General features: G+C 39.4%; 46 protein-coding genes, 3 pseudogenes and 1 riboswitch (1 of these 50 running past the window's edge). Of the genes and pseudogenes, 19 read left to right on the forward strand and 30 right to left on the reverse strand.

The window, feature by feature from the left end:
• Positions 1-112: 112 nt before the first annotated feature.
• Both H6G14_RS09075 and H6G14_RS09080 read left to right on the forward strand, forming a co-directional pair.
• Positions 113-427: pseudogene (locus H6G14_RS09075) on the forward strand (HEAT repeat domain-containing protein); the annotation flags it as partial.
• A 634-nt stretch (positions 428-1,061) separates the two neighbouring features.
• On the forward strand, positions 1,062-1,334 hold the full coding sequence (locus tag H6G14_RS09080; RefSeq protein WP_190567011.1) for a hypothetical protein: 273 nt from the start codon (positions 1,062-1,064) through the stop codon (positions 1,332-1,334).
• Between the two features lie 206 nt (positions 1,335-1,540).
• On the opposite strand, the gene H6G14_RS09085 is transcribed toward H6G14_RS09080, so the two are convergent.
• Positions 1,541-2,197, reverse strand: a complete 657-nt coding sequence (locus H6G14_RS09085) for a hypothetical protein (RefSeq protein WP_190567013.1) — start codon at positions 2,195-2,197, stop codon at positions 1,541-1,543.
• A gap of 183 nt (positions 2,198-2,380) precedes the next feature.
• Positions 2,381-3,484: a D-alanine--D-alanine ligase family protein gene (locus tag H6G14_RS09090; RefSeq protein ID WP_190567015.1), complete on the reverse strand. Its 1,104-nt coding sequence runs from the start codon at positions 3,482-3,484 to the stop codon at positions 2,381-2,383.
• A gap of 210 nt (positions 3,485-3,694) precedes the next feature.
• On the opposite strand from H6G14_RS09090, the gene H6G14_RS09095 reads away from it, so the two are divergent.
• Entirely contained in the window at positions 3,695-4,543 is an 849-nt protein-coding gene (locus tag H6G14_RS09095) for a lysophospholipid acyltransferase family protein (RefSeq protein WP_190567017.1), read from the forward strand.
• A gap of 166 nt (positions 4,544-4,709) precedes the next feature.
• On the opposite strand, the gene thiC is transcribed toward H6G14_RS09095, so the two are convergent.
• The 3 genes from thiC to H6G14_RS09110 all read right to left on the reverse strand — a co-directional run bounded on the left by thiC (position 4,710) and on the right by H6G14_RS09110 (position 7,574).
• A complete protein-coding gene (gene thiC / locus H6G14_RS09100) occupies positions 4,710-6,083 on the reverse strand; it encodes a phosphomethylpyrimidine synthase (protein WP_190567019.1) in 1,374 nt (457 codons plus the stop codon).
• Positions 6,084-6,090: 7 nt separating this feature from the next.
• A riboswitch (TPP riboswitch) is annotated at positions 6,091-6,187 on the reverse strand.
• 197 nt (positions 6,188-6,384) lie between these two features.
• Positions 6,385-6,858: a DUF2726 domain-containing protein gene (locus tag H6G14_RS09105; RefSeq protein WP_190567021.1), complete on the reverse strand. Its 474-nt coding sequence runs from the start codon at positions 6,856-6,858 to the stop codon at positions 6,385-6,387.
• A 2-nt stretch (positions 6,859-6,860) separates the two neighbouring features.
• The gene (locus H6G14_RS09110) at positions 6,861-7,574 is read right to left on the reverse strand and encodes a hypothetical protein (protein ID WP_190567024.1); all 714 of its coding nucleotides are present in this window, start codon (positions 7,572-7,574) and stop codon (positions 6,861-6,863) included.
• Positions 7,575-7,785: 211 nt separating this feature from the next.
• Between H6G14_RS09110 and H6G14_RS09115 the strand changes: the two genes are divergently transcribed.
• From H6G14_RS09115 to H6G14_RS09135, 5 genes and pseudogenes are all read left to right on the forward strand, one after another.
• On the forward strand, positions 7,786-8,400 hold the full coding sequence (locus H6G14_RS09115) for an rRNA large subunit pseudouridine synthase E (protein ID WP_190567026.1): 615 nt from the start codon (positions 7,786-7,788) through the stop codon (positions 8,398-8,400).
• A gap of 140 nt (positions 8,401-8,540) precedes the next feature.
• Complete coding sequence (locus H6G14_RS09120) at positions 8,541-9,920, forward strand: sensor histidine kinase (protein WP_190567028.1); 1,380 nt, start codon at positions 8,541-8,543, stop codon at positions 9,918-9,920.
• Between the two features lie 291 nt (positions 9,921-10,211).
• The gene (locus H6G14_RS09125) at positions 10,212-12,254 is read left to right on the forward strand and encodes a serine/threonine phosphatase (protein WP_190567029.1); all 2,043 of its coding nucleotides are present in this window, start codon (positions 10,212-10,214) and stop codon (positions 12,252-12,254) included.
• Between the two features lie 110 nt (positions 12,255-12,364).
• Entirely contained in the window at positions 12,365-13,648 is a 1,284-nt protein-coding gene (locus H6G14_RS09130; RefSeq protein ID WP_190567030.1) for a protein kinase domain-containing protein, read from the forward strand.
• Between the two features lie 114 nt (positions 13,649-13,762).
• Positions 13,763-14,128: pseudogene (locus H6G14_RS09135) on the forward strand (four helix bundle protein); the annotation flags it as partial.
• Positions 14,129-14,248: 120 nt separating this feature from the next.
• Here H6G14_RS09135 and H6G14_RS09140 read toward each other — a convergent pair.
• Positions 14,249-14,467: a DUF4327 family protein gene (locus H6G14_RS09140; protein ID WP_010994726.1), complete on the reverse strand. Its 219-nt coding sequence runs from the start codon at positions 14,465-14,467 to the stop codon at positions 14,249-14,251.
• 145 nt (positions 14,468-14,612) lie between these two features.
• Between H6G14_RS09140 and H6G14_RS09145 the strand changes: the two genes are divergently transcribed.
• Both H6G14_RS09145 and H6G14_RS09150 read left to right on the forward strand, forming a co-directional pair.
• Positions 14,613-14,762: a hypothetical protein gene (locus H6G14_RS09145; protein WP_190567031.1), complete on the forward strand. Its 150-nt coding sequence runs from the start codon at positions 14,613-14,615 to the stop codon at positions 14,760-14,762.
• Positions 14,763-15,236: 474 nt separating this feature from the next.
• The gene (locus tag H6G14_RS09150; RefSeq protein ID WP_242053389.1) at positions 15,237-16,565 is read left to right on the forward strand and encodes an NAD(P)/FAD-dependent oxidoreductase; all 1,329 of its coding nucleotides are present in this window, start codon (positions 15,237-15,239) and stop codon (positions 16,563-16,565) included.
• 26 nt (positions 16,566-16,591) lie between these two features.
• Here the strand turns inward: H6G14_RS09150 and H6G14_RS09155 are convergent, their stop codons facing one another.
• Entirely contained in the window at positions 16,592-16,987 is a 396-nt protein-coding gene (locus H6G14_RS09155) for a hypothetical protein (protein ID WP_190567032.1), read from the reverse strand.
• Between the two features lie 456 nt (positions 16,988-17,443).
• Here H6G14_RS09155 and H6G14_RS09160 point away from each other — a divergent pair, with 456 nt between their 5' ends.
• From H6G14_RS09160 to H6G14_RS09170, 3 genes are all read left to right on the forward strand, one after another.
• On the forward strand, positions 17,444-18,262 hold the full coding sequence (locus H6G14_RS09160) for an SDR family NAD(P)-dependent oxidoreductase (protein ID WP_190567033.1): 819 nt from the start codon (positions 17,444-17,446) through the stop codon (positions 18,260-18,262).
• 315 nt (positions 18,263-18,577) lie between these two features.
• Positions 18,578-19,723 (forward strand): AAA family ATPase, encoded by a 1,146-nt coding sequence (locus H6G14_RS09165; RefSeq protein WP_190567034.1) that lies wholly within the window; start codon positions 18,578-18,580, stop codon positions 19,721-19,723.
• Positions 19,716-20,486 (forward strand): DUF3226 domain-containing protein, encoded by a 771-nt coding sequence (locus H6G14_RS09170; protein ID WP_190567035.1) that lies wholly within the window; start codon positions 19,716-19,718, stop codon positions 20,484-20,486. The genes H6G14_RS09165 and H6G14_RS09170 overlap by 8 nt, the downstream gene beginning before the upstream one ends.
• Before the next feature lie 210 nt (positions 20,487-20,696).
• On the opposite strand, the gene H6G14_RS09175 is transcribed toward H6G14_RS09170, so the two are convergent.
• Entirely contained in the window at positions 20,697-22,280 is a 1,584-nt protein-coding gene (locus H6G14_RS09175; protein WP_190567211.1) for an NAD(P)H-hydrate dehydratase, read from the reverse strand.
• A 364-nt stretch (positions 22,281-22,644) separates the two neighbouring features.
• Here H6G14_RS09175 and H6G14_RS09180 point away from each other — a divergent pair, with 364 nt between their 5' ends.
• Positions 22,645-24,285 carry a sensor histidine kinase gene (locus tag H6G14_RS09180; protein ID WP_199326098.1) on the forward strand — a complete coding sequence of 547 codons (1,641 nt, stop codon included), beginning with the start codon at positions 22,645-22,647 and terminating at the stop codon, positions 24,283-24,285.
• A 22-nt stretch (positions 24,286-24,307) separates the two neighbouring features.
• The gene (locus H6G14_RS09185) at positions 24,308-24,700 is read left to right on the forward strand and encodes a response regulator (RefSeq protein WP_190567039.1); all 393 of its coding nucleotides are present in this window, start codon (positions 24,308-24,310) and stop codon (positions 24,698-24,700) included.
• A 257-nt stretch (positions 24,701-24,957) separates the two neighbouring features.
• Here H6G14_RS09185 and H6G14_RS09190 read toward each other — a convergent pair whose 3' ends face one another.
• Entirely contained in the window at positions 24,958-25,506 is a 549-nt protein-coding gene (locus H6G14_RS09190; protein ID WP_190567043.1) for an NUDIX hydrolase, read from the reverse strand.
• An 84-nt stretch (positions 25,507-25,590) separates the two neighbouring features.
• Positions 25,591-26,112: a 2-amino-4-hydroxy-6-hydroxymethyldihydropteridine diphosphokinase gene (gene folK / locus H6G14_RS09195; protein WP_190567213.1), complete on the reverse strand. Its 522-nt coding sequence runs from the start codon at positions 26,110-26,112 to the stop codon at positions 25,591-25,593.
• 506 nt (positions 26,113-26,618) lie between these two features.
• Between folK and H6G14_RS09200 the strand changes: the two genes are divergently transcribed.
• The 3 genes from H6G14_RS09200 (at position 26,619) to H6G14_RS09210 (ending at position 31,792) form a co-directional block, all read left to right on the forward strand.
• Entirely contained in the window at positions 26,619-28,949 is a 2,331-nt protein-coding gene (locus tag H6G14_RS09200) for a transglycosylase domain-containing protein (RefSeq protein WP_190567215.1), read from the forward strand.
• A 145-nt stretch (positions 28,950-29,094) separates the two neighbouring features.
• Positions 29,095-30,648 carry a DEAD/DEAH box helicase family protein gene (locus H6G14_RS09205; RefSeq protein ID WP_190567045.1) on the forward strand — a complete coding sequence of 518 codons (1,554 nt, stop codon included), beginning with the start codon at positions 29,095-29,097 and terminating at the stop codon, positions 30,646-30,648.
• Positions 30,578-31,792 (forward strand): DUF790 family protein, encoded by a 1,215-nt coding sequence (locus tag H6G14_RS09210; protein WP_190567047.1) that lies wholly within the window; start codon positions 30,578-30,580, stop codon positions 31,790-31,792. The genes H6G14_RS09205 and H6G14_RS09210 overlap by 71 nt, the downstream gene beginning before the upstream one ends.
• Positions 31,793-31,933: 141 nt before the next feature.
• Here H6G14_RS09210 and H6G14_RS09215 read toward each other — a convergent pair whose 3' ends face one another.
• The 16 genes and pseudogenes from H6G14_RS09215 to H6G14_RS09290 form a co-directional block, all read right to left on the reverse strand.
• Complete coding sequence (locus H6G14_RS09215; protein ID WP_242053390.1) at positions 31,934-34,081, reverse strand: pentapeptide repeat-containing protein; 2,148 nt, start codon at positions 34,079-34,081, stop codon at positions 31,934-31,936.
• A gap of 60 nt (positions 34,082-34,141) precedes the next feature.
• Positions 34,142-35,149, reverse strand: coding sequence for a zinc-binding dehydrogenase (locus H6G14_RS09220; RefSeq protein ID WP_190567049.1), 1,008 nt, complete (start codon positions 35,147-35,149; stop codon positions 34,142-34,144).
• Positions 35,150-35,394: 245 nt separating this feature from the next.
• Entirely contained in the window at positions 35,395-37,074 is a 1,680-nt protein-coding gene (locus H6G14_RS09225; RefSeq protein ID WP_190567051.1) for an iron uptake porin, read from the reverse strand.
• A 6-nt stretch (positions 37,075-37,080) separates the two neighbouring features.
• Positions 37,081-39,396, reverse strand: a complete 2,316-nt coding sequence (locus H6G14_RS09230; RefSeq protein WP_199326101.1) for an alpha-amylase family glycosyl hydrolase — start codon at positions 39,394-39,396, stop codon at positions 37,081-37,083.
• The gene (locus H6G14_RS09235) at positions 39,380-40,495 is read right to left on the reverse strand and encodes a hypothetical protein (RefSeq protein ID WP_206757602.1); all 1,116 of its coding nucleotides are present in this window, start codon (positions 40,493-40,495) and stop codon (positions 39,380-39,382) included. Before H6G14_RS09235 ends, H6G14_RS09230 begins: the two co-directional genes overlap by 17 nt.
• A 35-nt stretch (positions 40,496-40,530) precedes the next feature.
• Entirely contained in the window at positions 40,531-42,720 is a 2,190-nt protein-coding gene (locus H6G14_RS09240) for an alpha amylase C-terminal domain-containing protein (protein WP_190567056.1), read from the reverse strand.
• A gap of 189 nt (positions 42,721-42,909) precedes the next feature.
• Positions 42,910-43,260 (reverse strand): annotated as a pseudogene (locus tag H6G14_RS09245) (ISL3 family transposase); the annotation flags it as partial.
• A 19-nt stretch (positions 43,261-43,279) separates the two neighbouring features.
• Positions 43,280-43,597, reverse strand: coding sequence for a hypothetical protein (locus H6G14_RS09250; RefSeq protein ID WP_190567058.1), 318 nt, complete (start codon positions 43,595-43,597; stop codon positions 43,280-43,282).
• Between the two features lie 110 nt (positions 43,598-43,707).
• Positions 43,708-44,139 carry a DUF6006 family protein gene (locus H6G14_RS09255; RefSeq protein WP_190567060.1) on the reverse strand — a complete coding sequence of 144 codons (432 nt, stop codon included), beginning with the start codon at positions 44,137-44,139 and terminating at the stop codon, positions 43,708-43,710.
• A 404-nt stretch (positions 44,140-44,543) separates the two neighbouring features.
• Positions 44,544-44,696 carry a hypothetical protein gene (locus tag H6G14_RS09260; RefSeq protein WP_190567231.1) on the reverse strand — a complete coding sequence of 51 codons (153 nt, stop codon included), beginning with the start codon at positions 44,694-44,696 and terminating at the stop codon, positions 44,544-44,546.
• Between the two features lie 12 nt (positions 44,697-44,708).
• On the reverse strand, positions 44,709-45,833 hold the full coding sequence (locus H6G14_RS09265; RefSeq protein ID WP_199326102.1) for a mechanosensitive ion channel family protein: 1,125 nt from the start codon (positions 45,831-45,833) through the stop codon (positions 44,709-44,711).
• A 182-nt stretch (positions 45,834-46,015) separates the two neighbouring features.
• Positions 46,016-47,005, reverse strand: a complete 990-nt coding sequence (gene egtD, locus H6G14_RS09270; protein WP_190567062.1) for an L-histidine N(alpha)-methyltransferase — start codon at positions 47,003-47,005, stop codon at positions 46,016-46,018.
• Between the two features lie 486 nt (positions 47,006-47,491).
• Positions 47,492-48,583, reverse strand: coding sequence for an AI-2E family transporter (locus H6G14_RS09275; RefSeq protein WP_190567064.1), 1,092 nt, complete (start codon positions 48,581-48,583; stop codon positions 47,492-47,494).
• Between the two features lie 346 nt (positions 48,584-48,929).
• The gene (locus H6G14_RS09280; protein WP_190567065.1) at positions 48,930-50,363 is read right to left on the reverse strand and encodes a bifunctional orotidine-5'-phosphate decarboxylase/orotate phosphoribosyltransferase; all 1,434 of its coding nucleotides are present in this window, start codon (positions 50,361-50,363) and stop codon (positions 48,930-48,932) included.
• Between the two features lie 150 nt (positions 50,364-50,513).
• On the reverse strand, positions 50,514-51,236 hold the full coding sequence (locus tag H6G14_RS09285; protein ID WP_190567067.1) for a molybdopterin-dependent oxidoreductase: 723 nt from the start codon (positions 51,234-51,236) through the stop codon (positions 50,514-50,516).
• Between the two features lie 25 nt (positions 51,237-51,261).
• Positions 51,262-51,861 carry a cytochrome b/b6 domain-containing protein gene (locus tag H6G14_RS09290; protein WP_190567069.1) on the reverse strand — a complete coding sequence of 200 codons (600 nt, stop codon included), beginning with the start codon at positions 51,859-51,861 and terminating at the stop codon, positions 51,262-51,264.
• Positions 51,862-52,117: 256 nt separating this feature from the next.
• Here H6G14_RS09290 and H6G14_RS09295 point away from each other — a divergent pair, with 256 nt between their 5' ends.
• Entirely contained in the window at positions 52,118-53,845 is a 1,728-nt protein-coding gene (locus H6G14_RS09295) for a peptidoglycan-binding protein (protein ID WP_190567071.1), read from the forward strand.
• Between the two features lie 266 nt (positions 53,846-54,111).
• On the opposite strand, the gene H6G14_RS09300 is transcribed toward H6G14_RS09295, so the two are convergent.
• The 4 genes from H6G14_RS09300 to H6G14_RS09315 all read right to left on the reverse strand — a co-directional run.
• The gene (locus H6G14_RS09300; protein ID WP_190567073.1) at positions 54,112-54,798 is read right to left on the reverse strand and encodes a PHP domain-containing protein; all 687 of its coding nucleotides are present in this window, start codon (positions 54,796-54,798) and stop codon (positions 54,112-54,114) included.
• A gap of 582 nt (positions 54,799-55,380) precedes the next feature.
• Positions 55,381-55,587 carry a hypothetical protein gene (locus tag H6G14_RS09305; protein ID WP_011317816.1) on the reverse strand — a complete coding sequence of 69 codons (207 nt, stop codon included), beginning with the start codon at positions 55,585-55,587 and terminating at the stop codon, positions 55,381-55,383.
• 315 nt (positions 55,588-55,902) lie between these two features.
• Entirely contained in the window at positions 55,903-56,505 is a 603-nt protein-coding gene (sodB, locus tag H6G14_RS09310; protein ID WP_190567075.1) for a superoxide dismutase [Fe], read from the reverse strand.
• A 722-nt stretch (positions 56,506-57,227) separates the two neighbouring features.
• Positions 57,228-57,671: the end of a bifunctional pantoate--beta-alanine ligase/(d)CMP kinase gene (locus tag H6G14_RS09315; RefSeq protein ID WP_190567078.1), read on the reverse strand. Its footprint extends 1,161 nt past the window's final position; only the last 444 of its 1,605 coding nucleotides appear in the window; the start codon falls outside the window, past its right edge — the gene reads right to left on this strand; the stop codon is at positions 57,228-57,230.

Here is a 57,671-nt window from a genome sequence, read left to right on the forward strand (position 1 = left end):
TGCAAAGGAACTTATTCACTTTAGTTTTGCGTGATTACATTGTAGAAAATCTTACCCATACTTGTGTTGCTTAGTACACATGAATGAAATTTTTTGTCAATGCGTAAGTCCTAAAAAATACAAAATGGTAATTAGCCGTCAATGGCAAGATAACAAAGGGGCAGCCGAAGATGAATGGAATTTCCGCCACGATAAAATCATGGAATTCTTCCTGGTGCAGAACTTCCTCGGCAACAGTGATAATGCAGAAGGATTATTAAACGATACAATAGGCGACCCGCGATTTCGTGGTGTTTACTTCTTGTTAGCAACCTTACTCCCCTTAGATGCAGCCAAGGAATTGCGAGAGAAGTTGATTCAATACGCTGCGGATAAGAACGACAATACGGTGAGTAATACCTTTGTGCAGTTATTACGGACAAGGTAATCTAGCTGTTGACGGTTGACTGTTGACTGTTGACGGTTGACTGTTGATAGAATTGAAAGCCTTTTGTTGTGAGGGTTTTATCTTAGCTGACATCTTGCACCTTCTCAATAAGTAGGTGGTGGGCAATGCCCACCCTACGAAATCATGAGGGTTTCGGGTTTCTATTTTCTCAATAAAGTAATGGTGCAAGCTATAAGTTAGCTTGATGTCCTAATCTATCTAGCTATTGCCATACCAACTCAAAATTCAAAATATCCTTTGGCAAGTTGGAATTGACTCATATTTTGTGAAAACTTATGACGAAAGTCATAATTAAATCCATGACTTTTGTCAGAAGTATTTTTCTGGCATAACAGGTTTAATAACTTCAGTAAGTCAGTAATTCTAATTCTAAAATTACTGGCTTATATGAATTGCCTAATATAGCTACTCATTCTGTGGTTATATAGCTGTTGACTGTTGACGGTTAACGGTTGACAGACTTGTATTGTCAGAGTTTTATTTTGGCTTGATGTCCTAATCTATGCGGCTACGGCTATAAATAAATAGATTTGTTAATTTTACCTACTTTCACAAATTTTGTTAGTTATAACCCTTACTGTTTAACATTTTCTATTTTCAGCGAGGATAATAAATGAGTTATTACAACTTCAATGATCATTTTTGGTCATCAAAAACAGTTTGTCCGCAAAAACCAATTCAAACAAATGACGCTGACAGTAAAGCAAAAACAAGTTCTTATATAATATGTATTGCTAGCACACTTATATCGTTACTATTTGCAGCTTTTTTTATGGGAAATCATAAAAATCAAACAGGCGATATTAGGAATATTAATAATAGTAATTGCTTAATGTTGACAAGAAACCAAGAAATGCAGCTTTACTGTTCTAATCTACAAAGATAAGCATCTATTAGGATTCATATTCATTCATAGGTAATATTTATGCTGGCGGCGCACCCAATGACCAGAACGCGAAGCAGAACAGAACTTGCGACCAGCATCATGGTAATTGGTAATTGGCCTTCGCTGTGAGCGTCAGCCGAACGGTAGGTGAAAACCCATTACCCGTTAGCTATTACCCATTACCGACAAGAGCAACTATACCGACATTATGAGGAATATTGTTGTAAAATTGCCGTCAAAGAATTATGTTTACGCCAATCTAACAACTCAACTAAGGACTCTTTGCTGTCATCAAACGGACTTCTCTGTTCTGTTGGTAAAACTGTCAACAGAGGTTTTTTGGTAGCCTGCATGGCATTCACTGGCTGCAATGTTGGTCTGGGGACAAACATTGGCTGAGTTTTGAGAATTGGCTGTTGCTGTTTTTGGGTACGGGATGATGCTGATAGGGCTTGATGAGAAATCGCCTCTCGCTTCTGAATTTTAGGACGCTGTGTTGGCTGGTTGAGTAAACGGAAAATAATTAAGCAACCACTAGCACAACTGAGAGCGATCGCTGCTACCATCCACAAAGGCAGAGGATTGCCATTCTCTGTGTCAGCAATGATTGGCTGCTCAATCACAGCCACTGGTTCTGCTTCTAAATGTTCCACATCACCCACATGGACTAGGCTATACAAGGCCATGCCAGCACTTCCCATCAGTGTTGTGAAGATCCCAGCCAATAAAAGTAAGGGATGACGTGTCAGCAGATAGATAAAAATTTTGTAGCTACTAATTGCTACGGATTTACTGCTTTTTAGCACTGCTGTATGTCTTGTTTCCTGATTTAGCTCATGCTTTATGCTCTGATTGTTTTCCATGATCACTTTCAGATTGTTTCCCCTCTAGTTCACGATTGTACTAAAAGGGGGAGCTATCAGGTATCCGTAGCCGATTTAGCTATTTTAGTAGTCTTTTTGTGCCATTTAGGCTACAAAATTTATTTTTCTGTTGACGGTTGACTGTTAGCGGTTGACTGTTGACTGTTGACTGTTGACTGTTGACTAATGACTAGGATTGTGTCTTTCTATTGCCAGTTGGACTAACTTATCTACCAATTCTGGAAAGGGGATGCCGCTATAGGCCCAGAGTTGGGGATACATACTGGTAGCTGTGAAACCTGGTAGGGTGTTGATCTCATTAATCAACACTTCTCCTGTAGCTTCCACGTAGAAGAAGTCTACTCTGGCTAACCCAGCAGCGTCAACAGCTGCGAAGGCTTGTAAAGCCATGTCTTGAATTTGACGGCTGATTTCGTCAGGAATCACGGCGGGAATCAGTAAATCTGCTTTACCTGCCGTATATTTGGTTTCGTAATCATAAAAGTCACTATTAAAGGTAATTTCGCCGACTGTGGAAGCTTGGGGTTGGTCGTTACCTAAAACAGCACATTCTACTTCCCTCGCTACAACTCCCGCCTCTACAATAATTCGGCGGTCATAATTAGCGGCATTATCTAAAGCATCCTCTAATTCTTGGCGCGATCGCACTTTAGAAATCCCAACAGAAGAACCGAGGTTAGCTGGTTTGACAAAACAGGGATAACCTAAGCTCGCCTCAATTTCATCGCACAACTTGGGAAATACGCAAGGATTTGACCAAATTTGCGCTCTGGTGACAGCCTTATATTTTACTTGGGGTAGTCCAGCTTGCTCAAAAGCCATCTTCATGGCTATCTTATCCATCCCCAATGCTGAACCCAAAACGCCAGAACCGACGAAAGGAGTTTGCATGAGAGTAAGCAAACCCTGAATTGTGCCATCTTCACCATTAGGCCCGTGGAGAATGGGAAACCACACATCTACTTCCGCAACTTGAGAAGGTGATTGCCAACGTTCGAGAGTTTGTTGTTGGGAGTTTACGAGATTATTTTCTGCTGGTGAGGAGTTTGACGATTCTAATAGAGGCGCGCCTGATTGCAAAACTTGTTGTGGGGCTTCTCCTGCTAGCCAACGCCCATCCTTGTGGATATAAAACGGCAATATTTCGTACTTACTAGCATTTTCTCCTGCACTTAGGGCTGAAGCGATCGCCCGTGCGGAACTTATAGAAACTTCATGTTCTCCAGAACGACCGCCAAATAACAATCCCACCCTCAATTTACTCATCTTCTGTACCTTTACACTCCCGACGCTGATAGCGTATCACAACCTGTTCAAGTTGCTGTAATTTTGTCAGTTGTTAGTGGTTTGTGGTCAGTGGCAAAAAATGTTTTAGGATCGTTCACAACAAAGCTTTGAAACTAAGGGACGACACTGATGAATGTTGACTGTTGACTACTAGTACCTTTTTGATTCTCAGTTTGTTAATATGCCTGAATGTCACAAAAGCAACATCCCCAAAACACAAAACTTGGATGGTCTCTAGAAGAGCGAGATCCAGAGTTTATTAAATCTGTTATGCCCCTCTTGGGCTTTTTCTACCATTATTATTTTCGCGTGCAAACTAGTGGCTGGCATCACATCCCACCACAGGGAAAAGTCTTAATCGTTGGTTCCCACAACGGTGGGCTGGCAGCCCCTGATATGTTGATGATGATGTATGACTGGTTTCGCCGATTTGGAGTAGAGCGACCAAGCTATGGTTTGATGCACCCCAGCGTTTGGCAAGTTACCCCAGCATTAGCGCAGCTAGTAGCGAAAACCGGAGCCATAATTGCTCATCCCAAAATGGCTTATACTGCTTTGCGTTCTGGAGCTAGTTTACTAGTGTATCCAGGGGGAGCAGAAGATGTTTTCCGACCCCATTCTTTACGTAATAAAATCTATTTTGCGGGACGACAAGGATTTATCAAGCTAGCACTGAGGGAAAATGTGCCGATTATTCCAGCAATTTCCTGTGGCGCTCACGATACTTTGATTGTGCTGGCTGATATATATAACCTTGTCAGACAGTTGCATGATAGGGGAATGCCTTGGTTGTTTGGTGTTGACCCGGTTGTATTTCCCATTTATCTCGGTTGGCCTTGGGGATTATCTATTGGCCCACTGCCTAATATTCCTTTTCCTGTATCCATACACACGCGGGTTTGTCCACCGATTATATTTGAACGCTATGGAAGAGAAGCCGCAAGCGATCGCCATTATGTCGATGAATGCTACAACTTAGTTGTGAGTAAGATGCAGCAAGAATTAGACGAGCTAGTGTTATTCAGCCAAAAGCAATAAATTCGGGGATGATTACTAGAGTAATTGCATTAACGCAAAGGAACGCGGAGGACATCGCAGAGGAACACAAATTTTTCTCAGCGCCCCTCCGCGTTTACCTCAGCGTCCCTCTCTCTTGAAAAGTTTCCTACGGAGGGAAACCCTCCTTCAGAACTTTTCGCTGCGTTTACCCTTGTGTTACTGGTTCCTTCGCCAAGAACTTCTCAAGTTCTGTTAGCGCATCAGCATCAACCTTGGTTTGCATAGGACAGAACTTAGGCCCACACATGGAACAGAACTCAGCAGTTTTGTAAATATCTGCTGGTAAAGTTTCGTCGTGGTATTCCTTCGCTCTTTCTGGGTCGAGTGATAATTCAAACTGACGGTTCCAGTCGAAGTTATAACGGGCTTTGGAGAGTTCATCGTCTCTATCTCTTGCGCCTGGGCGATGTCTGGCAATGTCGGCTGCATGGGCTGCTATCTTATAAGCAATTAAACCATTGCGGACATCTTCAGCGTTGGGTAATCCCAAGTGTTCTTTTGGTGTAACGTAGCACAGCATAGCTGTACCATACCAACCAGCCATCGCCGCGCCAATGGCGGAAGTTATGTGGTCGTAACCAGGGGCGATGTCTGTTACCAATGGCCCTAACACATAGAATGGTGCTTCCGAACACTCTTCCATCTGCTTTTTGACGTTGAACTCAATTTGATCCATTGGGACGTGTCCAGGCCCTTCTACCATCACCTGTACATCGTGTTCCCAAGCTTTGCGGGTGAGTTGTCCCAGGGTTTTGAGTTCGGCTAACTGGGCATCATCAGACGCATCATGAGTACAGCCAGGGCGGAGGGAATCCCCTAAACTGAAGGAAACATCATATCTCTTGAAAATTTCAATGATGTCGCGGAAGTGGGTGTAAAGTGGGTTTTGTTTATGGTGATGCAGCATCCACCGCGCCAAAATACCACCACCACGGGAAACAATACCGGTGATGCGGCTTCTAACTAAGGGTAAATGTTCTATCAAAATTCCCGCGTGGATAGTTTGATAGTCTACTCCTTGCTGGGCGTGTTTTTCGATGATGTGCAGAAAATCTTCTGGGGTCAGGTTTTCAATTGTGCCGTGGACGCTTTCCAAGGCTTGGTAGACTGGGACTGTACCGATGGGTACGGGGGAGGCGTTAATAATGGCGGTGCGAATTTCATCTAAGTTACCCCCACCTGTGGACAAGTCCATGACGGTATCCGCACCGTATTTAACTGCCAAGTTCAACTTATCAACTTCTTCTTGAAGATTGGAAGAGTTGGGGGAAGCACCGATATTAGCATTTACCTTACATTTAGAGGCGATGCCAATAGCCATTGGCTCTAAATCAGTGTGATTAATATTCGCTGGGATAATCATTCTCCCCCGCGCTACTTCCTCACGAATGAGGTCAGCCGGCAGATTTTCCCGTTGGGCGACATACTGCATTTCTTCGGTAATGACACCCTGACGTGCATAGTGCATTTGAGTTACATTACCTTGCCCACGTCGTTTAGCAACCCATTCTGTCCGCATATGAAATTCCCTCAATAAACAGCTTCCCTTCGCTGGTATTACCCAGTCTCAGGTGTTAAGGGTGTAATCTCAGCCTGTTAGTGCAAGCACCCCTAGCATGGATGTAGTTTACCACCTTGTTTATGACCGGGGGCAATGGGGTTAACAATTCCTGAGAATGTGAAGTGTTTAGGGTTGGTGGGCGGCAATTTTGGCATTACACTTTGCATATAACTCTTTTTTTAGCTCACGCATACCGCAAGCGAAACTCGTAGAGTAGGTGCAGAGACGCAAAGGAGTAAGCAAAAAAATCTGAACTTTACTAATGTGTAAGCTGAATTTGGGCAAAAGTAGATAGTTCGCAATACTTTCTGATTAAGTTTTTGGCGTTGTCGCGTTTTTCACCTGTGAATAGATTAAATACTACTTCTTCATGTGGAGAGTAAAGACTTAATAATCCAAAATCTTGAATTCGTGAGTAGAGAAATGGTACGCCCGCAAGCGATAACAAAGTTGCTTTTTTGCGATCACGTTCCTTGGCTTCAGGAGAGTCATGATATGAAGACTGAAATTCTACAACTAAGCAGGGATTATAGCTATTGGTGGTGATAAGTGCATCTACATTAGAGCTAAAGAAAAACCTTTTTAAATCTGAATCAAGATACCCATTCAATTCACAAAATTGACATAGACTAACTTGAGTATGAATTTTATAATCATTATTAATGCAAGTTTCTAAAAATTCCAGCATCCTTTCTTCATAAGGATTAACCAGTCTTTTTACTTTGACAGACATTTCTATTGCTCCATTAATATTTTTGCAAAGTAGCTAATAAATTCCTTTAAAACTTCACTAGAATTTATACATACCTGCCAACTGTAGGGGAATAGAGAATCATTATTAATGACAAGATAAGAATCGCTACTTCCTAAGCTAGTAATATCAAAGTTTTCCGGTGAATCAATTAAATTTTCTGCTTTTATTTCAGCGAAATCACTATTTTCCTCAATATAGCCTATATGATATTCAATCTCATCACGCTTGTTGAGTATAAGAGAACCTGTTACTTCACCAATTTCGACAAGATTTGGATAGTAGCTTTGTATTGATTTCCAAAATATATCTTCTTTACTCGGTAAAACCCAAATTCTCGCTAAGGTAGCCCAAGAAGCACTATAGTAACTTTCATCACCATAAAAATATTCTAAAGATAAAATATTTCCCTCTAAAATATCCTTGGATATGGCAACACATAAACCTTCTTTACGGGGTGTCAGAATTAGTTGATAACGTTTAGCTCCTTTTTTAGGTTTCTTAAGTTTGTACCCAATATATTGAGATGTTCGATTTTCCTCAAACTTGTTGTAAAAACCAAGTTCGGCAAGCATATTAGTAGCTAAAGACGTTAAATCCTCGCCACCTTGAATCACATGAATATTAGTTGACAACAAGCGTGGAATGCCTTCTTCTACCTCAAATCTTTGGATGACATCGTATATTATTTTTGACATCGGCAAATTTCTAAAAATCTTATCTAAGGTTTATAGAAATAGTGTAACTCTGATTTCTAAAATTTCCAATAGTCTTGGCTAAGATTTTTAGATTTATACTGAAACATGAAATTTCCCAATGACTTATAGCCTTGGGAAACCAAATTTATATTCATGCTGAAAGCGATCGCCTTCTTTCTACAATTGATCAGGATAAATTGACCAATGACCCATGACTAATGACGATCGCTATATTATTTTTCATAAGCCCTATGGTGTCCTGAGCCAGTTTACTCAGGAATCGCCCAAGCATATAACTCTTAAAGACTATATAGATGTGCCTGATGTTTATCCTGTGGGGAGGTTGGATTGGGATAGTGAAGGGTTACTATTATTAACCAATAATGGCAGGTTGCAGCATCGGCTTTCTGATCCGCGTTTTGGTCATGAGCGGACTTACTGGGTACAGGTAGAGCGTATTCCTGATGAGGAGGCTATCAACAAGCTACAAACAGGGGTGGAGATTCAAGATTATCGGACACGGCCAGCAAAAGTGAGGTTATTACCAGAATATCCGCCTGTGGGCGATCGCCAACCACCGATTAGATTTCGCAAAAATGTTCCTACAGCTTGGTTAGAAATGACTTTGACTGAAGGTAAAAATCGGCAAGTCCGGCGCATGACTGCGGCTGTGGGGTTTCCGACCTTGCGGTTAGTGCGGGTGAGTATAGGTCATTTACGCTTGGATGGGCTGGCTTTAGGTGAGTGGCGTGATCTCACGTCCTTGGAACTTAAATTGCTCCATGATTCGTCTCGGAGTCGAGGGATAGGCAAATTTTCTAGTTAAACTTTGTAAACAGTTGCAGGAATAACTTAGTAATCATTTGAAGTTGAACAAAAGGCACAAAACTTTTTATTTGACAAAAAAAGAATTTAAAATTTGTTGTTTCCCATTCACTTCAGCCCTTGAGCGTCAGTTTAAACCTTATGAGCCTGAATCAGCGATCACCTACGGTGGGCGGAACGCCATCGCTCTGGCATCAAACTCACACACCACAAAATATTTTGCCCAAAACTCCTGTGTACTTGGAACCGGTGACGGAATCAGCTTCTCATTTAGAGTTTGACACAGCAGAAAAACTCCATCGCGCTCAAGAAGAATTGCGATGGTATCGCATGATGTACGATAATATACCAACTATATATTTCAGTTTGGATGCGACGGGGTTAATTTTATCTGTCAATGATTTTGGAGCAGATTTTCTAGGATACACACCAGAACAATTATTACAACTGCCCATTGTTCAATTATTTGCTCAATCAGACCAACAAAGACTGTCTAATGCTGTCATAAGTCTTTGCAAAACTGAACCTGATGATGCTGTTAGCTATGGCAATTTTCTGTTAAATAACCCTGTTAATGGTATAAAAGCAGTCAGAATTACACTGCGATTAATACTGCATGAAGAAAAATCTTCTATTAAAAAATCGACGATTCTGATGCTGTGTGAGGCCATCACTTCTCTAGAACCAGCCGAAGCAAGTCCAAAAGATGCGGATAATTTAGTTAAAAACTTACCAGAGTTACCATCAAATCAAGGCCAGCGAAAGAAACTAGAAAGCCTTAGCCACTTGCAAGAAAAATTTTTCAGCACAGTTTCCCACGAACTGCGAACACCGCTAACTAATATGAAAATGGCGATTCAAATGCTGGGGATTACGCTGCATCGTGAGTATAATTTGTTCTCAGCAACAACAAAACCAACAAACAAAGGCTCAAAAGCAGCTTGTTATTTTAATATTTTAGAAAATGAGTGCGATCGCCAAATAAATCTTATTAATAACTTCCTAGAATTACAGCGCCTCGATACCAACGCTAAACCTTGGGTACTAGAGACAATTCACATACCGCAATGGCTATGGCGCGTAGTGGAGGAATTTAAAAGCCGCAATTTCGATATCTGTAGGCAAAAATTACACATCAGCGTCAGCCCTTCTCTGGCAACATTAACCTCCAATCCATGCAGCTTGGAACGCATTTTGATAGAACTGCTGACCAATGCGTGTAAATTTAGCCCCCCAGAGGGAGAAATAACAGTTACAGCCCAACTAAAATCTCAAAATATCATTTTGCAAGTGATTAATTCTGGTGTAGAAATCCCTCAATCTGAATTACCCCACATTTTTGATAAATTTTATCGTATTCCCAGCAATGACCCTGGAAAGCAGGGAGGCACAGGACTAGGGTTGGCGCTAGTACAAAAACTCATCAAACAATTAGGAGGAACAATCGAAGTAGAAAGCGGGTCAAACCGTACCTGTTTTAGTATCCAATTGGTTCTTAAACAACCCAAAATAGTTGAGTGAAAGAAGTAGGGGGCAAGAAGCAGGTGGAAAAATATCTGACTTGAGACTCTGCACCGACTAACACCCGTTACAGCTCACAGCACTTATGACTCAAAACTCCCGACTCTCCAAAATAAACTTGCAGATATCTGCAATCTTTGGCTAATATGCGTCACAATTAATACTGCCACCAAGATTCACTGATGAAACCACAACTTAATTATGTCTACTATAGGCAAGGGCGGCCAGTTGTGGCACTTTGGATATTAGTGGCTAGAAGCACCTCGGAACGGGAATTAAGGAACTTCCACTATGCTGATTTGCCCTCAGTGTGAATTTGAAAACCCTAATGCTAACAAATTTTGTCAAAAATGTGGTGCTTCTTTGTCCCACAAGGTTTGTCCTCAATGCAGCACTGAAGTACCAGTGAATGCTGAAAATTGTCATAACTGTGGTGCAGAAACCGGCACGGTATGGCTGGCGATTATCGAGACTAGTGATTGGGCTTCCGCCGTAAGTGTCAGCACTTTACTGAGCGCCAACTCTCTTGATGTAGCGTCCCCCAGGGAAGAACAAACAGAATTAGGGTGTGAGGAAAATGAAGAAGAGAAGATGATGCTCTCTCCATCATTATTCTCTGTTGGCTCATATTTGGACAAAGAACAACGCTATCAGATTTTGCAAGTACTATCAGCCGCACATGATGAGGTTAGTGTTAGGGTTTTGGACTGTCAACCATACCAAGCATCACCAATTGAAGCAATATTAGCTAATCAACAACAGGGGTTGGTGACTCCAGAAGTGGAAGTTAACGGTATTCCCAGTTTGGCTAGGGCTTATATGGTTTTACAATCCCAAAATCACACGGAAATTCCCCAGATTCACGATGCTTGGGAGGACGGCAATAACCAGATATTACTGATTGAAGACCGTACTCACTACCAGTCTTTACTTGATTTATGGCAAAAGGAAACCACTAGTTCGCTAGAAATTTTACACTGGTTTTATCAAATGACCCAACTTTGGGTATTACTAGAACCATTAAAGTGTCACTACAGTTTGTGGGATTTGGCGAATTTGTGCTTAGATGAAGACCAGACAATTAGCTTACGAAAACTGTACGTAAAACCACCTAAGAGCGAGTTAGCAATAGACTACTTGCCACTGGATTTTAATCCGGTAACAGCACAAGAAGAGGATGTAACATTGCCTATCTTTGTGCAGCCCTCAAGTATTAAAGCTTTGGGAGAAGTTTGGCAGGCGCTATTTAGAGAGTCTCAACGCACTCAATTTGGTTCCATCATACAGATTTTAGGAGATTTACAGCAGGGTAGGATTTACTCGATCGCTCAGTTGCGATCGCGTTTACAAGAAGTCGCCACGGAACTAGAAGCAACTACACCCCCAATATTTGAGCCAATGGAAGCAGAACAAACGAATGCGCCCACAGTCTTACAAGCAGATGATACAGAAGATCCCTCTGGCAAGGGTGATGATATGCCCACGGTAGTGCTGTCCGTGCAGTTAAGCAGTTTAGAAGATGCTGGCCGCACTGATGTTGGTCGTCAACGCCATCACAATGAGGACTACTTTGGGATTGAAACTAAAACAGAAAAATTAGAACTGCCGAGAAACCGCATTTTACAAGCTCGTGGCTTGTATATTCTTTGTGATGGTATGGGCGGACACGCTGGCGGTGAGGTGGCTAGTGAGTTAGCCGTAATCAACTTACGCCAATACTTTCAGCAACACTGGACTCATAACCAATTACCAACAGAAGAAATAATTCGTGAGGCAGTTTATCTAGCGAATCAAGCAATTTACGAAAAAAACCAACAAGAAGCCCGTTCTGGGGTAGGACGTATGGGTACTACCTTGGTCATGCTATTAGTTCAAGGTAGTCAAGCAGCCGTTGCCCATGTGGGTGATAGCCGCCTCTACCGTGTGACTCGTAAGCGGGGATTGGAACAAGTGACTGTAGATCATGAAGTTGGTCAAAGAGAAATTGACCGGGGAGTAGAAGCAAGCATCGCTTATGCCCGCCCAGATGCTTACCAACTCACCCAAGCTTTAGGCCCTCGTGACGAAACCGCCATTAATCCCGATGTAGAGTTCTTTGATATTAATGAAGATAGCCTACTCGTTCTCGCTTCCGATGGCTTATCTGATAACGATTTACTAGAAACTAATTGGCAAACTCACCTACTGCCGTTATTGAGTTCTAGCACTAATTTAGAGCAGGGAGTAACAGAATTAATCGATTTGGCCAACCAATACAATGGTCATGACAACATTACTGCTATACTTGTCCGGGCAAAAGTGCGCCCAAATCTGGGGGAAGGGACGGGGGATTAAACACTAAAGGTTATGAAGAAGCATAGAGGGGGACAAAGTACAGTGGAGAAAACATTTACCCAATCCCCAATCCCCAATCCCCATTACCCATCTCTTACACAGGTCGTATTGTGGTTACTTTGACACTGCTAGAACCGCAACAAAAAACACCACTCAAGCAATGGTGCTTTGAAAACTCCTCCGTGATTCGCATCGGTCGCGCGGCGGATAATCATGTGATTTTGTCTGACAATTTGGTTTCTCGCCATCATTTGGAAATTCGGCAAGTTAGTTCAGGTGGTGGTGGTTCCTGGCAGGTGCTTAGTAAGGGGACAAATGGAACTTTCTTGAATGGCGTTTTGGTAATTCAAGATGCACTACCTAATAATGCCCTCCTGCAACTTGCCCAAGGAGGGCCGATATTGCAATTCCAAGTTCAGGGGATAATACCACCGGAATGGCAATCGATTTCTGGCAGCGATAGCCCTTTGTCTGGGGTGGGTAGTTCGGCAGAAAAAAGTTCCCCAGAATTGTCTAACAATCCTGGCAGTTTAACTTGCACCCACGAAGGTAATTCTCCCCAGAACCTATTTTGTATCCACTGCGGACAACCACTTTCGGTAATCCAAACCATTCGCCATTACCAAGTGTTACGAACTTTGGGACAGGGAGGAATGGGAACTACCTATTTAGCTTGGGATGCGGCTGGGGTGATTGTTGGACATCCGAAACTGTTGGTGTTGAAGCAAATGAATGCCGATATGGCGAGGATTGCTAAAGCCCAAGAATTATTTGAGAGGGAAGCCTATACTCTCAAATCCCTAAACCATCCGGGTATCCCCAAGTATTATGATTTTTTTGTAGAAGGTGGTAAGAAGTACTTGGCGATGGAATTAGTGCATGGGCAAGATTTGGAAAAACGCATCTATGCCACGGGCCCAGTTATACCTAGCCAAGCGATCGCCTGGATGATCCAAACTTGCGAGATTCTAGATTATCTCCACAGTCAAGAACAGCCACTCATTCACCGCGACATTAAACCGGCGAACCTGATGGTGAAGACGGCGAATAATCAAATCGCGGTGCTAGATTTTGGCGCAGTTAAGGAAATTGGTACTACTCCAGGCACACGCATCGGTGCAGAGGGTTATTGCGCCCCAGAACAAGAAAGGGGACAGCCTTTAACCCAATCTGATTTATATGCCGTAGGCCCCACAATCATCTTCCTCCTCACAGGGGAAAATCCTTTCAAGTTTTATCGCCAAAAAGGACGTGGTTTCCGCTTTGATGTGAGTAAAATTCCCACTGTCACCCCTAAATTAAGGGATGTAATTGAGCGTACCACTGAACCTTTGCCACGCGATCGCTTTCAGTCTGCAAAGGAGCTAGCTGCGGCTTTGGCTGCTTGTAAGTGAGGGGATTGGGAGATTGGGGATTGGGCATTTAGTAAAAGTCCTTCGTAAAATTGGTTTAAGGACTTTTGATTGGGATGATATGGGGGATAGGGTTTTGAGTTTTTAGACTTCTATCAAGATAGTCTTAGGTTACTGGAAGCGGCTTATAGACTTGCAGATAGCTTGCCGGATTGTGAGCGTTACAATTTGAGCGATCAGTTACGTAGAGCTGCATCTAGTATCTTGCTAAACATAGCAGAAGGCTAAGGGCGCTATCACTATCTAGATAGATTGCGCTTTATGTATATTGCCCGTGGCTCATTAGCTGAGACTAAAAGCGCCTTCGTTATTGCTGAAAGCTTAGGTTATTGCAACACAGACCAACTAAACTGGGTAACTCAACTAAAAGACCAAATCGAAAAAGGTCTTAACGGTTACTGTCGCTTCATCCGTTCCCAGCAACAAGGCAAAGAAGAATTCGGAACTAGGTTCAGGGATTGAACACTAAGTATTGGGTATTCAGGATGGAGTATAAAAGATTGAGGATCAGATGGAAATCACTAACTAAACATAAGTAGAAATTTTCCTAATCCCCAGTCCCCAATCTCCTGTCCCCAGTCCCTAATCTTCATCCCAAGATTCAACTGCGAGTAAATCGCCAATTGGATCTTGCATTGTAAATCCGAAATCTAGTAGCTCCTGTTTCCAGTGCTGCCAGTCATTACCATAAAGCAGCGCAATCTTCCAAATGCTATCAGTCGGCTTGATAATATTCGATTCAACGAGTGATTGCACGTTACGCTGCAATTTCACCATTGGGTGAAGTACTTGCTGAGTCATAACTCTCAATTCAGTTAAAAATTTTGTTGGGTAAATACTTAATCAAAACTGCTTTCCATTTTGCAATTGTCACTAATCCGTAGAGTGTTGTAATTGGCAAAGCTAGTCTTAACTTTCTTACTATACCATAACAAACGCTATTAAGTTGTGGCATGATTCGGATTTGTACGGTAATTACACCACCGTACTGAGATTTCATCCAGCAGACATAAGTAAAGACCAGGCAGAAACAATGGAAGTTATTTTCAGCACAATGCCAGAAATTTTAAGCTGTTGGTGGCGATCGCTTAGTTAGGATAACGCCAGCACCAAGCCTAAAATCACAACATCATAAAACTTAGTAACTCACTGTTCGCGCAATCGAGGATGAGTTTGGTGAAATAGATGAAATAAGAGAGAGTATTAGAGCAGGCGATGGCGTTCCGCCCACCGTAGGTGATCGTTTTCGGCATCCCTGATACAACTAATATTCAAATCTATTTGGAGAAAAATCAATAGGTATTGTGGATTTCTGCAACGAGTCTCTTTGCTTTGACAGGGTATAAGGATGTGGTGGTTTTCAAAACTTACATCCTCATACCCTTTATTTTTGTTTTTGGATGTAAATATTCTGTAAAGAAATCAAGAATGTGTACACCGTAGACTGATCGATGGGAATGCTGGCTAGGGTGTGTTTTTTCTGACAACTTATTTATAATTGCTATATTACCAATTTATTACATTTTCTTAATATTCAATAGTTTTGCCAGCCAACTCAATCAAGAGGGGAATGATGAGGAATCGCCGCGTTGTTATTGTTGGTGCTGGATTTGGTGGTTTACAAGCTGCCCAATCTCTAGCTAATTCTGGTGCAGATGTATTACTAATCGATCGCCAAAATTATCACACTTTTGTCCCGTTACTTTATCAGGTAGCCACCGGGCAAATAGAACCAGAATACATTGCTTACCCCATACGGACGATTTTGCGGCGTTTCTCTTTTAACTATAGAAGGCAACATCACAAGCCTCAAGTTCAGTTTCTCATGGCTGAGGTTGAGCAGATTGATTTTTCAGGGCAGATTGTCAAAACAGCTAAGGGTGCAATTGATTATGACTTTTTGGTGCTGGCGACTGGTAGTCGGACTCAGTTTTGGGGAGTTAGCGGCGCTGAAGAATACGCTTTTCCCATGAGAAGTTTAGAAGAAGCTGTTGCCCTACGCAATCATATTTTTTCCTGTTTTGAACAAGCTATTCAAGAATCTGACGCAGCAAAACGGCAACAATTACTAACTTTTACCATTGTGGGTGGTGGTGCAACTGGGGTGGAGATGGCGGGTGCTTTGGTAGAGATGCTGCGAGGCTGCTTGCGTTGGGATTATCCCAGCGTAGGTTTTGGGGAAGTGAAAATAATTTTAGTGCAATCGGGCGATCGCTTATTAGTGGAATTTCCCAAAAAGTTAGGAAACTACACTTACAAAAAATTGCATCAGCTAGGAGTTGAAGTTTATCTGCAAACGAGAGTCAGTCAACTTACAGAGGGATTTGTCCACTTGGAAAACGAGGAAATTATTCCCTCCGTCACTGTGATTTGGACTGCGGGTTTAGAAGCCAACCTCCCAGGAGTCTCCGAGGAGTTACCTGTGGCGCATAAAGGTAAAATTGTAGTCCATCCCACCTTACAAGTGCTGGAACATCCCAATGTATATGCAATTGGGGATTTGGCTTATGTGGAAAAGAACGGTAAGTCATTATCTGGGGTTGCACCGGAAGCGCTTCAGCAAGGTGTGGCGGTAGCACGCAATATTCAGCAGCAAATACGAGGAAAATCACCAAAGCCTTTTAACTATTTCAATAAAGGTAGATTGGCAATTATTGGTTGTTATTCGGGTGTGGGGAAAATTGGTGCGTTTGCGTTTACAGGTTTCTTGGCTTGGTTGATGTGGCTGGGAGTTCATCTAGTTTATCTTCCCGGCTACCGCAGTCGTTTGCTAGTGTTACTCACTTGGCTACATACTTATTTAGGGAGCGATCGCCATGTTCGTGTAATTTTATCTAGTAAAACTATGAATGTGCAACATCGTCCAGCAGATTTGCCTTACCTCCAAGAATCCCGTTGATACCAATCTCTGCAATAGCATTGCAATCAAAATTTGATTAATACAAATGCACAAACCGAAACAGATGAAATCAGAAAACCCCAAGCAAGTGCTGAGTAACGACGAATAGCATTTTGCTTCAATAAGCTAATTGCCGCAGTTACACAAGCACCCAAAAAACAAATTAAATAAGTTTTAGACCATACGATAGTGATGAATGCCTGAATATAAGTAGCGATTGGGCCAGGGACGGGTTTATTGTTTAACAGATCCAAAAAACTTAAAAATAGAAGGATCGCTGGTATAAAAAACGCTCCGATAATCGCAATGTTTCGGTATCCTGCTACAGTACGACAACGAATGAATGAGATTACAACTGAGCATAAACCTATAAAATTTACGATTGCCCAAACGCATAAGACAATGAATAAAATCATTCCCATAAATAATACAAGCAGATAAATTTACACCTGTTATTCATCAGATTCCAAGATTATGTACCAAATATCATTTCGTCAATAGTCGTATATTCTTTTATTTTTTGTTTTTGGGTATTATGGACATTTATCTCATCCGCCGGATGAAACACCGAAAAGCTAAAGTATTTTTCTTCCCTAGCCTAAAATCCTAAGGCTTAACTGGCTGTGATTGGCTTTGTGGCTCATCAATCAAAAAGATACACACATGGAAAGAGATATTGAAGACTCAGATGATATTTCATGGACTGTAAGCTAATGCGCGCCTAAATTGCATAACTACTAATAAAGGCTGTTGACTGTTGACTGTTAACTGTTAACGGTCAACAGCCCTCACGATGTATTATGCAACTTAAAAGCAGAATAGCTTATTCAAGCATTTTCAGGTGTTTCTGTATTGTAGAAGCCCAAGTCAACAGCTATATGACTCAAACAGTAATTATCACAGGCGCATCTCAAGGTATTGGCAAAGCCACAGCATTATTATTTGCCCGTCACAATTATAATGTTGTGCTGGCAGCTCGCCAACCTGATCGTTTAGAAGCGATCGCCACCGAGATACGGGAACTGGGACAAGAAGCGATCGCCATTTCTACCGATGTGAAAGATGCTACACAAGTCAATAACATGATGCAAAAGGCGATCGTTCATTTTGGTCAGGTAGATGTATTAATTAATAATGCAGGTATCTTTTGCTTGGGTTCTGTAGAAAATTTCAGTTTAGAAGATTGGCATCAAATTATTGATACTAATTTGTGGGGTTATATTCATACCATTCATGCCATACTGCCCCATTTTCTAAAGCGTGGCGCAGGAACTATTGTAAATGTCAGTTCTATTGGTGGTTTAGAACCTATTCCTTATCATGTGCCTTACACAGCCAGCAAATACGCCATAACAGGGTTAACAAAATCCCTACACGCAGAATTATCACCTAAAAACATTCACGTTAGCGGCATTTATCCCAGCTTCATCAGCACCCAACTTATGGAACGAGCAATTTTTCGTGGTAAAGATGAGGAAATAGCGCAAGCACGGACTGAATTAGTAGGTAAGGCGATTCAAATGCCTGTACTAGAAAAACCGGAAGACGTAGCCAAAGCAATTTGGAGTGCAGTCAAAGACAAGCGTTCTGATGTCGTCGTAGGTTCAGCTAACTTTTGGAAGGTGGCTTATCAATTGACTCCTAGTTTGATACAGTCTCTTGTCCGGCGCATCTTTGGCATGGAAGAACGCAAATAAGTTGATGCTCATCATACATACCCCCATTGTCTTTTGGTGTGGGCAAGATAATAATAAATGGTAATGCCTAGCTAGCGATCGCCACTTGCTTTTTCCGATTGGGACGCTTGCGGTCTGATTTATTCTTCAGTCCCACTGCTTGACCTTGATCACAATCTGAACCATATTTCATACCACTCCCTATCATAGTTAACACAGCATTGTGAAATTCTTACATACATTTTTAATGCAAGTGATTACACTTGCATAACAATGAAATATGATTTATTTTGCAGTTACTTTAGCTCAAGCTAACCAATTTTAGGAATTGTCCACATGAATCCAGTCTTCAACCAGCTACAAATAAATGGATATCGGGGTTTGAAGACGGTAGAACTGTCTCAATTAGGTCAAGTGAACATTTTAGTTGGTGACAATAATTCAGGAAAGACAAGTATTCTTGAAGCCATCTCAATTTTATGTAATCCTCTTGATCCATTTCAGTGGCTGGAAGTTTCACAAAGAAGAGTATATCTTGGTAGAACATTAGCCATTCCTCGACCTGATATCAACGCATTAAGATGGATTTTTCCGCAAAATACGACTTTTTCTCATGACGAAGATTATGAACAAGAAATATGTATCAAGACAAACGGAGATACTTCTATAATTGAAATTAAAGCCCAACTGGAAGAAATTTATAGTAGCGGAACAGAAAGCTCTAATAGTGAACAAATCAATGAAGATATTGTTTCTACTGAAACTGAATCTGTACGCTCAGGTTTAGAATTACAGGTTGTAGCATATCCAAAAACAGGGCAAACAAATTTATTTAATCATGAAGTAGGACAGCGAGAAATATTTCAATTCTGGGAAAATGAGCGATTTATTTGGCGGAGAAGAAATAAACCTTTTGTAAATAATGCAACTGTATCCCCTGCATATTCTTCATCCCAACCTATTTTAGAACGTCTAACACAAATAATTCTAGAAAATCAAGGTGGAAAAGAAGAAGTATTAGAGATAATTCAATGGTTTGATAGTAATATCATAGATATTGAAATATTATCTCAGTCTACAAATAGAGCAACCCTTTATATAAAACATCAACAATTAGGTCTTGCTCCTTTATATAAATTTGGTGATGGTCTTAAGCGAACTTTAATTATTGCTCTGACTCTTTTTTCTACTAAAAATGGTGTATTATTAATCGATGAAATTGAAACATCTATTCATGTTTCAGCTCTCACTAGAGTTTTTTCATGGCTCATTGAAGCTTGTTGTAGAAGAAACGTACAGCTTTTTGCCACAACTCATAGCCTAGAAGCTGTTGATGCTATGTTAAAAACAGATGTGAGTACTGATAATATTGTAGCTTTTCGATTAAATAGCCAAGGAAAACCACCACAAAGATTTTCTGGCAATCTTTTGCATAGACTACGTTCAGAGAGGGGGCTGGACATTAGAGGTAGTCATGGTTAAATATTCTTATATAGTGGCAGAAGGCCCACAAGATATTGAATTTTTAATTTGTTTGTTGAAACTTTCTGGTTTACGTCGCATAACTAAATTGTCAGCACTAGATTCATTTTGGGAACCGCTTGTACCAAAAACGTTTCCTATAGATGATGATTTAATGAAACGTGTACCTGTTCCAAATTTTTTGAAGAATGATCAACTATCCATTGCTTTACATAGTGCTACCGGAATTACACGTTTAGCCAATACAGTAGAAGAGAGTCTAGCATTAATTCCGTCTTCGGAAATTTTTGGTATAGGTTTTGTCTTAGATGCTGATAATAGTGAAACACCTCTTGAAAGATTTACAGAATTGATTAATAAAATCAGACCTCTTAGATTACCTTTGCCTTCAAAACTAGGCGAAGTTGCAAATAGTTCTCCACGATTAGGCATATTTATTATGCCTAATAATTGTATTCCAGGAACATTAGAAGATATTCTTATTGAATGTGCTAACTTAAACTATCCAGACTTACTTCAGTTGGCAAGCAATTATGTCTCCAGCATTAATACAGATCAATTAACTGAAAAGGATTTACATGAATTGAATAAGTTAGCAGGTAAAAATAAAGCAGTGATATCAAGTATCACCAGTATCCTTAAACCAGGCAGAACTTTACAAGTCTCGTTGCAAGATAATCGTTGGCTAAATGAAAAAACATTAAATTTAGAAAGCATAAACCTAATGAAAAAATTCTTGGAGCAAATTACAGGAATTACCTGAATCATAGAACTCTACAAACCAAATATAGGAATCCGGTTTGACTATTGTTGGCGTAGCCTGCGCTTGTCCATACAAATTTAAGTAGGGCTGTTGACAGACTTGAAAGTCTTGTGTTGTGAGGGTTTTATCTTGGCTTGATGTCCTAATCTATCTGCCTACGGCTATATTTCAGAAATTAAGTACGAATCCTAGATTTTCCTTAAAAGCAATTTAACTAATCACTTTCAACAAATACTGTGACAGCGTAAACGCGTCCACGCCTAACTCTGTACGCTCACTAGCTGCTAAAATACCGGCTTGCGCGTGCCACCATGCAGCAGTGGCTACAATATCTTCTACAGGTATTTCTTTATTTACCGCTTGTGCCAACAATCCACCCAATAACCCCGTTAACACATCGCCACTACCACCACGAGCTAAAGCCGGCGTACTTTCAGGGTTAATCCATACTGAACCTTGAGGATTGGCGATCGCAGTTCTCGCTCCTTTTAACAATACCACTGCACCGCTTTGTGCTGCTGCTTCCTGCACAGCTTTGACTCGATCATGTTTGGCATCAGAGACAAGGGGAAACAATCGTTGAAATTCACCTGTATGGGGTGTGAGTATTGTTGTCGCTTGGCGCTGTTGTAATGTGGGGATTGTTCCCAACTGTGCCAAAATATTCAACCCATCAGCATCAAGAACTAAAGGACGATCGCTTGCTAATACTTCTTCCACAATAGATGTAGCATCTTTCGTTAAACCAGGGCCGCAGGCGATCGCACTAAAGGAACTTAAATCTGTCTTCTCTGGTAATTGTAACTGGGCGATCGCTCCAGTTTCCGTCTCTGGGCAACCAATCACCAACGCTTCCGGCAAATGTGATACTAAAAGCTGCTTCAGGGATTCGGGTACAGCAATTGATAACATCCCTACACCGCTACCCCTAGCACCCAAAGCCGTCAAAATTGCCCCACCTGCATAACGCCGAGAACCACAGATTAACAGTAAATGCCCTTCCTTATACTTGTGCGTCACTGGTGGACGAGGTAAAGGCAAAGTAGATAAGGCTGTTGCTTGTGTAATGCGTTTAATCTTGGGTACATCTTGTAATACAGCTTGCACATCAGCCCAGGGAATATCAAAATCAATTAACTCGGCTTTACCTACATAATCTAAAGCCTGATCTTGCAACAAACCTTGTTTCCATAAACCTAAGCACAGGGTATAAGTTGCTCGGATTGCAGTCCCTAAAACTTCGCCTGTATCAGTGTGCAAACCTGAAGGCAAATCAATACTGATAATTGGCTTGTTCCATTCATTCAACTGATTAATTGCTGAAGCGATGGGATCGGTAATTGTTCTTTCTAAGCCAAAGCCAAATAACCCATCAACCAAAACATCACAATCTGGTAATTGCTCAATTTCTTGATAACAAGGAATTTCTAAACTTTGAGCATACTGCAAATGCTGTGATGTTAATTCCTTCAGCTGAACAAAAGGCAAATAAATCCAAACACCATAACCCTTAAAATGCAATTCCCTCGCCACAACCAACGCATCACCGCCGTTGTGTCCAGGCCCAACGAGGATTCCTATGCGGGCAAATGGAGGCGAAATCCTTACTTGTTCTCCTTGTCTACCTTGTTCAAAATTGGAAGATAAATCTTGAATGCGGTTAGCAATTAATCCTGCCACTTTCTCCATCAAAGCGGGTACGGGCATTCCTGCTGCAAATATTCGCCCTTCAATTTCCCGCATTTGTGCAGCAGTAACGATGACTAGGGAAATATGTTCTTTTTTAGTTGACATCATACCTGATTTGAATACTATAAACTCACTAGAAATTGTGGTTCCCTACTGTTGACAACAAAATATTTTTTCTTCATCTTGGCTTTATTTTCACTCATATAACGATTAAAAAATGATGCAATGTAAAGATTGTTATTTGGGATTGCCACATAACAATCACAAATAACAAGTTTTGAAAAACAAGGTAATTTTTGTTAATGACTGGGAAACATAGATATTGAGAGTAGTAGATTACTCAGTAGGTGTTCAGTATTTGTGGTATGGGTTAGATTCTTTGGCTGTCGGCGTTTTGGTTTATGGCGATCGCTAGTACTACCAAGACTAAATTGCCACAATTTCCTCTTAAGTATTATTGGTGACGCTTATGCTTCTTAATCGCTTCTGTCTTTCATTAAATGCTGATTTTACCAAGGTTTTAGTCAAGCGGAAACCTCAACTTTCCACATGGTCTATCTTGTTAAGTGCAATTATAATTGCGATCGCCAGTGCTGCTACTATTTATGAACTCAATCAATTAGCAGAACGCAGCAATGACAACAGATTGCTTTTGACTCGATTAAAAGAGCAAGTGAGCAGACTTAACGCCTTAGAATGGGAGGGCATTTCCAAAGGCGAAATTGATGAGGATTTAACCGAAGAGCTGGCAGAAAATCAGCAAAGTACAGACATAATTTTGCAGCAGCTACGACAAATTAAACCACAAAAAAATCTGGATAATATTTTTGCCCTCCATACAAGCTATCAACAAGCAATTGACAACGCTTTGCAGCTAGTTGCTCAAGGTAAAACCAAAGAAGCGATAAATGTTGATGCAAACGGCATTGATGAAATCTATGATGATTTATATGCTGAAGTAACAACCCTGGAACAAGTCTACGTAGCACAGAAACAACAGACTAGACAATTTGCAGACATTGGTACTACTTTTTGTTTGGTATTAGCAGGTGTAATTATTGGCACTTTGTCATACAAGTACAGCAAAAGCTTGTTGAACAAAAACCAACAGTTAGAAGCCGCTTTCCAAGAACTCAAACAAACCCAAGATCAATTGATTCAACAAGAGAAAATGGCAGCCTTAGGACAACTGGTTGCGGGAGTTGCCCATGAAATCAATAATCCCTTGGGTATTATTCAAGCATCAGCGAATAACACAGAACAAGCCCTGCAAGCAGCCTTGAGTGAACTTCCCTCTTTACATCAGCGTTTGAATACCCAAGAACAAGAAAGCTTTTTTCAACTCATCAATCAAGCGCTCAAAAACCAACCTGGGGCAGGTTTTCAAGGAGATCGTTCACTTAAACGCAAAATTACTGCTCATCTGCAAGAGCATAACATTGGAAATGCTAGAGATATTGCTGATCTCTTGATAGATATGGGCATTGCTGAAGATTGGGAGTCTTTGTTGCCTATGTTACAGGGTGATCATGGTGAATGGGCTTTACAGTTCGCTTATGACCTCTCTTGCTGTTTTAGCAATAATCAGATGATTCTCAATGCTGTTGATCGTTCTGCTAAAATCGTTTTTGCGCTGAAAAGCTATTCTCATTTTGATCAAAGTGGCAAAAAGCAGTTGATGCAGGTCACTACAGGACTAGAAACTACCATTGCCATCTATCAGAATCAACTGAAACGCAATATTCATGTAATCCGAGATTACCAGGATGTTCCCGACATTTGGGGATACCCCGATGAACTTATTCAGGTCTGGACAAACCTCATTTTTAATGCCATTCAAGCAATGGAATCGGGGGGGACGCTGACTATTACCACTCGTCAACAAGAAGAATATGTGGAAGTCAGCATTACAGATACTGGACTTGGTGTCCCTCCAGAAGTGCAGCAAAAAATCTTTGATGCCTTTTTTACCACCAAACCTGCTGGCGAGGGCAGTGGTCTGGGATTACACATTTGCAAAAAAATTATTGATAAACATCAAGGACAGATCAAAATGGAGAGCAATCCAGGTCATACTCAATTCAGTGTTTGCTTGCCCATATTGGTTTAGAAAACAAGAGGAAATTTAATTTATGGCTAATGCTGCTATTCTCTGTGTAGATGATGAAGTTTCTATATTAAAAGCTCTCAAGGAACAACTCAAAAGGTTATTTGGCAATCGATATGTTTACGAAGTTGCTCAAAGTTCTGAAGAAGCTTGGACGGTGATTGATGAATTGGAAGAGGACGAAATCAAAATTCTCATTATTGTCTCTGATTGGTTAATGCCAAATGTTAGAGGTGATGAGTTTTTGATCAAAGTTCACCAACGTTTTCCAGAAGTGATTACCGTTATGCTAACTGGGCAAGCCGACAAAGAAGCTATTGAACGTGCCGAACAGCAAGCTAATCTTTATGCCTGCATCCGCAAACCCTGGACAGAAGAAGAATTGAAGTCAATTATTAATTCAGCCTTAAAACCATAGCCGATTTCATTAGCTATTGTTGGTGTTAATAATGATTGGCACGCTCAAAAGCAAAAAACGGGGGTGTGGTAAATATCAGCTTTACCACACCCCCCTCAATACGGTTCGGATAAGCAGGGGAAGCAGAGGAGGCAGGGGAGGAAAGGAGGTTATTTTCATAATTTTTCTCTTCCCCTGCTTCTCTTCTCCCCTGACTTCCCCTGCCTGCCTTAACCGAGAAATCCCTTAACCGAACCGTATTGACACCTCCCTCATCTCTACACTAAAAACGGCCGTGCTAAGAAAAAGCTAGTAATTGACTTCGCGTCTATGGGTTCCCCGTCAAGAATGGCTCTTTCCAGTTCTTCTGGTGTTAAAAGTACAGTCTCAATATCTTCGTCATCATCTTGTTTTGGTGGTGTATCGAGCTTTTCCAAATCTCGTGCCAGAAAAGCATAAATAATTTCATCAGAATAGCCAGGGGCGAGGAAAAATTCGCCTAATTTATCCCACTTTTGGGCGCTATAACCAGTCTCTTCTTCTATTTCGCGTTTGACTGTTGTTAAGGGATCTTCTGTGGGTTCTAAAGTTCCTGCGGGAAATTCGAGTATCCGTCCTTGCACAGCAAAACGATATTGGCGGACGAGTACAAGTTTACCTTCTGGCGTTACAGGCACAGCTAAAGCGCCGCCGGGGTGACGAATGCACTCCCATTCTCCTTCAGCTTTGTTGGGTAAACGCAAGCGATTAACTTCAAAATCAAACTTGCGCCCTTTATAGAACAAGCGCTGTTTTAATAGCTGTGGTAATTCTCTACCTAATGGCATAATTAAGCTTGTTTTGTCTTAAATAGTACAGATAAACGCCGGAATTGATCGTTCTATCAGCGTTTTCTGCTCTGGGTAATGGTTTTAACTGCCCTTTAACAAATGTACATCAGAACAGTCTACCTTTTTTACCAGCTCTCTAATTACATATCCGGAAATTGGTTCTAACCAGCCGGGCGCAATCTCCGCTAGAGGTACTAAAACAAAGGCTCGCTCTTGCATTCGCGGATGGGGTATTTGGAGAGTTGGTGTATCAATAATTAAGTCATCATACAATAACAAATCTAAGTCTAGCGATCGCGGCCCCCAGCGTTCTTGACGCACCCGCCCAAATTTCTGTTCTATTGCTAGTAATGTTTCTAGCAATTCTATCGGACTCATCTGTACTTGTAAGGTGATGCAACCATTGATGTAGTCTGGTTGTGGCGGCCCCACGGCTTTAGTGATATACCAACTGGATTTTGCTGTTAGTTGAATACCTGCGATCGCCGCTAACTCTGCTGTAGCAGCTTCTAATATTGCTAAAGAATCACCAATGTTACTACCAAGAGCGATCGCGCTTGCCTGTATCTTTGGTTTAAACTCTGCATCGTGCTTTGTGAATATTCTTGGGCTATTTTTTTTGTTCTCAACAGACAATATTATTTACTGTATTGTTATTTTACAAACATTGATTACTTAAATACTATAGCACTCATGCCTACCTGAATGATGGCTTCTAGCTCTAGATCCCCGACTTCTCTAAACACTTGGGGATCACTTTCCTCAAAAATAATTGAAACCAGCTTTAAAAGCTTAAAAACGGTTATTATATCAGGGTTTGGCGTTTTTATAAAATAAAATCAATTAGGGCTTGATTAATTTTCTGAGGTAATTACAAGTTGAAATGTTGTTTGTTTAACATTTACTTTAAAAACATTTTTTGTAGCAATTAATTCAGTTAATTGTTTATAGGATATTATACTAACACGAACGTCTTGCACCAAACTCTAATCTATCCCTTAAGAGTTAGTGCAGAATATTCTGCACCGAACTAATGTGGAGAAACTTAACCTCCAGGTTCAAGCAATCAGTAAATAAATTTGAGTGACTCTGACAAGGGGGAACCGCGCTTGCCACCTAGTAATCGTTACGAGCAAGAGGAAACCACAAACGAAAACTTACCGCCAACGCAGGTGGTAAGACAAAGAAAACTATTCAACCAGATCAGTGGTATAACATCTGGGATTGTTACTAGGTTTACAAGCCGTGAACACCCATTTTATCGCCGTGTATGGTTTTGGGCGGGCTTAAGCGTAGGTGGTAGCATCATTGCCTTCAACTACTTATTAGGGGAAATCGATAAAACCTTACCTGATAAAGCGGAATTGCAAGCTGTCGTCCGTGAGCAAACAATTACGATCAAGGCTGTTGATGGCACTATCTTACAACAGCAAGGCGAAGCAACCAGAGAAAAAATCAATCTGGAGCAGATGCCTGAGATCCTCAAAAATGCTTTTATTGCCTCCGAAGACAGCAGATTCAGTCAGCATCAAGGTATTGACCCCCAAGGAATTGTCAGAGCAGCCGTAAATAATTTGCGATCGCAAAATGTGGTAGAAGGTGGTAGCACCATCACCCAACAGTTATCACGGATTCTTTTTCTCAAACAAGAGCGTACAGTTTGGCGCAAACTCAAGGAATTACGCCTTGCCCACAAGCTAGAACAAGAATTAACCAAAGACCAGATTTTAGAGCGTTATTTGAATTTGGTATATTTAGGTGCTGGGGCTTATGGTGTAGCAGATGCAGCCTGGGTATACTTCAGTAAACCAGTAGACCAACTTACTCTCCCGGAAGCGGCAACAATCGCGGGAATGCCCCCTGCACCGAGCTTATTTTCACCAGACAAAAACCCGGAAGCAGCCAAACAACGGCGAAACTTGGTATTGCAACGGATGGAAAAAGAGGGCTTTATTACACCAGCCCAAAAGCAAGAAGCTACCCAAGCAGAAATTACCCTCAAACCTAGTTTACCCAAGCGGTTACAAGTAGAATCCCCCTACTTCACCAGCTATATTCAGCAAGAATTGCCCAAGTACGTTTCCCCCCAAGTGTTAGCAAATGGGGGTCTAACAGTGGAAACCAGCTTAAACCCAACTTGGCAGCAAGCCGCAGAAGCAGCTGTTACCAAAACTTTACGCAATCAAGGACGATGGCAAAACTTCAAACAAGCCGCTTTAGTCGCCATTGACCCCCGTAATGGAGAAATCAAGGCAATGGTTGGCGGTCAAGACTTTGGTAAAAACCAATTTAACCGCGTGACCCAAGCACAACGCCAGCCAGGTTCCACTTTTAAGGGTTTTGTTTATGCTACCGCGATCGCTACTGGCAAAAACCCCAATGATACTTATGTAGATGCCCCCTTTGTAGTCGATGGCTACGAACCGAAAAACTATGGGGAAACCTTCCGAGGCACAATGAATATGCGCGATGCCCTCACCCGTTCGGTGAATGTGGTAGCGTTGAAAGTCATGCTAGATGTCGGATTTGAGCCAACAATTCAACTAGCCAAGAACATGGGGATTAAATCAAAACTCAATCCTCATTATTCTCTAGCCCTTGGTTCCAATGAAGTCAATCTCTTAGAGTTAACCAGCGCTTACGGCAGTTTTGCCACCCAAGGTTTACACTCAGAACCTCATGGCATCCGTCGTGTCCTCAACCGCAAAGGCGAGGTCATCTGGTCAGCAAACTTTGACTCGAAGCGAGTGCTTGATCCTACTAGTGCCGCTATTATGACCTGGATGTTACGTAACGTGGTCGAAGCAGGCACCGGTGCAGCCGCCCAACTGCCTAATAGACCAGTTGCTGGTAAGACAGGTACATCCGATGAAGCCCGTGATTTATGGTTTATTGGCTATATTCCCCAAGTAGTTACAGGGGTTTGGTTGGGTAACGATAATAATCGTCCTACTTATGGTAGTAGTGGCAGTGCTGCTTACACTTGGCATGAATTTATGGAAAAAGCTGTAGAGGGAATGCCAATAGAAAAATTTCCCGAAAGACCAAAACTGGCAGGTCGCAAAGGCAGCATTAAAGCAAAACCCATCAAAGCCAAACAAATCCTCAATCGTTCTCTTACACCTAATGAAGAATCACTTCAAGAGCCTGGTTCATCAACCAGACGCAGAAGACGTTCCCAACGATTAGAAGAAGCCACTCCCACTGATTCACCTAGAAGACGTAGACGGTATCGTAGCCAAGAATCTGTTTCCGGTGGTAGTGAAGAATCACCCCGCAGAAGACGGCGCAGACAAGTCGTACAGTCAGATACTTCAGAATCACCCCGTAGGTCTCGACGGTCTTCATCCACAGTAGGGAATAGTTCTGGCTCGGCAAGTTCTGCACCAACACCTTCCTGGCGGGAAAGACTTAGACCTAATTCATCCTCTTCTAACTAACTTAGGTTGTGAGCTAGTAGGCTAATACGCGCCCAAATTTCATAACTACTAGTAAGGGCTGTTAACTGTCAACAGTCAACAGTCAACAAACCTTATGACATAATTCCTTTTCTTGAGAGAGGTTTTCACATTCCCCAATTTCCCAATGGCTCGTACTCCCACCTTAACCTACGATCGCGGTACACTCATTCTGCATCCACCACCACGGGGCAAAGCCTGGATGGATTATGCTACGTGGGACGATAGGGTAGAAAAATTTCGGATTCCGGCGATGAGATACCGCGCTGTGGTGGAAGCACTACAAGCGGAAGATGTGTTTTTCATCGATGAAGCCAAGCAATTTTACCCCATAGATTTGGTTCCTAGTTTAGAAATGGAACCCTATCCCCATCAAAGTGAGGCTCTAGCAGCTTGGAAACTGGCGGGAAGACAGGGGGTCGTGGTACTACCAACGGCGGCGGGAAAGACTTATCTGGCGCAGTTGGCGATGCAGTCCACACCACGGACAACCTTAGTTGTTGTACCAACTTTAGATTTGATGCACCAATGGTATGCTCATTTGGTGGCAGCGTTTCCCGATGCTGAGGTGGGTTTACTAGGGGGTGGTTCACGGGACAAATCACCGATTTTGGTTGCAACTTACGATAGTGCAGCCATTCACGCCGAAGCCTTGGGGAATCAGTATGCTTTGATTGTGTTTGATGAGTGCCATCATTTACCTACAGATTTTAGCAAGGTGATTGCCGAATATGCGATCGCTCCCTACCGTCTGGGACTATCAGCCACCCCAGAACGCACCGATGGTAAACACGCCGATTTAAATATTCTCATTGGACAGGAAGTATACCGCAAACGTGCTGAGGATTTGGCGGGGAAGGCGTTGGCTGAACACGAAATTGTGCAGATTAAGGTGAAGTTATCCCAGCAGGAACGGGAAAGATATAACAATTTAATTCAAATTCGCAACGATTTCTTACGCCAATCCAAGGTTTCTTTGGGTAGTATACAAGGCTGGCAGATGTTTGTGCAGATGAGTGCGCGATCGCAATCTGGACGTAGAGCTATGTTAGCCCACCGAGAAGCTAAAGAAATCGCCTTGGGAACTGATAGCAAGTTGAGAATTTTAGCCAATTTACTCACCAAGCATTATCCAGAACGGGTGTTAATTTTCACGGCTGATAATGCTACCGTTTATAAAATATCTCAAGATTTACTTATTCCCGCCATCACTCATCAAACACCAGTCAAAGAACGCCACGAAATTTTAACTAGATTTCGAGAAGGTGAATATAATACTTTAGTTGCTTCCCATGTGTTGAATGAAGGTGTTGATGTACCGGCTGCTTCTATCGCCATTATTTTATCTGGGACAGGTTCAACTAGAGAATATATTCAACGTTTAGGTAGGATTTTACGTAAGGGAAATATTCAAAATAAACAGGCGATTTTATATGAAGTGATAGCGGAAGATACCAGCGAGGAAAATACTTCTGCACGGCGACGCGGGGAAGAAAGACAAGGGAATTTGCAGGTCATTTATGGTAGTGGGAAGGGATCAACTGCTAAAGCTGCCGAGCAAATAGAAATTAATTATGTAGTCGATAATTCATCAGCTAATAACCAGGGAAATGCTACCAACGGAACTTCTAAGTCATCGCCTAAACGGCGAAGAAATAATACCAAAAAGACTGAAGATTGATCAGAAAACTATTGATTTAACCAATGAATTAATCAGTTGTTTTCAAGCAGCACAAGGTAAGACTCAAGGCTTTTTAGAAAGTCAACTTTTGGATTTAGAAGGAGACGCTACAGATTATCGGGTAAAAAGAGGTTTAGCTTACATTATCAAAAGCAATTTCTGCACCTTTGAAGTAGTGAGTCCTTTAGAACCACCAATGTTAAGAGAAAGAGTGTTTTCTCTGGCTGCGAAATCCGCACCTAGTCGGGAATCAACACAACTAACATTGAGCAAAATTGCTGATGAATTAACTCAAGAATTAGAACGGGAAGTTTTACTAGAACAAGTCCGTGATGGACTTTATGCTGATTTGTCTGAAAATAAGATTCTGACAAACTTTGATATCCCCACACCAGTAGATATATTAAATCGCTATAACTTGTCCCAGGTGCAGGGAATATTTTATAAAGCGAGTAAGTTAATTTTAAATGCTCATCGCAATGTTCCAGGGGAATATAAACTGTTATTCCGCTATCTGAAGCTATTTCAACTCATGGCTTACATTGAAGGCGATGCTGACCACGGGTTTACAATTACCGTTGACGGCCCGACCAGCTTATTTAATTCTAGTACACGCTATGGGTTAGCGATCGCCAAACTCATCCCCGCCTTACTTCATGTCACCAAATGGAGTCTAGCAGCCACATTACAAACCCGTGATGTCTACACAGATACATGGAAAACAGGCAGATTTACCCTTAATTCCGAATGCGGTTTAGTCTCTCATTACTCCAAAGGTAAACCCTACGATAGTATGTTAGAAGCATCCTTTGCAGATAAATGGGATGCCTTAAAAACAGCATGGGTATTAGAAAGAGAAGTAGATTTAATTCCCATTCCTGGGAGTGTGATGATTCCCGATTTTCGCTTAGTTCATCCTGATGGTAGAGAATTTTTATTAGAAATAGTTGGTTATTGGCGACCAGAATATTTACAAAAGAAGTTTTCCCAAGTGCGGCGTTCTGGTTGTGATAATTTAATCTTGGCTATTTCGGAAAGATTGAATTTGGAAAAAGCCGGAGTTAAGTTAGATAATGTGCCGGCAAAAATCATTTGGTTTAAAGATAAATTATTACCAAAATCTGTTTTAGCTGTGTTGGATTAAACTATCAAGTAAGCTATTCTGCTTTTAAGTTGCACAATCCATTGTGAGGACAGTTGACAGTTGACAGTTAACAGCGATTATTAGTAGTTATGCAATTTAGACGCGCATCAGCTTAGTCTGTATTTTGCCGCAGAGTTGGTATTACTTAAGATAAATTAATAGATTCAACCCTGGGATGGTGCGGGATAGTGTCCACAGAACTAGTGTGATGTAGAGTACGCCTAAACTCCATTGATACCAAGCCAGGGTAGCGATAATTCCCGGTAAATGTTCGTCTCTGAGGCGAATATCGTTAAATCCCAACCTGACTAAATTATTGAGGCTAAAGTCATAGTAATTGAGCCAGTTCCAATGGCGATCGCTTAATAATGGCATATATCTTTCCCGAAAGGTGGGATTTCTGGGAATGACTGGTAAACGTCCAATCAGTAACCGCAGTTGTCTAAAGGTTCCGTCTTCTGTGAAGTAAGAAACATTGATTAAATCGTGATAACGACCTTGTTGATAAAGGCGCATCAATAAAGTTACAGGTACGGGAACGATAATAATCAAAATACAGCCGAGTGTGAGCAAAGGCTGTTCCGCATTCTGAAAAATAGCTAATAAACTAAAAAACTCTAAACAACTAAAACTAATCAGAACAGAAACGGTTTCGTAGTAGGTGGGAATAATTGGTACAGGACGCAGACGACGGGCGCGATCTACCAACCAAAAAACTAACCCAAAATAAGCGATCGCTACTCCCCCCACCCCGAACACTAACCAAAAGTTTGTACCGTAGCCACTCAACAACAGCAATACACTCAAAGCTAACCACAGCCAAGCTTCCAGCAACCAGCCTCCCAAGGAGAGAGGTTCAGCAACTACCAGGCGATCGCTCAGTTTATTGTATATTTCTAAATCAATGTCTGCTAAACTCAATAACTCACTACTATTGCGAAATGCTTTGATTTGCCGACGTTGGTCAATGACATTTGCTTGTGTAGGAGAAAAACCCAACTTAACTAAATTTACTACAGAAGCACTATTAATATTCGTGCCGATTAAACGTTTACTTAACTCTTTGAGGCGTAATTGTTGTTTGGTATATTCTAATTGATTTGCATCAGCAACTTGCTGTTGTTGCCGGAAATTCTGCCCCAAATTTCGCAAGACATTTTGATTACCTTGTAATGTAGGGATATCAAACATTTGTCCAATCTGCCCAGGATTACCTAAAATTTTGGCTTGATTAGAATTAAAAGTTAATCCAGGCACATTTAAAAATGATGATGATGAGAATATGGCATCACTAAAATCTGCTTGATTGAGAATACTTGCACCACGTAAATCTACAGGTTGATTAAATAATGCTTCTCGAAAAATGACTGCTTGCTCAAAGGTTGTTTCTACTAAAGATAGTGACTGATTAAAATTAGCTCTGGTAAATTGTGCTTGATTGGCAAATCTCACCCCAGAGAAATCGGCATTATCTTGCCACTGGACACCACTAAATTTAGCCAATTGCTTAAACTGGGCTTCATTGAAATTAACCACACTTTCAAAAGTGATTCTTTGAAAATTAGCCGTCTCCTGAAATTGGGTCTGTTTGAAATTAGCTTTATCAAAGAAAACACTGTCTTGAAAATCGCTGACTTGTCTAAAACTGGCATTATTAAAGTTTACCCCACGGCTAAATCTACTTTCATGCCAGTGAGTTGGCTGGAGAAAGGTAGCATTTTTAGCATTGACAGATTGCAGAAAAAACGTGTTAACAAAGGTTACTTCTCCGTTAAATCGGGTTTGTTCCAGAGTTAAAGCACCGCGAAAAACAGTCACATCACTTGATACTGTTGACTGAGTTCCTAGCAGCGATTGGCAATCTTTAGAATTAGGTAAACTTACAGCCAAGGATTGTAAACAAACCAGGCGCAAGCGTTCTAATTGTTCTTGTTCAGTTTTGGTAAAAATGGGAGCGATCGCCTGAGCATATAAAGGTGTTCTTAAACCCAAATCACTACCCACAAAATCCCCTTGAATCAAAGAATGACTCAGGTCTAAACCCAAAGGCTTCGCACCAGTTTTTTGCAGTTCCTTACGCAACAATTGATAAAATCCATCTCGAAAAATAGAGTTTTCTGGACGCAAATCAATTACCAGTTGCCGCAAATCTACAGTTAAATTCCCTTCCCGTAGAGTTGGTGTTCGTAATCGCTCTTGTAGCAGTTCTAAGGTTAATGGAGTGCGTTCTGGTTGTGCTGGTGCAGCCCAAACTGGCGAAGGGAGCAGTAATACTAACAACGCACACAAACTTATAAAAAATTTAGCTTTCCGCCAGCAAGTCAACAACGTATGCAATAGGATTCTCTATCATTCATCGCTAATCAGCAGAACAATTTTACCCGCAATACTGCCAGATTCAAGTAACTGATGAGCTTTAGCTGCATCTTGCAAAGGAAACTGATGACTAACGTGAATTTTTAACTTACCTTGATCAATCCAATCAGCACATTCTGTCAAAATTTTCGCCTGGTGTTGCTGCGCCTCCACTAAATTTAAAAACATCGGTGTCAGCATTAATTCCAAGCCAATGCGTAAATTGCGGTTTCTGGCAACTTTCCAAACTGTATTTGCATCTGGTTCCAAAATTGTCACAATATCGCCGTAGATACGCACTGCGGGAAAGGTTTTGTGAAAAGTTTCGCCGCCAACAGTATCAAAAGCTAAATCTACACCTTCGCCGTTTGTCCACTCTAAAGCAGCTTGGGCAAAATCCGTATTTTTATAGAAAATCACATGATCTGCACCCAGTTGTTTCACAAAATTCGCCTTATCTTCCGAACCAACCGTAGTGGCGACAATTGCACCTTTCAGTTTTGCTAATTGAATCGCTACATGACCAACACCACCCGCACCCGCATGAATTAAAACTCTCTCTTTTGGTTCTAATCTTCCTCGTTCATATAAAGCCTCCCAAGCGGTGATAAGTACCAAAGGTGCGGCGGCGGCTTCAGCAAAGGTCAGAGAAGCTGGCTTATGGGCAGCAAAACGCTCATCAATAACAGTATATTCAGCGTAATTGCCTTGATGTCCCCCTAAACCACCATTGCAAAAATACACTGCATCCCCCACACGAAAACCTTGGACACCAGCACCCACAGCTTCTACAATACCCGCACCATCACATCCTAAAATGGCAGGCATTTGCTCAGGGTAAAAAGTTCCACGCTTGCGTAGTTTAGTATCAATGGGGTTAATACCAGCCGCTACCAAACGAACTAAAAGTTCTGTACTACCCACAGGAACGCCAGGATTGGGTACTTCCTGCAATTGCAGTACTTCAGGATTCCCCGGTGCGGTCATCAGAACAGCTTTCACAATTGTTTCCTCCAGACTGAAGTTAGATGCACACTTATTATAGGCAGGAGGCTTGACAGGTGAAGGTTTTTTAAAATTATAGCGGTTGACTGTTGACTGTTGACAGACTTGAAAGCTTTGTTTTGTAAGGGTTTTATCTTAGCTTGATGTCCTAATCTATTTGGCTGCGGCTATAAGAGCAGTTCAAAGACTTTAGGACTTATGCACCCAGATTTTCTGTTGAGACCGGACGAAAAAACCAAAAATTAAAAAACAAAGGTACTACGAACACTTGTAACCCAAATACTACTATTAGTATTGTTGTGTTCTGGATTAAAAATTACATATAAAGCAGGAGTAATAGTAATATGTTCTCCTAGTTGATAACGATAGAAAATTTCAGCATGGTATGTTGTATCTACATCTGTGCGTCCAGCAATATCATTGCTCACTAATTTAGGTGGCATTCCGAATATAAAACTGAAAATATTACCTTGTTTAGCAACATCTCTAAAAGCTAGATTTACAGCCCAAGTCCAAAGTTCAGATCTAGCTCCTTGAAAAACTTTAAACTCGTTTTCTTGTGTAGACGATTCGGCGATCGCTTCAGTATAACCAACCCAACCAGAAACAGTAAATTGAGGGCTAATATCATAGCTAGTCTGTACACCATAGGCATTAGCAGCAGTAGCAGTGTTTTTACCAAAGGGGAACTTTCCGATTTGACTACCTGTGTTAGCTGTAATATCGGGATAATTTTCTGGTTGAGGAGAGTAATAACGCAGATAAGTAAGACCAAAACCCCAATTCCGGGTGGGTTGCAAATTGAACTGAGTCAGAGCAGCAAATTGACCATTAAAAATTCCAGCTTGCGGTAGTGGATTAGCACCATTTTGTGAGCTAAACATATAGGCCATACTCATACTAATGGTGTTGTTAAATTGATAGTTAAATGCCAGACCACTGCCTTCACTTAAACGCTGGAGAGGATTCCGTCCTCCCCAGCGAGAAGCACTACCCACTGGATTAAAAGGCTTAACAAAAAAGTAAGAATCTAACCCTTTAGCAGCTAACCATATCTGCCCATTTTGATTAATAGGAAATCTGTAAAATAAATTGCTAATATCTACTTTATTATCACCTCCAGTTTCAAAATCATAAAGAGTCATATCTGTGCCAGTATTACCATTAAAATAACCATAAAAATTACCAGATCCTAATCTAATTCTTAGTTGGTCATTTCCGGTAAAGCTAGTATCAAAGCTTAAAAATAATCGATTAGAAAAGGTTGTTATTATATCTATATCTCTACCTCCTGCTTGATTATTTCCAAATGCTTGCAATACAGCAAAATCTATTTCTCCATTTAGCTTAGTAGTCGTTGAGAATTTTTGTTGCAGTAAAGGTTTTGCAGATTCAAGATTCTCGACTCTAGTTTTTAATTTAGATAACTCTAGCCGATTTGTTGTGATATAGCTTTGAATAGTTTGTATATCTTGATTTAAATTTTCATTTTGAGTATCAAAATTGATTTTTATATAATTTATACATTTATTTAAAATCAGGGAATTTTGCCAATATTCTAAGTTGCTATCTCTAAAGTTTTTCCGATCAGTATCATTATTAATGCAATCATATTTATCTACTATTTGAGATATGATTTTATACTGATTGTTTAGTATTTTATCTTTTTCTAACTCAGAAACATTAGTAATGATATCGAAACCATTATCATATTTTTGTTCTTCGACATATATACTTTGTGTCAAATTCACAACAGTATGAGTATTTAAATTTTTATCTATAAACTCTTGACTGTCATTGGTATATTTTCCTGGTGCTAAGGATAGGCAAGGGCGTATTGATATAATCAGCAAAACTAGTCCTAAATAAAAGACATTAAACTTCCGGTAAAGCCAGGTAAACATGAGAGTAAACTTATTCATATTTTGCTAATTTAAAATCAAAACTAGTGCTTCTTCAGCCCTAAGCTGAATATGAATTTCTCCATTGATAATCGATTTCTTTTCACCAGTTTCTGTAACTTCATATTGACTAATGCCTGGTGCAGGAGATTTCAATTTAAACTCTCCCCCTCTAGTTGAATAAGCATACAAAATGCTTTTACATATAGAGTTATTATTTTTATTACATTTTTCATATTCTCGCAGCATGAAAATATCTTGATCACGATGAAATTTATTTGGATGAAGAAAGCGGGTATCTCCGTATCTTAAAACAGGGTATTTTTGTCTTAAATGAGCCATTTTTTTTGTTGTTTGGTATAGGCTATTTTTCCAACCCAGTGAGTTACTCCAAATCATCATTGGTCGATTAAAAGGGTCTCCACCTATTCCAAATAATCCTTTATGTTTTGGGTGATAGGGAACAGCTAATCCAGTTTCCATCCCATACATAATCATTGGTACACCGCGAGCTACAAATTGAAACTTAATTAGACTGGCATAAGCACTATCTGACATATTTATGTAGCGTGTCTTTAACCGAGGAAGATCATGATTTTCGGAAAATGTAACCCAACTTTTTGCATCCGTATCGGAAATAGAATCAAGAGATTTCCTGGAAATTTCTAAAGTTGCTGCTGGATTCAACAACCAATGAAATATTCTTCTGACAAAGGAGTAATTATAATAATTACCTTTTCGCCCTAAAATCGTTTCTTCTAGCATATAAGTACGACCGTCCCAGGCTCTATCACCTGCAAAAAAACGGCGTGCTGAGTTACTTAAATCAAAATCAAATTGTGTAATATTATTTGTTTTTTTCAAAAAAGAGATACTTTCTGGATTACGATATCCCCCACTAAAATACTCACCAATTAAAATTGCTGATGGGTTAATGTCTAAAATAAATTTCTCTAGCTTCTGCCAAAAGCGTAAGTTAACGTGCTTGATGGAATCTAATCGAAACCCTACTATCTGCGTACTACCATTGTTAAAAGTCAACCAAAAACGAACAGCATCTAGTAAATACTTTTCAACTTCTGGAACATCTTGATTCAGATCAGGTAGACCTTCTAGCATCCCCTGTTCTAGCATTTTTGCGTTTGGACGATTAAAATCAATCTGCTTTGGCGGATGAAACCATTTCTTTCCTTTTGGATCTATGCTCCCTAATTGACGATTCCAGTAAGATGCTACTAATTTACCTTCTCTGTATATAGATCCATCATCTACAAACATGGCGGCTGGACTGTTAGGATTAAATACAAACGGAATATTAGAAAAATGAGAGGGTGAAGTATGATTAAGTGTTAAATCCATAATCACCCCTATTCCTCTTTTACCAGCTTCGTTGAGCAATCTTCGCAAAACTTGGAAACGATCATTACCTATCCCATCATTGGGATTACGAAAGTGTTCATCAATTTCAAACCAATCTTTTATCCAGTAGCCATGATAAGGTGAAAAAACATGAGTATATAGATTATTTTTTAAACCTTTTTCTTGATGAGTTCGGTACAAATAATTATGGAATTTAGGATTGTATAAAATGCCATTTGCATTATCTTGTATGGGTGAAATAATAATTTTAGTGACCCCTAAATCTTTTAAGTAATCAAGCTTTTTAATAATTCCTTCAATGTCTCCCCCCCAATATAAGCCCATATAAGTTTTGCTAGGATCATATGTATGCTGGAGAAGTAATTGATTCATTTTATTGTATACATCTTCTTTTGAAGTCTGCTCTACAATAATATTATTATCCAGTGGAGGTGTTCCGACTTTTGGTTGAGTTGGATCAACTAACCACATAATTGAGCCATCTACAAACTGTAAAACAAATTTAAAGTTTTTTACAGGTATTTCAGATTTTATAGACTTTTTATAAATTCCATTAGGTTGGCGTAACAATTTATATCTTTCGTCTAAATCTTGACTCCAATTACGAAAATCTCCAGTGATATAAACTGCCTTCACTGGAGGTATATATGAGGGAATTTTATTTAAAGTAATCTCCCAAGAGTTAGGGATATATACATTTTGAAAACTATAGGCATAGGGAAATGCGTAATTTGGAATATTGTTATTAGGATTACCATCAGAAAATCTATCTACTAAAATGTAGTATATAACATCATTCCCTAAATTTCCCTTTGATTTTTTGACAGGGTTTATAACAATATCTTCAATAAGAATATTTTGAGAAATTCCTAAACCTAATTTGGTGGATAATTTATTGACTATTACCACTAAGACCAAAAAATATGCAAAAAATATTAGTATTAACTTATAATGTTTCTTCATTGTTTAAATTGACTATTTTCTTTGAAAATTCATTAATAAAATTCTGAAAATCAGGCAATTCTTGAGGATTGGAATTAATAGGTAACATCTGCTGAACTTGTATCTCATTCATTTGTCCAGCAAATTGAAAAAATAAAATATACAAATTCTCAATAAAATTAGTAACTACATCAACAAAAATTGCTGTTACTAAAGTGGTAAAAATAACTCCTCCTACAGAGGAAAATGCCCACCGTGCATTCAGGTTATATTTGTCTAAAAATAGTCGCATCCGCCAATTCAAAATATATTGAAGTTCCCTCCAGTAAGAAGGAAATTTATATAAATTTCTGTCATATCTTCCTAACCTGATAGATATTACCTTAAATTTTTCAGATAATATTATTAATTGATTTTCAATAGATAATAAATATAAATAAATCAACTCACTAAGATTGAATCCCAAAATATAAGCAAAAGATTCTCCTAAATAGAAACTTAACATTAATCCAAATGGAAAATATATAAAAGGCGAAAAATTTATTTCGCCTGATTGAAAAAATAAAATTCCCATTGTATAAAATGACCAAGATATTACTATCGAAGCATAATCTATAAAAGGTTTTAATATTAGTTTTGGAATTGGTATAGCATCACTTGTAGTATTGAGTTCTTGATGCAAATATTTTGATAATATTTTTTTTATAGGATGTATCCGTTTAACTAATAAATTGAGGGTTTCTTTTTCTATGTACAACTTTAGTATTCTTCCTAAGAAAATTTTTTCATAAATTAATCTATAAATAAAATATTGAATTATCGTATAAGGAATCAATCCAGCAAAGGTAAATGCTCTTAACCAACCTCCTTGATAATTTGAAACTAAGAAAAACCCTAAATCACATCCAATCTTCCATGTCATAAAGCCCAATACTCTCTCAAAACGTTTTTCCAAAATCATAGTTTGGTAATTTAAAGATTGAGTATGATGATGTATGTTTTTCCTAAAAATAAGCTCTTGAGAAATTATGTACCCACATAAAGGTAACAATATTTGACCCAGTTTACTAAGTCCATAGCTAATTGAATACGAATTAACTGAAAAAGGAAAATTGTCCATAATAGAAATATAAATAAAATCAAAACATTATTTTTTTATGGGCAATACTTTAATATAATTAGGCTTCTTCCCCCGATGTTTATTTTGAAAATATGCGGTAAGTTTGAATAGGTACCATTAGTCGTATGAAACAATGTGTGAGGAGCATAACCATACTGCGCTTGCTGGAGGGAATAAGATGGGTAATTATTCCAATCTCCATCAAATAATACTTGCCATTTACCTTCAAATCCTTCTGGTGCTGGTAGTTCGTAATGTAAGTAGTGTCTAAACGCCTGTGGTCCGAAGTTAAAAACAATAACGAGTGACTTTTCTGGTTGATATAAATGCCTACGAAATAAAGCTAACAGAGATGTGGAGCGATCGCAGTAATACACATCAGTGTGAAAAAGTGGTTCATGAGTATATTTATTCAAATCAGTATATAGCCGGAAAATTTTTCGTATCTCGACCATATCGATACGATGCTGTGCATGGATATGATAGATTTTTCTCTCCGATAAACCGGTTTTTTTCCATGTTAAAATGTCTTGAGGATTAATATCTTCCCAGGTACTTTTCCAACGATCTACTTCATCTAAACGCCCTAATGCTAGAGAATCAACTGTATGGACAAACATATAATTTTGATTAGCAAGGAACATTGTAAATACTTCTGCATTTCTGACAGTGCGCCTGACAAAATCTAAAAGATTTTCTGGTGCTAAAAGTTGCATAATAACTAGTTCTTCACCTTGATTTTTAGCTAATTGTGCGGGGTTAGCCCCATAAGCCCAAGGAACGTGGGGGCGAGAATTAGCAATATGATGGCAGTACCATGTTTCATCATGCAGTTGAGCATATATAGCTTCGCATCTGTCGGTTTGATTAGCTTGATTTATTTGCTCAATCAATGGAGAAATATCTGGATATAAAGGGCGTTGCATTCTCGAAGGTGGTTTGTAGAGTTCTTCCACAATCATGAATCCTCGTGGTGCATAGAAAATGTCAATAAATTCCCTAACAGTTGGATTTATACTTGTTTCAAAAGCTTCTCCAAGAATCATAATTTCTGGTACAGCTTGACGCAATGCTGTATTCAACTCTCTAATAAACTTTTCTCCAAAGTTTTCACTTCGATTTGCATACTGAAGTATGAGGCCATCAATATAATCTATTCGTATTTTGTGAAAACGATATGTTTTCACAAAAAATACTATTTTTTCTATAAGTATTTCTCGAATCTTTGGATCAGCTAAATTGAACATCCATGTTCCATAATCTCGAAATAAAAATGGGTTTCTATCAACAAATAAATTATTACTATCTTCTAATTCAATTTGATCGAGGGATTCTGAAAATGGAGATTTAACTTGATGAGCAAAAATTAAATCCGGAACTATTTGAATTCCGTTAGCGTACAACCTGTCTACTAAACATTTAAATTCAGATGTATTTCCAATTTGCCAATCTATATTACCAATGTTGTATATAAGATAATTAAATTTAGGATCGAGATGAGATCGGTCTGCGACTGAAGACCAAACTGGGACTAGAATTTCATCAACCCCTAAATCTGCTAACCGTTCTGGAATATCAGTATTAATAATTCGTTTAGCAATAGAAATTTGTAATAAATCTGCTATATTATTAGGAGCATATTTACCATTTTTATATCCAGCTAACAAACCTTCAAGGGTCGTTTCCATTAATACTTTTGCATAGCTATATTTTGGAGGGTTATTTTTCCATTGATAGGTGGGATTGGGTACATAAGATAAACCATAAATCTGTTCAATTTCACCGATTGTATTGATCAGTTGCCAATTACCTTGACTATTTTTGTATCTAATAGCCATTCTTTTTCCTGGAGATATTTTCTCTAGTTGCAACGACCAATAAGGAAAATCTACTCTAGGTGGATTCAAGCTTTGCCAATTCCTGTAACCCACTCTTACCTGAACATCAAGTTCTTGATAAAAATTGTATGTCTCTGGGATATTAGAAAATGTATTATTTTTAGGCAGGTAGATTATTAAATCTAAATCAATTGTGCCATCCTGAAAAATGCGGCTAATATGGGTTATGTGACTGGGGATGTAACCAGAGTGCCATTGCTGTAGAGGTATTTCATCATTATTTTTTTTTTCTATTAGATGTATGCGCTGACTAATATCTTCTAGTATTGTCCTGATGTTTGCGGTATTTCTTATCCAATGTTCTGGTGAAGGGCTTTGACTCTGCATTTCTTATTTTTCACTGCTTAAATCTTTATAACCTTAAACTTTTTACCAGGATTTAAAGTTTGTTTTTTGGCTTAATGTAATTATTTTCTATAAAACATACACGTCTTAAAATAAGAATAGAATAAGAAAAATTTAAGAAACACTTATTAGTAGGCGTAAATATAAGGTTTGTGCTACCAGGAACAATCTGGGGGTGAGAGGACGATGGGAAGAAGATCTGACCCTGGGGGAAGCGTTTTTTCTTGAACCGCGACAAGGTTTAAATCTGGGCAGGGTTTTGAGATAACGAGTGAAGCGAGAGACTGTGGCATAACTGCCGATATAGTCGCAGGCGCGAATTTCCTCAAACAGTTTTTGGGTGTTGTGGTTACCGCTATTCCAGCAACTGAGGAGGTAATCATGATAAGGGTTGAGAAGACTGAGACCTTGGTCGCTACGTTGGCGACGTTCTATAAAAGTTGAGCTACGCAAGTAATTAAATACAGTAGTTTTAGAAACTCCCAGTTCTTGAGCGATTGCTTGTCCTGACAAGCCAATAGTTCAAGGGGCGACAAGCAAGCTAAAGTGCTTGCTTGTCGCCCCTTGAAGTTAAAAACCTTTGTAAATGCCGCCTACGACTATTTTGTTGTATCGGTAAAGGTAGTGTCGCTGCCAATCTTTCTATCCTGACCTGTTTCTGATTTTGTAACAACCACACCAACATCTTCAGGGTGATTAACTGTGCTTTATTTAGGTATTTTTCTAAGAAGTTTTGGTAGCATGATGCCAGCATTATGACAACGGTCTTGGTTAAATTACGAGACCGTTCTTTTTTACCACGAAACCGCTTCCCACAGAAGAGCCTACCACCCTCATACACTTCATTCTCAATCAGCACTCAAATTTTTCACGGGGTCTGTATTCCCTAAACCTTTATCTGGCTGGGTTTAGAGGCGATTGTCGCCCCTTGAACCCTTTATCTTTCGTTTTCATGGGTAAGTACTAGATTTATCTGCGATTGCGACATTGTAGCGGATAACGATTACCCCGCCATGTTGTCCAACCATCGGCAATCTTAGTACGACTGTTGTATCTAAGATACCAATTATCTTGCTCTGCACCTAAATAGCGAATTCCTAAATCCTGTCTTTGTCTGCTGGAAAAACGTTTTCCTAAAGGAACCCACGCACTACCATTATCACTAAACCGTCCAATGAGACGGACACCAGAAGTAGTAGAACAAACATTACCATCACAAGTCGTTTGTGGGTCGTCTACTACTTTCCATTGCATTTGGGCTGGTCTACCGTCAATAGTACAATCCCACAAACCAAAAAACCACTCACCCGCAACTTGGCTAGCTTGAGTATGACTAGATATTAATACCAAACTTGCAGGAGCGATCGCCAAGCCTAAAAGCCATTTTGTGATGTTTCTCATGATACTTTACCAATACCTAAAGTTAAGCTGTACCTTCCATTAACTCATATGTATTAGCGTTGCTGTTTATGCAGGTAATCGATTACCCCGTTACCACTAATAGCACTAAGTCATCCCCTTTCCTGCATATGAAATAAAAAGCCCCCGGAAAATTCCAGGGGTGTTTAAGTATGCCATCAACTCTATTCCTAAATATAGAGAATGCCATTTACTGGACTTTAGCGCATCCGCATAAATGCAATAATTGCATAATTTTAATGCTTTTTTGGAAACTAAGTGGAATTTTGGTCAGAGAAAATGTATATGGATGGTAAACTGAGTTCGGGACAATAAATCCTTAAAACCCTTGATTTATCTTGGTTCTGGCTGAAGCTCTGTTTTGATATATTCTCAATAAGAGTCATTCACACATAACCTATAGTATAGGTAGGGGTTTGGCAAAAGTCACAAGTGCGATCGCAACCCAAATCCAACACGACTGAGCCGATAGGTAATAACGAGGATTCAGAAATATTATCAGTCAAGTCATAGCCCCCACCTAAACAAGCTTTAGCCACACTAAATCTTGTTTAGTTTTTGATCGCATTCCGACTTTTTTGGAAGTTCTCTGGACTAGTTTCTAATTCCACAAACAAGAAATCAATACCTTCTTCCTCCAATAATGCTAATATAGCCAGGTTTAAATTTTTTTCAGCCTCAAAATAGAGATTATCATCATTCACAAATGCCATAACTTCAATCACACGGGCATTATCTTCTATACTCTTAAAGCGCACTGTGCATGATGGAGAAAAACCGGCTATAGACTTAGGTATTTCTTGAACAGCATTACAAATTCTGGCGGTTTGCTGTGCTGAAATGCCATCAATTTTCAAAATTAAATTCACTCCCCACTTTAATTCTTGCCCTGGATTTTGTGACCAATTTTCTACAACTCCAGAAATCATTCTATAATTGGGCATTTTTATGATTGAACCCCATTTAGCTACATGAAGTGTTGTAGTTCTAAATCCAATATTGAGGATCTGCACAAAGCCATCTACTCCTACTATTCCTACCCAGTCACCTTCTCGATAGAGACTATCAGAATAAATAATAAGAGTGCAAAACCAATCATAAACAATATCTTTCAACAGCAAACCTAAAATGATACCAGCACCACCTAATAGACCAACTAATGCTGCGGCTGACTGTCCTAAAAATATTTCACTAACCTTAATTGTCAAAACAATAATTGCGGCTGATTGAAAAATTTTTGGCATTAAAGGTCTGAGCAATTCATCAAGCTCTGTTTCAGTATGTAGCACTACATTGGCTATAATCTGACCCAAAATAGAAGAACCGCGATAAACAACATAAGCAACTATAAAAATAACTATTAAATTGAGTATCTTACCAATAGTTGCACTCAGTTGTAGCCCTAAATCTTCTGAGATAATTTCTTTAACTAGCCAAAATCCAGTAATCAAAATCAGCCAATTTAAGGCAGGTTTAATAATTGCAATTAACTCATCATCAAATTTATTTTGAGTTTTACTAGTTACTTTCTCAATACTTTTAATAATAACTGTGACAAAAAACCGCCTTAATGTTTGTGTTACTGTCAATATCAGCAGAATAGCCGCTATTTTAGCAAGGGGGATATTGGAATAGTTGATATTTTTGAGCGCGTTCCAAACTACATCGATATTCATAAGTCTGTCATTGAGTTTCTGGGTAAGTTTTTCTATCCCCAAATCTGTGTTAATCCCAGATTTGGGGATAGGTAAGAATGTCAGCTATTTTTTGAACAAATTCCGTAAATTAATCTGTATTGATGGCATATCAAACTACAATTTAATTTTCGGAATTATCTATGTGTATTCTTAAAATTTTGCTATTTAGTCACACTAAAAGCCTGACAAAGAATTAACCCAAACCACTGCTGAGGATCTGTCCAAACTTTCAGCGTCCTCAGTCCGTGCATCTCCAGTTCTTTTTGCATAATCGCTAAATCGAACTTGCGAGAAATTTCAGTCAAAATCTTTTCTCCAGATTCTAAGAAAACTTTTAAATCTAAAGGTTCTAGAGATACCCAATGACTCTTATGGCTATGTAGATACATTTCTATCTGAGTATCTGCTTGATTATAAATGGCTTGGTGAGTAAATAAATTGAGGTCAAAATTACCTTGAAACTGCCCATTTAAATGGGAAAGCATATTTAAATTAAAAGCAGCAGTTATTCCTTGATTGTCGTTATAGGCTGCTTCTAAAATATCTTTGGGTTTTTGTAAATCCATACCCAATAGAAAGTAATCACCTGGATTTAAAGCGTAAGCAACTTGGCTCAAAAATTTGTCTGACTCTTGGGGATTGAAATTTCCTATCGAACTTCCCAGAAAGAAAACCATCCGCGAGGAGGAAGCATTAGAGGCTAGTTTGATTAACGCTTGTTCGTAAGTTCCTACTAAACCATCAATTGATAAATTAGGGTACTTTTTTTGCAGCTTCAGGACACTAACTTTCAGAATTCCACCACTAATATCAATTGGTACATATTTTGATAAGTTGGCAAGTTTCTGGTAAGCATCTAACAGGAAAATAGTTTTGGTAGAACTACCGCTTCCTAACTCTATCAATTCACATTTGCCAGTGATTTGAGCAATTTCATTAGCATATTCACGCAAAATCCCAGCTTCTGTTCTGGTGGGATAATATTCTGGTAACTCGCAAATTTGTTCAAATAATTCAGAACCGCGATCATCATAAAAATATTTCGACGGTAAAATCTTTGGGGTTTGAGTTAATCCTTGAATAACATCATCCCCATCATTTTTAATAAGTTGATGATGGGCTGTAAGCATTTGAACATTTTCTGTACGCATTGTGAAATTTTCCTGAAAATTTGAAATTCAACAGTAGCATAAACATTTTAGAGGTCAATTTTAAAATCAACGCTCTATTTCAAATTTTAGGGGAACACAACTGAGTGATAAACAATTAGAATATAGCAATCCGATTTGATTTTTGAATCACTCTTAGAGGTAAGGGACTGGGGACTGGTGAGTCAGCGACGGGTACGTAGGGGGTTTCCCCCATAAGCGACTGACGAACTCCGAAGGGGGGACTGGGGATTGGGAAGAAAGCAATAAATGTGTACTGAGTTTTATTCAAAAATCAAATATGAGTCCTATATAAAGCGATAATTTATGTATTAGAGAATACGTAAATTATGTATTTATCACTACAAACAGCAATTATACAGCTATTTCTCGCAACTGTAGCATAGGAAGTCGCTGATGATTGAATATTGCAATAATCAGCAATATTGGGTAATATACAGTATTTTTTTGGTAAAAATGTCCCCTACCTCATGATGACGTTGATTCTGGACTTAAGGCTTCGGTCGGTAAAACGTTCTCAATACCAGTAGGTAGAGATGGAAAACCATCGACTGCATCCTTGATTAAACCAGCAACAGGGACAGCAATCAGCAATCCTAGTAAACCGCCAATGTATGTTCCCACAAGCAAAGAAACTAACACCCAAATAGGTCTTAACCCTGTAAAACTACCTAAAAGACGGGGTGCGATCGCCTGATCAATAATTTGATCAATGACAACGGCTACGGCTAAAATCTTCAACGCTAACCAAAAGTCATGGGTAGCCACAATCAACGTAATCACAATCAAGCTGACAACATCACCGAAGGGAATTAAGCTTAAAAACCCAACTCCTAAGCCAAACAGTAACCCAAACTGTACTTGAAAAGCTAAAAACAAAAGAGTTTGAGAGGTTCCCATCAGTAAAGCTAAAGTCCCTTGTCCAATCAAATAATTTTGAAAGTTCTTCTGAATAGATTGGTTTAATTTTTGAGCCAAAGATATAGGTAACTTTTTAAATATTCCTTCCCAAATTCTTTGCCCATCTACTAACAGATAAAAAGTGATAACAACTGTAACTAGAGCTTCAGAGATACTATCTACTGTTTCTACAATAATCTTAAAAGTTTGATTAGAAACAGACTCTAATTCATCAGGAATTTTATCAATAATTCGTGTTAATATATGCCCTATATTCAACTTAAAATGTTGACCAACAGCCCAATCATTTAAGTTTTGTAATTTTTCTTGGCTAGAATCAATCCATAATGGTAAAACTTTGGCAATCTCATTAAATTGCTCTATTGCTATGGGTAATAAAGTGACACCTGAAGCAATTAAGATAATCACAGTCAGAACAAAAACTAATCCTACTGCATTATTACGTTTAATACCCCGTTTTTGAAGAGCAGCAACAGGGTAATTTAAAACAAATGCCAGTAATATTGCCAGTACAAATATTGTCACTAACGGTTTAAAATACTGGAAAAATGCAAAAACTAACCAACCATTTAAACAAACCAGAGGAAACAGTAGGGTTATTATTAACCATTTAAGCAATTGATTGAGTGAAATATTCATATATAGCTGTTGACAGTTGACTGTTGACGGTTGACAGACTTGAAAGTCTTGTGTTGTGAGGGTTTTATCTTGGCTTGATGTCCTAATCTATCTGGCTACGGCTATATAAACCAGATTTGATGGTTGAAAAATATAAGTATGTGTAGAATGGATATTGCCCACAAAAACCATGAGCCGATGGGCAATACCCACTCTACATAAATTTTATAAATCGAGCATAAATCTTATAGTTAATGTCAATTATCAGTGGTTTTTCTACTTACTTTAAATCCTTATTCTTACAGAAGCGGTATTAAAAATTATTGACCACTGACCACTGACTACTAACAACTGACAAAATTCAGTTTTATTCAGCAGTTAGAGCCAAAAACTGCTCATCATTTATCCGCCCTGCTTGGTGTAAAACACTAGTAATTTCGGAAATAGTTAAAACTGCATGACCCCGATAACCATTTGCTTGTAACTTATCTTTCACACCTTGCTCGTGGTCAATAAATACTACAATATCATGAACATTTAACCCTGCTGATTTTAACTTATCCGCTCCTTCCATCACACTCTTACCACTGATAAGAATATCATCAACTACAACTACTACTTCACCAGGATGAAAATTACCTTCTATTAACCTGCGAGTTCCGTGGGCTTTCACTTCTTTACGCGGAAAAATCATCGGACAATTGAGACGTAAAGCTAAACCAGTTGCTGTTGGTAAAGAACCATAAGGAATACCTGCTAATCTATCGAAAGTGAGATTTTTAACGATATTTTCATAGCCACTGAGGACTTGATTAAATACCTGAGGATTAGAAATAATTTTACGCAAATCTATATAGTAAGGAAAAACTGCGCCGGATGCTTGGACAAAATTGCCAAACATAATGCAATCAATATCGTATAGCTGCAAAATTAAATCATGTAGAGGGTGTTGCTTAACAGTAGAAACATCTGGTAGCCATACAGAACAGCTAGAAACATCACGAAGAGTTATATCCCTTACCTGATTAATTTCTGAACGTAGAGATTGAATTTCATGAGATAAATTTGCACTGGCTAACATATCTTGTGGAACAGGAATTAACAAACCATTCCCATCAGTATTTAAACCAACTTCTAAAATGCGGCTTAAATTGCCTCCTTCAGCCCAAATACTCCGTGCCATAATTATTCTTTCTGGCGCAACTTGGCGAATTCTTGCCAAAACTTCAGCATCTGTAGTGCCAACTTCTAGTCCTAATTGTTCTGGAGTACCCCAATTTTTTGACTCTTGTACAACTTGTAAATAAAGGGGTGATTCTCTTGTTGGATATTGCTGTAAAGCCTCTGCACCAGGGTTAGATGTAGAACATAGAATAAACACAGCCTTATCGGGATAAACTAAAAATGGAGCTACATGATCTTGTCCTGTATATGGGCTAAGAGTAATTGCATCTACTCCCCATTGTGTGAATACAGTTTTGGCAAAAATAGTACTTGTATTTAAATCGCTATGTTTAGCATCTAAAATTATGGGAATATGGCTGGGAATAGCAGCTAAAGTTTTCTGTAACAGTTGCAAACCAGGAATACCCAAGGCTTCATAAAAACCTAAAGTTGGCTTATATGCACAAACAAAATCAGCAGTTTCAGCAATAATAAATTGCAGCCAATCCCACAGACCATCTATGATATCTTCAGAGCTATAGCGTCCGGGCATCATCTCAGGATTTGGGTCAAGTCCAACAAAAAGTAAACTTTGATTTTGTGATATATTTTGATTTAGTTTGTCGGAAAAAATCATTTTATTTGTTAGGTAATAGGTAATATAGGAATCTGATTTAATTTCTGTTGGCGTAGCCTGAACTTACGCATAAAATTCTCAGTATCTGTAGGGTGGGTAATGCCCACCCTACCTAAATTTCAAAAATCAAGGATGAATCCAATAGAAAATTTAAATTCCTGCAAACCATTCATAACCCTGGTCTTCCCAATAACCTTTAAATATTGATAAATGACTAGCCAGAGTAATCTGAGTTACCCATTTACTCTGCTTATAACCAAGCTTAATTGGTGCAGCTAAACGTAAAGGCGCACCATTATCAATAGGTAAAGATTCTCCATTTTTTTCATAAGCTAATAATGTTTGGGGATGCAAAGCAGAAGCAATATCCCAACTTTCGTAATAACCATCAGCAGATTTGAAATAAACATACTGCACATTTTCTTTTGGTTGCGCGAGGGCAATAATTTCTCTTAGCTGTACACCACCCCACTGCACGATCGCCGCCCAACCTTCCACGCAAATATGGCGTATAATCATGGAAGTCAAGGGCAAGTTTTGGATTTCTGCCATACTCATGTTTAAAGGATGATTAACTTCCCCGTCCACGATTAAACGATATTTATCGACATCAATAATCGGTGTATAACGAAAGCTATTAACTATTAATGCTTCTGGTTGGATTTCACTTGGGGAAAATTCTGGTACTAACTTTTGAGGATTAAATATTAACTTTTCTACTTTTTGGTTTAATGGTTGAGAAACTGTACCCACCAAATCTTCTAAAGCTGGTGTGCCACAACCCCCTAATAGCAGACTTACACTTGATATCCCAGAAATATGCAGAAATTGTCGGCGCGTTAATTGTGGGCGGCGTATGTGAATTAAACCCATATTTTCAAGACCAATTAATTATATTTTACCAAAACATCGACTCTGTTAATTCTTCACCACCAGCTTTACGTCCTAATAAAGAGTGGACTATAACAAATATAATTACCATCGGTACTGAGGCAAAATGAACAATTCTTAGACTTTGCCAATTACCGAACATATCGACAATCCAAGGGAATTGAGCAGGTTTATACATACCTATACCAGTTAGTAGCGCTAGCAGCAATATGGGAATTATCGATGTGTAGATAATGCGATGCCAGGCGTATATTAAACGTTTATTATTTTGGCTTTTTTGCAATGCTTTGATGTCATTAGCACCTACAAATCGATGTCGCCAGCGTTGAGTAAATAATATATAAAATCCGTACCACAAAAGATTTAAAGAGAATAACCACATAGCTGCAAAATGCCAATGTCTACCTCCAGCTAACCACCCACCTAAGGTAAATATTGGCGGAATGTGTAAGCCGGCGCGTCCACCAAAAACGGGATTGGCGTTGTAAATTTGCAGTCCACTGGTAAGCATGAGGAATAAGCTAACGATATTAACAGAGTGGAAAATCTTAGCACCTATAGCTTGAGTGGGTAATTTGCGTTTTTTGGAAGGAATTGTCACAGTCATAAATAACGAGAATAAAAAATCTATGCCTTACCAGGCTCTGGAAGCTGAAGATTCAGTTCATTATTCTGAAGCTATTCATTGACTAGAACTGACTGCAACTAATAGTGGCGATCGCACTCATCCTACTTATCCACAGCAATTTATACATAGCATATCAGCAAATTGGTCATCAGCAAGCCGGAATTTTGTCAGTACAATTGATGCAATGAGTTATAATTTTTACTAAATCTACCAGGTCTTAGTGATTCCCTGAATTATGGACACACTTGCTTATTTGCATTTGGCTGAGACTTATGAAACATCTACCACAGATGAATCTTCCCCAGAAATATCTTGGACAAAGAACCAAAGCGGCGCTTTAATGTTGGTGGCTTCTTTTGCAATGGGTTCTTTAAATTGGTGTCTTCCTGCTGCGGCTGCTTTGAAAAAAGGTCACAGAAACCCTCAGGTAGCATCACTCCAACAAAAGTTGCGAGCAAGCGGATATTTTCCACAAGCCGCTACAGGATATTTTGGTTCTGTTACTGAAGCAGCTGTGAAGAGATTTCAACAAGCTAATGGTTTAAAGGCTGATGGAATTGTTGGGGCAGCAACCTTGGCAGCTTTAGAATCTACTGTGGGTGTATCAGAATCTAGTATCACCACTCCCCCAATACCTACGTCTAAATCTTCTCTCAAACGGGGTGATATTAGCGATAGAGTCATGTCTTTGCAAGAAAAACTGCAAGCTGATGGATACTATCAAGGAGCGATTACTGGAAATTTTGATGCCGCAACCCACGAGGCTGTAATTCAATTTCAACAAGCCAATCAGCTCGTTGCTGATGGCATTGTCGGCCCACGGACATCATCAGTTTTGACATCAAGTTCTAGGAAATTAGCGGCTTCGTTACCTCAAAAAACTACCCTCGAACCTTTTTTGGCACAGCAGCCACAAAAGCCACAGAATCCGGTAGAAATAGCACCCCAATCAGCCGCACCTCCCAGTTCCTCACAAAAAATGCGGCTCATCAAAACTATTTCTGGGAAAATTTCTCCTAAATCAGTGGTTTATTCGGGTAATGGTTTATTCTTTGCCCAAAATATGATGTACAACCACACAATTACTGTATATGACCGCAACTATGATTTAGTGAAAGTTATCCCCGATGAAGTAGATTTATCTAAATATGGTCATTCTCGCTTCAAGGGTAAGTATCGAGGCGCTCCAGTTGAAGCTAGTTTTTCTCATAATGGCAAGTATGCTTGGATATCTAACTATCAAATGTACGGGCCTGGTTTTAATAACCCCGGTAGTGATAAATGTCATCCATCTCAAAAAACTGACAAGAGTTTTTTATATCGCATCAATACAGAAACTCTCAAGATAGATAGAGTTATTCCAGTTGGTTCTGTACCGAAATTTGTGGCTACTTCTACCGATGAAAACCTAATACTAGTAAGCAACTGGTGTTCTTGGGATTTGAGTGTAGTAGATATTAATCAAAATAAAGAAATCAAACGGATTAAATTAGGCCCTTATCCTCGCGGAATTGTTGTCGATGCAGCTTCTGAAACAGCCTACGTTGCTGTTATGGGGTCTTACAACATTGCTAAAGTTAACCTGAGGGATTTTTCTGTACAGTGGCTGCGGAACATTGGTAGTTCACCGCGTCACTTGAATATTGATCCTGCGGGTAAATATCTTTATGCTTCTTTAAATGGTGAAGGCAAAATTGCTAAAATCAGCTTGCCTCAAGGTAATTTAGTCAAGAAAATCGCTACAGGTAATGCTCCCCGTAGTATGGTTTTATCAGCTAATGGTCAAACACTGTATGTTGTGAACTACGGTGAAGATACGGTTAGTAAGGTTCGGACTAGTGACATGAAGGTATTACAAAAAGTCAAAGTTGAACCTGATCCTATCGGCATTACTTACGATCCAGAAACTAGAGAAGTCTGGGTAGCTTGTTATTCTGGTAATATCATGATTTTTCAAGATTAGGAAGTTTGTCGTTCCTAAAATGCTATCTACAGCAACTTTTATCAGTATGAGGTACAGCGTGACGTAAATAAATCTACCCATGAAACGTTAACGCTGTATTAATTTGGAATTTTCTGATGCTTGCGTTTGCTGTCGAGTATTTGAGCAACGCGGTATCTTAGATATAGCGATCGCATTCATCAGTCACTTGAATATTCACCATCCCACTTGTGATTAGTCGCCCCTGGCTGTTGACACCAGGAGTTTTCTGCAAGCGGAACGCATCTTTATAACCGTTGGAGTAAGCTTAAACCGTGGGTATCAGTACCGCAAGTATTGAAAATGCCATACTCTTGGGCTAGATTTTGTATTTGCTCCGATTCAATCACACTGGGCTTCCAAGGGTTGGGGTTGTTGTAGGCGTAATATGTTTCTACACCATCAATCCCATATTCCGCCGCCGCCGGAATCAAATCAAAGTGAGATTTTCGATAACGTGCTGGATGCGCCAATACCGCTATCCCTCCGGCTGCATGAATAGCCTCAATTACGTTACCTGCTTGATATTCTCTATCGGTTGTTATCTTTCTTTGCAGATAAGGTTTCAGACTAGAATGTTCTGGTTGGAAAGCATAAGCCAAAATGTGAACCTCTACATCCAACAAATTGGCATTAATTTCTACACCACTCCACAGGTGAGGAGTTGTTACACCAGGATTGTTCCATTTCCAGTTTTCTAACCAAGCTTGCGCTGCCTCATACCCACCTACAGTATGATGATCAGTGATGGCAAAACCTTGTAGTCCAATAGCGATCGCCTGCTCCATCAACACACTTGGCTGTAATCTGCCATCCGAATAAACAGTGTGCATATGAAAGTTAAATAACTTCGGACAACTTTGAGCATCAATTGTCTGAAATACTTGCTTTAATAGTTCGGTGGAAGCAGATGTTCGAGCAAAATTTATAACCATAACCCCCTCTGAATAAAAATACTCGATTTCTCACAGACCAACACACCACACTTAAATAAAAGAGAAATACTTAGCACGTTAGATTAGTGCCAATTAGCAGAAATTTTTCAATATGTTAAGACTACGTTAGCAAATCTCAATGCTTCTGGTCATGAGTATTTCCAATTGCCTTCATAAGTAGCAGTGACGAATATTGCTATAAATACTATTTGCGTACTTAGGTAAATATTCAGATAAATAATCGTTAAATAATCTATTTTATAGAGCGATCGCAGCTTGATCACACAGGAGCCGTTTTTTAAATTTGTATCAAATACAACTTAATTTCATGATATTGTAAATCTACAAAAAGCTGAAATATGTTGTGATTTCTGGAGTAGTCAACAGCAAAAGTTTACTAAATTTATAGTAAGCACTTTAGTACTTAAGCATTTAAGCACTAAAGTGCTTACTAATAACACGCTTATCTGTAAATACTCCCGTGGCAGAATACTAGTACAGCGTGACCAAACTCAAAAAACCATTCTTACTATCCTGCAAAACCTGAAAGGATATTTTCCTCTCCCTCACAGGACTGACTCATCAAAAAACCTCATCTTCCACACCACGCCACCATTCACCCAAATTCATTAAATCTTGGTGAATATCTGCTAATTCCTCAGCATAGACATTTTCGGGAATAGTATCTCGGTGTTCTTGTAATTTTTTCAAGCGTAGTTGCACCAATAGCCAAGGTTTAGCAATGCTATCAGTGGATTCCATGTATTGAGCCAATTGTTTGCTATCCATATATTTCTGGTGTTGATTGTCCCACTACTTTTAGGATATGTAATACTAATTGAAAATTCAAAATCTACTCCTACAGAAAATACACCAGTTTGCGAGTAAGTGAGGAACAGAAGACAAAAAATAAACTCAAGCATCATAGTGTTTATAACTCCTGCTTTGTCTGCGACCCGCTCTGCAAACTTCCTCCTGTAGGAACTGGCAAATAACTAGAGAGCAAAGCAGCCACGATGAAATCGTGACTGCTTGTTTTGTTGAAGAAAAGATTAATTATTGCTGCTGGAGAAATTCACCAACAGACCTCATCTGACTGGACAACTAAGCTTTAGCATAATTCGCCGCAGCAAAGTCCCAGTTAACCAAGTTATCTAAGTAGTTCTTGATAAAAGCTGGGCGAGCATTTCTGAAGTCGATGTAGTAGGCGTGTTCCCACACATCCAAGGTTAAGAGTGCTTTTTGTCCATGAGCCAGGGGATTTTCGGCATTTGGAGTTTTAGTTACTTTCAGTGTACCGTTATCATCAATTAGCCAAGCCCATCCGCTACCGAACTGAGTTGCAGCAGCGTTGGAAAATTCTTCTTTCAATTTGTCGAAGCTACCAAAGTCTTGGTTAATTTTGGCTGCAAATTCACCTGTAGGCGCACCGCCACCTGCGGGCTTTAATGAATTCCAGAAGAAGGTGTGATTCCACACTTGAGCAGCGTTGTTAAAGATTCCAGCTTTAGAGGCATCCTTAAAGGAAATTTGGATGACTTCTTCTAAGGATTTATCAGCCAATTCTGTACCATCGGTAAGCTTGTTCAGATTATCTACATAAGCTTTGTGATGTTTGCCGTAGTGATACTCAAAGGTTTCACCTTTCATGCCATACTGCTCTAAAGCATTAAAGTCGTAGGGTAGTGGTTCCTGTACAAATGCCATTTTGTGAAGTCCTCTCTTTACCAGTTTCCATTTAAAAGCTATTGCAGCAGCCTGGGAAATTACAGGTTTGGTGCTGACTAGTTTTATATCCTTAAATCCTGGGATATAAAACTTAACATCGTCATTCTACTACCAAAGTGAAGATTCGGACAAAGTAGTTTTTTAATAAGTCAAAATCCGGTCGATCAATGACTAGAAATAAACACGGCTAATACATTTGATGTCAATCTTGATTAAAGTCTGTCAGTATGAGAATTATTGATGAATAGCATAAGACTTTTAAGCTTTCGCCTCCATCTCTCCGCAAAGGGGCTACTAAGCTTATAGCTTCATAACTCATCTTATTAACAATGTGGGGTACAAGATGATATTTAGATATCTCCTAATTTCAAAAATTCCCGTCTTTAGAAATAGGATTAAATAATTTTCTAATCTATCTAAAGTTAGATGAATTATTTTTTAACTACTTTAAAATGTTCACTACTAGTATCGATTTATCATAAAAATAAAAGGCTGTAAAGGGTTTTTGTAATGAATCTGAGATTAGATATCAAAAAGCCCCGCCTCCTTATAGCTGAAGATTTTATCAGTCGTCTGGTTGGCCAATGACTAACCAGAGTGGATACTTGGCATGGATAGTGGCATAAAAATAGGGAGTCAGTGTTGTATCACCTACTCCCTAATAAGTTGAAAAATTTAGAACTAACAACAGTTGACAATCACTACCATTGAGACAAGCGTTGTTGGTAGTAATCAACAATTTGGCTAGCAACATCCGATATGCTGAGTCCATCTGTGTGCAGTTCAACTGCATCTGCTGCTTTTTGTAGAGGGGAAACTTTGCGAGTGCTATCTTTCCAATCGCGTTCAGCAATATCTTTTTCTAGCTGTTCTAGACTTACTTCTGGTTGACCTTGTTTTTGAAAGTCTTGCTGGCGACGACGAGCGCGTTCACTCACGGAGGCGGTTAAAAAGATTTTTACTTCAGCGTCAGGAAATACATGAGTACCAATATCTCTACCTTCAGCTACCAGTCCGCCGCGTTTACCCCAGCGTTGTTGTTGCTTTACTAGTGCTTCACGTACAGCAGCTTGAGCAGCGATCGCCGATACTTGAGAAGTCACCTCAATCGTGCGAATATCCTGGGTAACATCAGTATCATTAAT

Source organism: Nostoc parmelioides FACHB-3921, from assembly GCF_014696625.1.
In the GTDB taxonomy this organism is placed as follows: Bacteria; Cyanobacteriota; Cyanobacteriia; order Cyanobacteriales; family Nostocaceae; genus Trichormus; species Trichormus parmelioides.

Coding starts and splice junctions, on each gene's coding strand:
- H6G14_RS09110 (WP_190567024.1), bottom strand. CDS start 7,574: ATGTCAAAAATAATATACGATGTCATCCAAAGATTTGAGGTAGAAGAA.
- H6G14_RS09140 (WP_010994726.1), bottom strand. CDS start 14,467: ATGACTCAGCAAGTACTTCACCCAATGGTGAAATTGCAGCGTAACGTG.
- H6G14_RS09190 (WP_190567043.1), bottom strand. CDS start 25,506: ATGCCATTAGGTAGAGAATTACCACAGCTATTAAAACAGCGCTTGTTC.
- H6G14_RS09105 (WP_190567021.1), bottom strand. CDS start 6,858: ATGTCTGTCAAAGTAAAAAGACTGGTTAATCCTTATGAAGAAAGGATG.
- H6G14_RS09180 (WP_199326098.1), top strand. CDS start 22,645: ATGCTTCTTAATCGCTTCTGTCTTTCATTAAATGCTGATTTTACCAAG.
- H6G14_RS09090 (WP_190567015.1), bottom strand. CDS start 3,484: ATGAGTAAATTGAGGGTGGGATTGTTATTTGGCGGTCGTTCTGGAGAA.
- H6G14_RS09095 (WP_190567017.1), top strand. CDS start 3,695: ATGTCACAAAAGCAACATCCCCAAAACACAAAACTTGGATGGTCTCTA.
- H6G14_RS09210 (WP_190567047.1), top strand. CDS start 30,578: ATGCTACCAACGGAACTTCTAAGTCATCGCCTAAACGGCGAAGAAATA.
- H6G14_RS09285 (WP_190567067.1), bottom strand. CDS start 51,236: ATGGGTTTAATTCACATACGCCGCCCACAATTAACGCGCCGACAATTT.
- H6G14_RS09230 (WP_199326101.1), bottom strand. CDS start 39,396: ATGAAGAAACATTATAAGTTAATACTAATATTTTTTGCATATTTTTTG.
- H6G14_RS09265 (WP_199326102.1), bottom strand. CDS start 45,833: ATGAATATCGATGTAGTTTGGAACGCGCTCAAAAATATCAACTATTCC.
- H6G14_RS09295 (WP_190567071.1), top strand. CDS start 52,118: ATGGACACACTTGCTTATTTGCATTTGGCTGAGACTTATGAAACATCT.
- H6G14_RS09115 (WP_190567026.1), top strand. CDS start 7,786: ATGACTAATGACGATCGCTATATTATTTTTCATAAGCCCTATGGTGTC.
- egtD (WP_190567062.1), bottom strand. CDS start 47,005: ATGCGTACAGAAAATGTTCAAATGCTTACAGCCCATCATCAACTTATT.
- H6G14_RS09120 (WP_190567028.1), top strand. CDS start 8,541: ATGAGCCTGAATCAGCGATCACCTACGGTGGGCGGAACGCCATCGCTC.
- H6G14_RS09150 (WP_242053389.1), top strand. CDS start 15,237: ATGATGAGGAATCGCCGCGTTGTTATTGTTGGTGCTGGATTTGGTGGT.
- thiC (WP_190567019.1), bottom strand. CDS start 6,083: ATGCGGACAGAATGGGTTGCTAAACGACGTGGGCAAGGTAATGTAACT.
- H6G14_RS09300 (WP_190567073.1), bottom strand. CDS start 54,798: ATGGTTATAAATTTTGCTCGAACATCTGCTTCCACCGAACTATTAAAG.
- H6G14_RS09205 (WP_190567045.1), top strand. CDS start 29,095: ATGGCTCGTACTCCCACCTTAACCTACGATCGCGGTACACTCATTCTG.
- H6G14_RS09170 (WP_190567035.1), top strand. CDS start 19,716: ATGGTTAAATATTCTTATATAGTGGCAGAAGGCCCACAAGATATTGAA.
- H6G14_RS09225 (WP_190567051.1), bottom strand. CDS start 37,074: ATGAATAAGTTTACTCTCATGTTTACCTGGCTTTACCGGAAGTTTAAT.
- H6G14_RS09185 (WP_190567039.1), top strand. CDS start 24,308: ATGGCTAATGCTGCTATTCTCTGTGTAGATGATGAAGTTTCTATATTA.
- H6G14_RS09175 (WP_190567211.1), bottom strand. CDS start 22,280: ATGTCAACTAAAAAAGAACATATTTCCCTAGTCATCGTTACTGCTGCA.
- H6G14_RS09165 (WP_190567034.1), top strand. CDS start 18,578: ATGAATCCAGTCTTCAACCAGCTACAAATAAATGGATATCGGGGTTTG.
- H6G14_RS09275 (WP_190567064.1), bottom strand. CDS start 48,583: ATGAATATTTCACTCAATCAATTGCTTAAATGGTTAATAATAACCCTA.
- H6G14_RS09305 (WP_011317816.1), bottom strand. CDS start 55,587: ATGGATAGCAAACAATTGGCTCAATACATGGAATCCACTGATAGCATT.
- H6G14_RS09290 (WP_190567069.1), bottom strand. CDS start 51,861: ATGACTGTGACAATTCCTTCCAAAAAACGCAAATTACCCACTCAAGCT.
- H6G14_RS09160 (WP_190567033.1), top strand. CDS start 17,444: ATGACTCAAACAGTAATTATCACAGGCGCATCTCAAGGTATTGGCAAA.
- H6G14_RS09080 (WP_190567011.1), top strand. CDS start 1,062: ATGAGTTATTACAACTTCAATGATCATTTTTGGTCATCAAAAACAGTT.
- H6G14_RS09280 (WP_190567065.1), bottom strand. CDS start 50,363: ATGATTTTTTCCGACAAACTAAATCAAAATATATCACAAAATCAAAGT.
- H6G14_RS09155 (WP_190567032.1), bottom strand. CDS start 16,987: ATGGGAATGATTTTATTCATTGTCTTATGCGTTTGGGCAATCGTAAAT.
- sodB (WP_190567075.1), bottom strand. CDS start 56,505: ATGGCATTTGTACAGGAACCACTACCCTACGACTTTAATGCTTTAGAG.
- H6G14_RS09240 (WP_190567056.1), bottom strand. CDS start 42,720: ATGCAGAGTCAAAGCCCTTCACCAGAACATTGGATAAGAAATACCGCA.
- H6G14_RS09235 (WP_206757602.1), bottom strand. CDS start 40,495: ATGGACAATTTTCCTTTTTCAGTTAATTCGTATTCAATTAGCTATGGA.
- H6G14_RS09085 (WP_190567013.1), bottom strand. CDS start 2,197: ATGGAAAACAATCAGAGCATAAAGCATGAGCTAAATCAGGAAACAAGA.
- H6G14_RS09255 (WP_190567060.1), bottom strand. CDS start 44,139: ATGAGAAACATCACAAAATGGCTTTTAGGCTTGGCGATCGCTCCTGCA.
- H6G14_RS09125 (WP_190567029.1), top strand. CDS start 10,212: ATGCTGATTTGCCCTCAGTGTGAATTTGAAAACCCTAATGCTAACAAA.